Here is a 54,858-nt window from a genome sequence, read left to right as displayed (position 1 = left end):
GACAAAACGGTGATACCCCATGTCACCCAAGCCTGTGGACGGGTGCCTGCGTCGAAGGTGCGCACCACCCAGGCCGTCCATTGCTCGACAGCGGCAAAGACCTGGTTGTCGGTCTTGAGGGGGCGGGCTTGCTCCAGCACCAGGGCCAGCAAGATGGCAAAAAAACTCATGGCATTCTCATGTTGACGGGTTGGCAGCCAGGAAGCGGTAGAAATTGCGCAGCATCCCGGCCGTGGCACCCCAGATGAAATGTTCCACCGTCTGGACTTCGCCATTGGGGGCGATTCGGCACTCCTCGTACGGCATTGAAAACCATTGTCGCTGAGACCCTTGCCAATCGAAGGCATGTCGCCGGTGGTTGGCCGGGTTCATCAAAAAAGACAAAGGCACCTCAAACACATCTTCCACTTCGTCGGCATTGATAAGCAATTCGAAATCGGGCGAGACCAGGCCAATCACCGGCGTCACCCAGAACGAAGTGCCCGTGATGTAAATGGGCAACTCGCCAATGACCTCCACGTGGCGGGCCGACAAGCCCACTTCCTCTTCAGCCTCGCGCAAAGCGGTGGCCTGCATGTTGGCGTCCACGGGGTCCACTTTCCCACCTGGAAAGGCAATTTGACCCGAATGGGTCTTCATGTGAGCGGCGCGGCGCGTCAGCAACACCGTGGGTGAGGAAGCTTGAGGCCCTCGCATCACAATGGGCACCAGCACTGCCGCTTGGGCAGGGGGGCGTTCAGAGGTGAAGCTTTCGCGCACCACTTCCGGCTGCCACTCAGGCGGCTGCTCAAACCGGGCCTTCAGGGCTTCGGGCTGCAAAAAAGCAGTCGGCACAGCGGGCATTTCGTGGTCGATTTGCCAAACTGGGACTTGTCGGGGATCAAACAGTGGATTTTTGGACACAGTCGTTCTTTATAACCGACAAGGGCAAGCACGCTGGCGAGGCTCCGGCAGCGGTCTTGGCCCAAGCATACAAAGGCCTGGCCGTAAAATAGGCAGGTTGCCCTATTTAGCAACGTTACTGGTTTTACACATATGGATACAGGTCATTTCATGAAACGCGATTATTTCTCTCCCGACGTCCGTTCCGAACGCCGCTTTGGCGAACACCGAGGGGGCACCTGCATGGCTTTGATCGACGGCCGATTTTTGATCTGGCTGGCCCAGCAAGGCGTGATGGGGGCCACCGGCGAATCGGTCAACCGCCAGGGCTTGATCAGCTTGCTGTCACAGGCCTTATCACACGCGGCGCTGGATGTAGATCTGCGCCGCATTTACTGGTACAGCGACCGATCGGATGGTCTTGTTATCGACGACCAGATCGTGCGCCTGGTGCAGACCCACGATGCCGATGGTGGTGCTTCTTTGTTGCGCTCACTGGGCCACGACCTCAAACAACTGGCCGATCACCATGCATGTGACCATGTGCTGGTGGCCAGCGACGATGAGCGCTTTTTGGCCACCATCGACGAAGCCCAGCTCAGCGGCTTGAGCGTGCACCTGTTGGCCGATGAATCGGCACGCAACATGCCGCAAATGGTGCGCACCGACCCGGGCTGGGCCCGTTTGCTGACCCAGGCCGACCGCCGTGTGGTGGTCAATTCGCAAGCCCTGGCCGACATGTTGCAAGGCAAGCTGTCCACGGGGATGGGCCCGGCCGGGGAAGACGTGGAAGAGCTGCGCAAATCGATGCACGAGGTCATAACCGCCTGGTGGGCCGACGAACCTGAGGATCTGCGCGAAGACCTGCGCGACGCTTTGCAGATCAGCCGGGGCATTCCGCAAGAAGTGGACCGCCAGCTTTTGCTGCGCATGCGCCAGCGACTGGCCCGCGCCTTGAGCTTGCCCGAGAAAAAAATGCTGCGCGAAACCTTGCGTCAGGTGGTAACAGAGACTGCCGCCTCAGCGCCGGTGGTGGGTGATGGTTTGCCGCCTGATCTGGACGACTGATCTGGGCAACTGTGCCTTGCGGGCATGGGGCATGTTGGGGCCTCACCCAGATTTTTGAGGCGCTCCAGGCCACCCGTTTCATGATGCAGCCACTCCTCGGAGTGGCTGTTTTTTTGCTTGTGCAAGTTTCTTTTTCTCGGCCTGGGCCAGCGTTGGTGGTCTTGATGCTGTGATCTCAGCATTTCATCATTTCTATTTTGCAATTTGTTGCAATTAAAGATTATCAAAGTATTAAATTTGACCAAAATGCTGATAAATTTAATCCATGCGAACCAGCATCCATTCACAGGAGCATGAAACCATGACCACCGCAGCCCACTTGACACCTCTGAACTCGCGCCACTTCAGCACCCCAGTGCACCAGGACCACTTCACCTTGGCCATGCACCAGGAAGCAGAAAATGCCTTGGCGATGGCGCTGCATTATTTGCGCTCCAGCGGCAGCAACGTGCCCGGTGCCACGCGCAAAGCCGTGCAGGCACTGGGTGCCTTGAACCGTCTCGAAATGTTGTCTTTGGGCTCGGGTGCGCACACCACAGGACGCGCTTAAAACCCCCAAAAGGCCTGGGCCACTGGGTTTGTTCAGGTGTTCCGGGACAGTGCGTTCCTGCACTTGCCCCCATCGACTTGCCAGCCTGACGGCACCTCCTTGCCGTGGTCAGCAAAAATCAAGCTTGGGCGTGGTATCGGGTCACGCGCTCAACTTCGTTTTTGGAGCCCAGAATCACGCTCACCCGTTCGTGCAACTGGCCCGGTTGCAGATCCAGAATGCGCTCTTTGCCATTGGTGGACGCCCCCCCGGCTTGTTCGATCAGCCAGCTCATGGGATTGGCCTCATATAACAAACGGAGCTTGCCGGCTTTGTGGGGTTCGCGCTTGTCCCAGGGGTACATGAAGACGCCGCCACGGGTCAGGATGCGGTGCACGTCGGCCACCATGCTGGCGATCCAGCGCATGTTGAAGTCCTTGTCACGCGGGCCTTCCTTGCCCTGCAGGCATTCATCAATGTAGCGGCGTACGGGTTCGTCCCAGTGGCGCATATTGCTCATGTTGATGGCGAACTCTTGGGTGTCGGCGGGCACTTGCACGTTTTCTTGGGTCAGTACGAAAGAGCCTTGCTCGCGGTCGAGGGTGAACATGGCCACGCCATCGCCCACGGTGAGCACCAAGGTGGTTTGCGGTCCGTACACGCAGTAACCTGCCGCCACCTGCTTCTTGCCGGATTGCAAAAAGTCTTGCTCAGTGACGCCTTGGCTGTCTTCGGGTTTTTTGAGCACGCTGAAGATGGTGCCGATGCTGACGTTGACGTCGATGTTGGAGGAACCATCGAGTGGATCAAACAGCAGCAGGTATTCGCCTTGCGGGTAACGGTTGGGTACCAAGTAGATGCTGTCCATCTCTTCAGAGGCCATGGCCGCTAAGTGGCCACCCCATTCGTTGGCTTCTAGCAGTACTTCGTTGGCGATGATGTCAAGTTTCTTTTGCACCTCGCCTTGCACGTTTTCAATTTCGGCACTGCCTAACACGCCGCCCAAAGCGCCTTTGTTGACGGCGTGGCTGATGCTTTTGCAGGCGCGAGCCACCACTTCGAGCAGCAAGCGCAAGTCGGCCGGGATATGGCCTTTGTCGCGTTGCTGTTCCACCAGGTAGCGGGACAGGGAAATTTTGCTGCTCATGTTCATTCCTTGGGTTCGGGCGTCGAAGTCAGGTGCTGCACTTCAAGCCGCACTCAGGGCTCGGCTGATCACTTCGCGCGCATCGTTAGACAGGTCGGTTTTGGCGGCCACGCGCTCGATGGCGACTTTGGCCGCGCTGCGGTAGGGCTCGGCCAGGCGGCTCCAGCGGTCCATGGCGCGCGCCAGGCGTGCGGCCACTTGCGGGTTGATCGCGTCGAGCGCCAGCACCTGCTCGCTCCAATACACATAGCCTGCCGCGTCGGCGCGGTGGAAACCAGCCGGGTTGGCGCTGCAGTAGCTGAAGATCAGGCTGCGGGCGCGGTTGGGGTTGCGCAGGCTGAAGTCGGGGTGTTGCATGAGCTGGCGCACACGCGGCAACACGTCGCCCGCACGGTCGGGCGCACCGGCTTGCAGGGCAAACCATTTGTCGATCACCAGCGCTTCGTGCTGGAACATTTTGTGGAATAAGGCCAAAGCGTCTTGCGCCAAGGCATGGCCGCTCACCACCAGTGCCGACAAAGCGTTGAAACGGTCGGTCATATTGCCCGCGTCCTTGAATTGCTGGTACACGCGGCCTGGCGTGACGGCGTCACCGCTGTGCACAGCGGCCACGCACAACATGGTCATGGACAGGCCTGCCAAGGCACGGCGGCCGCTGGATTGGGCATCGGGCGAGTAGACGCCGTTGTACTTGTGGGCATCCCAGGCCCATAGCCAGTCGGCTTGCAGGGCGGTGGCCAGTTGCAGGCGCATGTTTTCGCGCAGCGCGTGTACGCGTTGCGGGTCCACCACGTCTAGGTGGTCGGCGATGTAATTTTCTGAGGGCAGTGTGAGCGCCAGGTCCTTGAATGCGGCGTCCAGTTGGGGATGGCGCAGCACGTTGCGCAGGGCCGCCACCAGGGCCTCAGACAACACAGGCTGGCCCGTCAAGTCCTTGTTTTGCTGAATGGCATCGAGCGCGCTTTGCAGCATCAGGCGCTGGCCAGCTTCCCACTGGTTGAAGGGGTCACTGTCGTGGGCCAACAAGATGAGAAGGTCGGTCGCGGACAAACCGTCTTCTAGCACCACGGGGGCGCTGAAACCGCGCAGCAAGGAGGGCACGGGTTCGCTGTTGATGTTGGCAAAGGTGAAGCTGGCGCTCTCTTCGGTCAGCACAAGGGTTTGCTGCAGGACGCTGTCGTTGGCGTCAGCCAACTGCAAGGGCATGGCAGCGCCGTCTCGGCTGAGCAAGCCCAGCGTGACTGGAACCACAAAAGGTTTTTTATCGGTTTGGTCAGGTGTCGCTGGGCACCTTTGACGCAGGGTCAGGGTGTAGCTGCGTTCGTCAGCGTTGTAGGCACCGCTCGCTTGCAGGCGTGGGGTGCCTGCTTGGCTGTACCAATGCTTGAACGCGCTCAGGTTCTGTGCCAGCGCCGAGCTGGGGTTGGCGTCGGCGATAGCCTGCGCAAAGTCGTCGCAGGTCACGGCTTGGCCGTCATGGCGCTCAAAGTACAGCTTCATGCCTTTGGCAAATCCATCGCGGCCTAGGCTGTCAGCTGGGGTGGCCACCAGCGTTTGCATCATGCGAACGACTTCCGAGCCTTTTTCGTAAATGGTGACGGTGTAGAAGTTGTTGATCTCGACGTAGCTGTCGGGACGCACCGGGTGGGCCATGGGGCCGGCGTCTTCGGCAAACTGCACCGTGCGCAAGACACGCACGTCTTCAATGCGTTTGACGGCACGGGCACTGGCCACGCCCGCCATGTCCTGGCTGAATTCCTGGTCACGAAAGACCGTCAGTCCCTCTTTGAGCGAGAGCTGAAACCAGTCGCGGCAGGTGATGCGGTTGCCCGTCCAGTTGTGGAAGTACTCGTGGCCGACCACGCTTTCGATACCGCCAAAATCCATGTCGGTGGCCGTGTTCGGGTTGGCCAGCACGTACTTGGTGTTGAAAATGTTCAGGCCCTTGTTTTCCATCGCGCCCATGTTGAAGTCGCTGGTGGCGACGATCATGAAGCGTTCCAGATCGAGCGGCAGGCCAAAGCGTGCTTCGTCCCAGGCCACGCTGGCCATCAGCGAGTTCATCGCGTGTTCGGTCTTGTCCAGATCACCGGGGCGCACAAACACTTGCAGCAAGTGATCTTTGCCGCTGCGGCTGACGATGCGTTGCTCGCGCGCGACCAGCTGACCAGCCACCAAGGCAAACAGGTAGCAGGGTTTTTTGTGCGGGTCGACCCACTTGGCAAAGTGACGCCCATCTTCCAGTGCGCCTTGTTCAACCAGGTTGCCGTTACTCAGCAGCACCGGGTATTTGGTTTTGTCAGCACGCAAGGTGACGGTGTAGCTGGCCATCACATCCGGGCGGTCCAGGAAATAGGTGATGCGGCGGAAACCTTCGGCCTCGCACTGGGTGAAGAAGGTGCCCTGGCTGACGTACAAGCCCATCAGCTGGGTGTTCTTTTCCGGGTTGCAAGTGGTGAAGATTTCCAGATCGAAGGGCTCGTGGTCTTCGGGCAAGTTTTCCAAAACCAACTGGTTACCGTCCATCTTGAACGAGGTACCACCACCGTTGACCAGCACTCGGGCCAAGTTCAGGTCTTCGCCATCCAGGCGCAGCGGCTGCGCCGCCACATCGGGGTTGCGGCGCAGGCGCATTTTGTTGAGCACGCGGGTTTTAGCAGGGTCGAGGTCGAACGTCAGATCGACCGTGTCGATCCAGAACGTCGGAGCAGCATAAGCCTCCCGGTGAATCGCTGTGGGTTGTCCTTCAAGCATCACTAACTCCGTTTTGGTTGAGGTCTGAGCAGTTCAGAGGCCTTGTTTCAGTGAGGCTTCGATGAACGCATCGAGGTCGCCATCGAGCACCTTTTGGGTGGCCGAAATTTCGACGTTGGTGCGCAAATCCTTGATGCGGCTGTTGTCCAGCACATAGCTGCGGATCTGATGACCCCAGCCCACATCGGTCTTGGTGTCTTCCAGCTTTTGCTGCTCTTCCATGCGTTTGCGCATTTCAAAGTCGTACAGGCGCGAGCGCAGGCGTTGCCAAGCGACATCGCGGTTGCTGTGCTGGCTGCGTCCGTCTTGGCATTGCACCACGATGCCGGTGGGGATGTGCGTCAATCGCACCGCCGAGTCGGTTTTGTTGATGTGCTGACCGCCGGCGCCGCTGGCCCGAAAGGTGTCGGTGCGCACATCAGACGGGTTGATGTTGATCTCGATCGAGTCGTCGATATCAGGGTACACAAACAACGAGGCAAATGACGTGTGTCGGCCGCCAGACGAGTCGAAGGGGCTTTTGCGGACCAGGCGGTGCACACCGGTTTCGGTGCGCAGAAGTCCAAACGCGTATTCGCCCTCAATCTTGATGGTCGCGCCCTTGATGCCCGCCGTGTCGCCCGGGGTTTCGTCTTCCACGGTTGCTTTAAAACCTTTGCGTTCGGCGTACTTGAGGTACTGGCGCAGCAGCATGCTGGCCCAGTCACAGGCCTCGGTGCCGCCGGCGCCAGCCTGGATGTCGACAAAGCAGTTCAGCGGGTCGGCCTCGTGTCGGAACATGCGGCGGAACTCAAGGTCTGCGACCAGCGCAATCAGTTTGGCGGATTCATCTTCGATGGTCATCAGGCCATCGTCATCGCCTTCTTCCTTGCTCATCTCAAAGAGTTCAAGGTTGTCGGCCAGCTCGCTGGTCAGGTTGGTGATGGTCACCACCACGCCGTCCAAGGCTTTTTTCTCTTTGCCCAGCTCTTGGGCTTTTTTGGGGTCATTCCAGACCGCGGGATCTTCGAGCGATGCGTTGACGGTTCTCAGCCGTTCAGATTTGGCATCGTAGTCAAAGATACCCCCGTAACTCGTGGGTACGAGCGGTCAGGTCTGTGAGGGTTGCGCCGATTTGGTTGATGCGTTCTGCGTCCATGGGATAAGTGTCCGGTTCAGTAAACCAGGCATTTTCTCATGAGTTGGTAAGACGCATGCCCCCTGTGGGGCTTAAAACTGCCGCCCGTAAGAGAACATCAGGCCGGCGCTGCCCAGAAATTTAATTTGAACCGAGTCGTGCTGCGTCAACTTGTAGCCCAAGACTGGGATGATGGCCGGATTGAATCCCTTGTAATTGAGGGGCACCTTGCCCTCGTAAGGGGCCACGTAGCCATACATCAGGCCGCCCGTGACTTTGGCGAAGAGTTCAGGCATACCCATCAGGTTGTTGTACTGCAAACCCGCATAAACATACACCGAAGGCTGTCCAAAAGAGTTGCTGAAAAAGCTGACACCGCACAAACGGTCGCCGGGCAGTTGTTCGTCAATTGCCACCAGGACCACTTGTTTGTGTTCCGTGCTGTGTTTCCAGTGGTGGGTGTAGGGGGAAAACGTGAACTCACCCCGATGCGTAGGCTCGGGTGCCCCTTTGACAGACAAAAAGTCTGGGCAAAAGCGGTTGCTTGTTTGTGCCTGTGCCAAAGACAAGCCTGAACACAAAAATACAGCCAGGAAAAAACGGGAAATGTGCGCGATCGGCATATTGGATAACCATCAAAAAAACAAATGGATTCTAGGGCTTTTCAGTGACTGAATTTTTCAATCAGATGGGCCAGAGTTTCGGGTTGGTCGTGTTGCAGCATGTGCCCTGCGTCCTGAATGACCGCTTTCTCCGATTGGGGCACCGATCTCAGGCGTTCATGGTATTCGGCCAGGGTGTAACGGCCTTTCCACCACTGGCCGAGCGAGTCGCCTGCCGCCTCCACGGACAGCACGGGAGCGCTGATGCGGCGGTACATTTCCAGCGCCTCGTCGACTTGGTACAGATAGGGGTTGATAACCTTGTGCGCCGAGTCTCCGAGGATGCGCCATTGACCATCGGGGCCGGGGCTTGACCAGTGCAGGGCCAGCCAGTCGGCCTTGTCCTGGCTCAGACGGCGGTTGGTTTTCATCAGGCGCGCGGCAACGCCGGCTGCATCGGCATAGGGTTTGAGATCGTTGCTGCCTGCACGCTGCGCCTTGAGTTCGTCCAGCCACTGGGCCATGCGCGTGGGCGCTTGGCTCGTTTGGGTGGCAGCCATGCCAAAGCCTTCGAGGTTGACTAAGCGGCGTATGCGCTCGGGCCGGGTCCCCGCGTACATCATGACCACGTTGCCGCCCATGCTGTGGCCCACCAGGTCGATGCTTTGACCAGGGTACAGCGTGTCCAGCAGCGCGTCCAGATCTGCGAGGTAGTCGGGGAACCAATAACTGTCGGTCGTGGGCGTCTCGGTCAGGCCATAGCCGCGCCAGTCCATGGCAATGATGGGGCGCTGGCTGACAAAGGCCTCGCTGAACGCGTCCACCATGAACTGCCAGGAGGCGGCCACATCCATCCAGCCATGCGCCAGCACCAGCGGCGTGGTGCCGGGTGTGGGCGTGCCCCATTGGCGGACATGGTAACGACAGCCGCGCAGCGGCACCCAGAGACTTTGTGAGGGGCGTAAAACTTGGTACATACTTTCGATCATAAGGAGAGACACCGTGAACATCAGTCGCCACCAGGACCGCCCAGCCGCCCCCAATGAAGCCTTCAGCTCGCAGACCCCCCCAGCAACCAAGCACCCTGCCCTAAGTCGGGCCACCGACAGCTATGCGGCCATCCACCAAAGTTTTGGCTGGAAAGTGCCCAAGCGCTTCAACATGGCACAGGCCTGTTGCGGGCGATGGGCAGCGCAAGCGGCCACCGCCAAACACCACGCCGTGCGCGAGCACTTGGCAGGGCAGGGCCTGGGGAGCAGCTGGACCTTCGGGCAGCTGCAGCAAGACGCCAATCGGCTGAGCCGGGTGCTGCGTTCTCAGGGTGTGCAGCGTGGTGACCGCGTGGCCATCGTCATGCCTCAGCGCTATGAAACGGCGGTGGCCTATATCGCCGTGCTGCAAATGGGTGCGGTGGCCATGCCACTGTCGATGCTGTTTGGCCCCGAGGCCTTGTCATTTCGGATCAACGACAGCCAAGCGCGCGTGGCGGTGTGCGATGAATCCACCGTGCAGGCCTTGTTGCAGGCCAGAGCCGATTGCCCCGGTTTGCACTCGCTATTGGGGGCAGGCGAAGCTGGCGCCTTGGCCGACTTGAACCTGAACCAAGCCATGGCCGCCAGCGCGAGCACGTTCAAACCCGTGTCCACTTTGGCTGAAGACCCGGCGGTGCTGATCTACACCAGCGGCACCACCGGCAACCCCAAGGGGGCCTTGATCCCGCATCGGGCGCTGATCGGTAACCTCACGGGCTTTGTGTGCAGCCAAAATTGGTTTGGCTTTGACCCTTTTAAGGCAGAAAAGCCCTCCAAAGCGGTGTTCTGGTCGCCTGCAGACTGGGCTTGGACGGGCGGGCTGATGGACGCGCTGCTGCCCAGCCTCTACTTTGGGCGTCCCATCGTGGCCTTCAATGGGCGCTTCTCACCCGAGGTCGCGTTCGAGATTTTGCAAAGCCATGCGGTCACCCACACTTTTTTGTTCCCCACTGCGCTCAAAGCCATGATGAAGGCCGTGCCCGAGGTGAAGGGGCGCTACCGCCTGAAGCTGCAAGCCATGATGAGCGCGGGCGAGGCGGTGGGTGACGCGGTGTTTGGCTATTGTCAACAACAGTTGGGCGTTACGGTGAACGAGATGTTCGGCCAGACCGAGATCAACTACGTGGTGGGCAACTGCACCCGCCTGTGGCCGGCCAAGCCTGGCAGCATGGGCAAAGGGTATCCGGGTCACCAGGTCGCGGTCATCAACGATTTGGGGCAGCTTTGCCCGCCCGGCACACCCGGCGAAGTGGCGGTGAACCGCTTCGATGTGCACGGCCAGCCTGACCCGGTGTTCTTTTTGGGTTATTGGAACAACGAGAAGGCCACGAAGGCCAAATACACCGGCAACTGGTGCCGCACGGGCGACATGGCGGTGGCGGATGAGGACGGCTACCTTTGGTACCTGGGCCGCACCGACGACATGTTCAAGGCGGCGGGCTACCGCATTGGCCCGGGTGAAATTGAAAACTGCTTGGTCAAGCACCCCGCCGTGACCAACGCCGCCGTGGTGCCCAAGCCCGACAAAGACCGGGGGGCGCTGGTCAAAGCCTATGTGGTCATGTCGCCCGACTGGCAAAGCCGCAGGCCCAATGGGCCAGGGCAGACGGCTTTTGACGACGAGGTGCGCCGCGAGTTGCAAGCCCATGTGCGCGGTTTGCTCGCCCCGTATGAATACCCCAAAGAGATCGAATTCATCGACCAGTTGCCGATGACCACCACCGGCAAGGTGCAGCGCCGCGTGCTGCGCCTGCAGGAGCAAGCGCATTATGAGAAGCGTGGTGAACATTGAGCGTGTTGCCGAGCAATTGCACAACAAACGCCCAAGCCAAAACGCTCAACATGTCAAAATCAGGATTTTAAGACGCAGCCAAAGACAAGCCCATGAAAAAAGTACAACTTGGTCAATCCGACCTGCACGTCACGCCCATTTGTCTGGGCACCATGACCTTTGGTCAGCAAGTGAGCGAAGAGGGCGCCCACGCCATCCTCGGCCGCTCTTTGGCCGCTGGCATCAATTTTATTGACACCGCCGAGATGTACGCTGTGCCCGCCACGGCCGACACCTGTGGCCTGACCGAAACCTACATTGGCAACTGGTTTGCCAAAAATCCCGGCGCGCGCCATAAGCTGGTGCTGGCCACCAAGGTGGCGGGCCCCTCGCGCAGCATGCCCTGGGTGCGCGAAGGTGCGGGCATGACGGCACAAGACATCCTGACCTCGTGCGAAGGCAGTTTGCGCCGCCTGCAGACCGATGTGATCGACCTGTACCAGATCCACTGGCCCGAGCGCCATGTGATGGCGCTTGGTTTTCATTATTTCGAACCGAGCAAGGACAAGTCGGCCACCTCGATTCATGAACAACTCGAAGCCCTGGCCCAGCTGGTCAAAGTAGGCAAGGTGCGTCACATCGGTCTGTCCAACGAAACGCCCTATGGCGTGCACGAGTTTGTGCGCCTGGCCGAGCAGCACGGCTTGCCCCGTGTGGCAACCGTGCAAAATCCCTACACGCTGGTCAATCGGGTAGTCGACAACGGCCTCGATGAAACCTGCCACCGCCTGAATGTGTCCTTGCTGGCGTATTCGCCGCTGGGTTTTGGCTTGCTCACGGGTAAGTACGACGAAACCGGCTTTGAAGGCCCCGGTGCTCCCGATGGCCGTGTGTCCCGGTACGAGTCGGTGCGCAAGCAGCGTTGGTCCCGTCCGGAAGCTTTGGCTGCTGCACGCCGCTACAACCAGCTGGCGCGTGACCACGGCATGACGCCTACCGAAATGGCCCTTGCCTTTTGTTACCACCGCTGGAACGTGACCAGCACCATCATCGGTGTGACCTCGGTGGCGCAGCTGGACGAAGACCTGGCCGCCTGGTCGGTGCAGCTCTCGCCCGAGGTGCTGAAGGCCATTGACCAGATTCGCTGGGAAATCCGTGACCCGGCTTTGTGATGCAGGCCCATGGCCAAAAAAGACAAAGTCAGTGAGACCCCCGCCACGGCGCTCTTGCGCCAGCAGGGGGTGAGTTTCACTGAGCATCCCTATGAATACCTCGAGCACGGTGGTGCCCAGCACAGCGCGCAGGTGCTGGGCATGGACCCGTTTGCCGTGGTCAAGACCCTGATCATGCAAGACCAGGATGCCAAGCCCTTGGTGGTACTGATGCATGGCAACCGCAAGGTGTCTACCAAAAACCTGGCGCGGCAGATCGGCTTGAAATCGGTCGAGCCTTGTGCGCCCGAGGTGGCCAACCGGCACAGCGGCTACTTGGTGGGCGGCACCTCGCCCTTTGCCACGCGGCGGGTCATGCCCGTGTTCATCGAAGAGACCATCCTGGCCCTGCCGCGCATTTGCATCAATGGCGGCAGGCGCGGTTACTTGGTGGGCATCGACCCGCAGGTGTGTGTGCAGTTGCTCGGTGCCCAGTCGGTGAACTGCGCACTGGCAGAATGACGCCCACACAAGAACAAGGGAGCTTTCGATGAATGTATTGATGCCAGTGGCGGTGTTGGTGGCCAGTTATTTGGTGGGTTCGCTCAGCTTTGCGGTGATCGTCAGCCGCCTGATGGGCCTGAACGACCCGCGCAGCTACGGCAGCAAAAACCCGGGGGCCACCAATGTGCTGCGTTCGGGCAGCAAAAAAGCGGCCATCCTGACCTTGCTGCTGGACGCCTTCAAAGGCTGGTTGCCGGTGGCGCTGGTGCTGGCCTATGGCCCCGAATACGGTGCTGGCGCTGGTTTGGCCGCGCTGGCCGGGTTAGCCGCCTTTTTGGGGCACCTGTACCCGGTATTTTTTGGCTTTGCCGGTGGCAAGGGTGTGGCCACGGCGGTGGGTGTGGTGGTGGGCGTCAACGGCAGCTTGGCGCTGGCGGTGGTGCTCAGCTTTGCCATCGTGCTGCTTTTCTCGCGCTACGTGTCCTTGGCCTCGATGGTGGCTGCGGTGTTCGCACCTGTTTTTTACCTGTTTGGCGATGGGGTGGCCTGGCAAGCGTCTCTGCCCGAAGTGATGAGCCTGGCGGTCATGGCCTTGCTGTTGGTCTGGCGGCACCGAGAAAACATCCACCGCTTGATGGCGGGCACCGAGTCACAACTGGGAAAGAAAAAAGCATGAGCCAAGACATTCAACGCATGCATGTGGGGGCTCGCTTAAGCGAGGCGGCTATTTTCAACGGTGTGGTGTACCTCGCGGGCATGGTGCCCGAGTGCGAGGCCACCGACATTCGAAGCCAAACGGCCGATGTGTTGCAGCAGATCGAGCAGCGCCTGAGAGAGTCGAACAGCGACAAAACCCGCATCTTGCGCACCCAGATTTTCCTCAAAGACATTGCCGACATCGCCGCCATGAACGAGGTGTGGGATGCGTGGGTGGTGGCAGGCAGTGCGCCACCGCGTGCCACGGTTCAGGCAGCACTGGCCAATCCAGTTTATTTGATCGAGGTGGTGGTCACGGCGGCGGTCAAGCCCTGACACACCAAGCTTTTTCAGGCCAAATAATGGGCATCTCTTGATGCCCATTATTCGTTTGGGTCAGCCCAGCAACATCACATGCGCTCAAAAATCGCCGCGATGCCCTGACCGCCGCCGATGCACATGGTCACCAGGGCATAGCGGCCGTTCACACGCTGCAGCTCGTACAAGGCTTTTACGGTGATCAGTGCGCCGGTCGCGCCGATGGGGTGACCCAGGGAAATGCCTGAGCCGTTGGGGTTGACTTTGGCCGGGTCCAGGCCCAACTCGCGGGTGACGGCGCAGGCCTGGGCGGCAAAGGCTTCGTTAGCCTCGATCACGTCCAGGTCCTTGACGGTCAGCCCTGTTTTCTTGAGCACGGCGTGGGTGGCTGAGATTGGACCCACGCCCATGATTTTGGGGTCCAGCCCCGTGTGGGCATAGCCCACCAGACGGGCCATGGGTTTGGCACCACGGGCTTTGGCCGCGCCAGCTTCCATCAGCACCACGGCAGCGGCCGCGTCATTGATGCCCGAGGCATTGCCCGCGGTCACGGTGCCGTTTTCCTTCACAAAAACGGGCTTGAGTTTGGTCATGTCTTCGAGTTTGCAGCCTGGGCGGAAATGCTCGTCGGTGGCGTAGGCTACGTCGCCTTTTTTGCTTTTGAGCATGACCGGCATGATCTGGTCTTTGAAGCGGCCTTCCAAAGTGGCGCGCTCGGCGCGGTTGTGGCTTTCCAGGGCCAGCGCATCTTGCATTTCGCGGGTGATGCCGTATTGGGCGGCCACGTTCTCGGCGGTCACGCCCATGTGGATGTTGTGGAAGGGGTCGTGCAGGGCACCGACCATCATGTCGATCATCTTGGTGTCGCCCATGCGTGCGCCAAAGCGGGTGGCCAGGCTGGCGTAAGGCGCGCGGCTCATGTTTTCTGCGCCGCCGCCAATGGCGATGTCGCAGTCACCCAGCAAGATGGACTGGCTGGCGTTCACGATGGCCTGCAGGCCCGAGCCACAGAGGCGGTTCACGTTGTAAGCGGGGGTGGCTTCGCCACAGCCGCCGTTGATGGCCGCCACGCGCGACAAATACATGTCTTTGGGCTCGGTGTTGACCACATGACCAAACACGACGTGACCGACGTCCTTGCCGTCAGTGGCCGCGCGTGACAGGGCTTCGCGCACGACTTGAGCGGCCAGCTCGGTGGGGGCAATGTCCTTCAGGCTGCCGCCAAAGGTACCAATGGCGGTGCGCACACCGCTGACAACAACAACTTCACGGCTCATGGGAATGTCTCCAGAATTGAAAAAACGACAAAAACAAAAGGATTGAATCCGGGCAGTTTCAGGCTCAATGGCTACAGCGACCTGACAAGTCCAAGGCGGACTAACGCCCAACGCTCAGTCCCGCACGTCTGCTACGGGCTTGTCACCAAAGTCGGGCCGAGCCAGGTAGCCAAGCACCTGGGCGGCGGCTTGGGCGGGCGAACTGAGTTGGCCTTGCGCCTTGAGTTGTAAAAACTTGGATTGGTCCGGAAACGCTTCGCCCGCTGCGCCGCGCATTTGCACCTGCATGTCGGTGTCGATGACGCCGGGTGCGAGCGAGCAGACTTTGGCCCCGTGGGTTTGCAGGGCCTCGTCCAGGGCCATGCAGCGCGTGAAATGGTCCATGCCCGCCTTGGCTGCGCAATAGCCGGCCTGCGAGGCCATGGGATAGCGGCCCAGGCCGGAAGAGATGTTGAGCACTTTGCGGGGCAATGTCCAGGACGCGGTGGCACCCAAAAATGCAGCGCACAGGGCCATGGGCGCTTCCAGGCCCACGCGCAGTGCTTGGGCCAGATCGGCCGGGTGCGATTGGCCCAGCGGCAAGATGGGCGGGATGGTGCCGGCGTTGTTGATCAGGCTGATGCTGGCCAGTTCGCCGGGGTTGAGGGTTTGCAGCCAAGCCTTGAGGCGTTCGCTGGCGCCCACGCCGTCGGCCAAGTCGTGCGTCCATTGGGTGAGTGGCACCCCGGCTTTTTGGGCGGTGGCGGCCAGGTCGGGGTTGGCGTTGCGTGAGATGCACAGCAGGCGGTTGCCCGCTTGCAGCAGTTGTTCAGCGAGGCCTAAGCCCATGCCTCGCGAAGCGCCGGTGAGGATGTATTGGTGGTGTTTCATGACGGGGATGTTAGGGGCTTCGCCCCGAATGCGCAAAGCCGAGGGCGGGCCAACAGTAGCGAAGATGACAGCAGGGCGACCGGAGAGGGCAGGTGTTGGGGGCATTGGGCTTGATTGGGTATGCTCAAGAATTCTTTGGATGAATTTTTTGGGTTCTTAAGGCATGAGAAAAACGAATCACCGCAAAGCGCAGCCCCAATCAGCCGCTCAGGTGCAGGCCCTGAACCAGCGTTTGACCGAGTTGGGCCAGCGCTTTGTGCAGTTGTCAGCGCAAGGCGACTTTGCCGCCGCACTGGCGGTGAACGAGCAAGCTCGCCGCATCGTGCCTCGTCATCCTCAAATTTTGGGTGATGCGGCGCTTTGCCATTTGCGCTTGGGGGACCGGGAAAAGGCGCGCGACATTTACCTGCAAGCCTGCGAGTTGGGGCCGCAAGACGTGAACCTGTGGGACGGTCTGACCGAGACCTGCGGACATCTGGGCCGCATGGCCGAGGTGCGTCAGCATGGGCTGCACAGCCTGACGCTCAAAGATCAAAAAACCCAGTCGCACGCGGCCCAGCCTTTGCCCGCGAACCTGCCTGCACCCAACACCGATGCGCGCCGCCAGGTGATCGCCTTCAGCCTGTTTGGCGACCAACCGCGTTACTGTGAAACCGCCAAGCTGAACGTTATGGTGGCGCAGCAATTGTTGCCCCAATGGACGTGCCGCTTTTATGTGGACGACACGGTGCCGCTTGCGGTAAGAGACTCATTGCGGTCTCTGGGCGCGCAGGTGCTGGAGGTGTCGGCTGCCGATCGGCAGGCGTTGAGCGGTTTGATGTGGCGCTTTTTGGTGCTGGAAGACGACAGCGTGGACCGGTTCTTGATCCGGGATGCCGATTCGCTGATTTCAAGGCGCGAGGTGGCGGCCATCGAGGCCTGGCTCCAAAGTGACCGGTTTTTCCATTTGATGCGCGATTATTTTTCGCACACCGAACTGCTGTTGGCGGGCATGTGGGGGGGCTGCGGCGGGGTGTTCAAAAACATGCGTCAGCAGATGGTGGATTTTGTGGCGCAAGGCCAGTATTTGGGCCAGCGGGTGGTGGACCAGCATTTTCTGCGCATGCACATTTGGCCCACGGTGCGCCAGAGCCTGCTTTCGCACGACCCGGTGTTTGGATTCATGCAGGGGCAGGATTTTCCGCCGCACGAAGCGCAGGACATGGGGCAGGAATTTCATGTGGGCTGCAACCTGTCGAGCAGCAGCATTGGCGCCGAATCGGCCTTGCCCGAGGGTCAGCAGGTGGGCTGGAAAATCGTGGATGCGCAGCAGCAGACCATTTGTCAATACACCAGCACGGTGCGCCAGGGCCAATGGCGCGCCGACATTCCCGGGCCTTATGCCAAATTGATCAGCGAGGGCGTTTGGCGCGTGGAGGTGTTGCGCTGATCAGGGGCTCATTGCCCTTGCGCTGCCCGGATCCGGTTGACCTGCAGGGGCGTGACTTCACTGGCTTGGTTACCCCAGCGGGTGCGCAGATGCGTGAGAACAGCCGCGATGTCGCGGTCTTGCAGGTCCAGCACCGCAGGCGGCATGCCAAAGGGGCGTGGGTGGCCTAGGGTGGCAGGGCCGTAGCCGCCGTACAGCACCAGTTGCACCAGGTTGGTGGGGTCGTTCAGCAGTACAGCGCGGTTGCCCGCCAGGGCGGGGTAGGCCACCTCGCCCGATGCGGTTGGGATGCCTTCGCCATGTTCGCCGTGGCATTGCAGGCATTGACGTTCGTAGACTTTGGCGCCCTGTGTGGCCACCTGCAAGCTGATGCGGCTGGGTTTGGTCGTCGTTGGTGCGGGCTGGGGTGTGCTTTGGGCGCGTGACTGCAGGTACAGCGCCATGGCCTGCAGGTCAGCTGGTTTCAGGTGCTGCAGGCTGTGTTGCACCACTTCGCCCATGGGGCCGCTGGTTTGCGCTGTGGCCGAGCCGCCGGTGCGCAGCAGGCGCACGATCTCAGTCACAGGCGTGCTGGCCAGCCCCGATTCGGCCTCGCGCGTCAGGTCGGGGGCGTACCAGTTGACCACCGGCATGAGGCCGCCCGACAAGTCGTTGACCGCGCCGCTGGCGCCCAGCGCGTTGCGTGGGCTGTGGCATGCGGCGCAGTGGCCCAGGCCTTGCACCAGGTAAGCGCCCCGGTTCCATTCAGCGCTTTGCGACTTGTCGGCTTGAAACGGGCTGGGTTCAAAAAACAGGCTGCGCCACACGGCCAGTGCGGGCTGCGTGCCCACGGGCCAGACCAGGGTGTGGGCTGGCTGGGCCTGAACCACCGGGGGTAGGGTGTTCAGCCACGAAAATATCGCATCGCTGTCCTGGCGCGTGATGACGCTGGTGTGGTTGTAGGGGAACGCCGGGGCCAGCAAGCGAGCGTCTTTGGAGCGGCCACGGTGCAGGGCTTGCCAGAAGTCTTGCGCAGTCCATTGCCCCAAGCCTGTGGCCGGGTCGGGCGTGAGGTTGCTGCTGTACACGCCGCCAAAGGGCGTGTCGATGCGCCGCCCGCCCGCAAGAGGTGTGCCGCCCCGGGTGGTGTGGCAGGCCATGCAGTTACCTGCCAGGGCCAGGTAGCGGCCTTGTTCGATCTGGTCTGCGCTGGCCTGTTGGGTCTGCGCTGTTTCGGTGGTCGTGATTTGGGTGGCCGTGGTTGGGGTGTGCAGCAACAGGTCGCCCCAGTTGTCCCACACCACCCCGATGGCCAGCACAGCCAAGCTGATCAGTGTGACCCAGCCCAGGCGTTTGACCGGGTGCATGCCTTGCCATGGGCGCTTCATGGTTTGCCCCCGTTCATTGGCTTGGCGGCGGTGGCCGACAACTCGGGTGCGCTGCCGCAGCGCAAGGCTTCAGACAGTGCAGGCCCTGCAGGGGCGCGTTCGGCAGGCCGGGTGTCGGCCGGCAGCGGCTGGCGCGCCAACCAACTGGACACGGCGATCAGGTCTTGCGCGGGCATGCGTTGGACAATTTCGGCCATGCAGTCGGGGGCGTGGGCGCGGCGCTGGGCGGTTTGCCAAGCGCCCAGTTGCGCGTTCAGGTAGTCCAGCGGCAAGCCCAGCAGCCCCGGCACGTTGGGCTGCACGCCCGTCAGGCGCACGCCGTGGCACTGGGTGCAGGCGGGCAGGCCGCGTGCGGCGTCGCCTTGTGTCACCAGTTGCTGGCCTTTGGCCAGGCGCTCGGGCGTGATGGCGTTGTTCGCGGTGGGTGTGGGGTAGGGCAACTGCAAGTTGGCAAAGTACTGAGCCATCTCGCCTAAATAGGCGTCGGTCAAAGGGTCGACCAGGCGGGCCATCAGGTCATAGTGGCGGCGGCCTTGGGCGAAATTGCGCAGCTGGTTGTGCAGGTAACCCGCCGGTTTGCCCGCCAGACGGGGGTAATAACCATCGGGCCCGGCGCGGCCTTGATCGCCATGGCAGGCGGTGCAGGCGCGGGTGCGCTCGGCCATGTCGTCGGCAAAACGCTTGGGGGCCTGGGCTTGGGCGCTCAAGGGGCCTGCACACAAGGCGGCTGCGGCCCAAAACAGGCTTCTGAACAGGCCTTTGATCCACCAATCGCTGGGCTGGCGCACACGGGTGGGGGGCGGGTGATCCAGGTGGGCGGGTGACCTTGGCGCGGTGAAAGTCTGACTGCTTGAAAACGTCCTCATCAATTGAAGATAACCGATGCGGCGACAATGTCGGGTTTTGCGCTGAAAGCCCTGTGGCTCCAGTGTGTTGTTTTCCCCTCATCTGTTCAAGCCATGTCCGATATCCAAGTCCGATTCGCCACCCTCCAAGATGCCCCTGCTGTGGCTGCTTTGCATGTGAACGCCTGCCGCGCCGCCTACGCTGGCCAAGTGCCCGATACCCATTGGGACGCCACGCCCATGCCCAAACGCGTGTCATTCTGGAGAGAGGCCATTGAATACGGCGAGCCGCAAGTCATGGTGGCGGTGGCCGACCGTGAGATCGTGGGCTTTGTGGGCTTTGACCGCTCGCGCGACCCCAAGAGCAAAAACACCACCGGTGAAATCTGGGCCATCTATGCTGCGCCGGACCGCATAGGCCAAGGCGTTGGCCTGGCCTTGTGGGACGCCGCCCGTGAAGGCCTGGAAGACGAGGACTGCACCGAAGTGACCGTCTGGTTGCCGCTGTTGCACGAGCGCACCTTGCGCTTTCACGATCTGGCCGGCTTCAAGCGCGAGATGAACACCGCCCGCACCGTGCCCTTGGGCGGTGTGAAGGTGGAAGAAGTGCGTCTTAAGCGCAAGCTCGGCTGAACATACAGCCGACTTTCAGTCTTCCCATGCACATCATGCTGGCCCCCATGGAGGGGCTGCTCGACCACACCCTGCGCGATGTGCTCACGCGCGTGGGTGGGGTGCACGAGTGCGTGTCCGAATTCATCCGCGTGACCAACACGGTCTTGCCACGACGCGCTTTCATTCGGGTGGCCCCCGAGTTGCTCAACCGCAGCCGCACGATGGCGGGCGTGCCGGTCAAGGTGCAGCTGCTGGGCTCAGACCCGGTGTGCCTGGCCGACAACGCGGCGACTCTGGCCGAGTTGCAGCCGCATGGCATTGACCTGAACTTCGGTTGCCCTGCCAAAACCGTGAACCAGCATCGGGGCGGCGCCGTGCTGCTGGAAGAGCCCGAGCTGGTGGGGCAGATCGTGGCGGCGGTGCGCCGTGCGGTGCCTGCGCACATCCCGGTCTCGGCCAAGATGCGCCTGGGTTACAACGACGACAGCCGCGCCGAGGACTGCGCCTTGGCCATCGAGGCGGCCGGGGCCAGCGAGCTGGTGGTGCACGCGCGCACCAAGGCGCACGGCTACCGCCCGCCCGCTTATTGGGACCGCATTGCCGACTTGCGCCAGCATGTGCGCTTGCCCATCGTGGCCAACGGTGAAATCTGGACAGTGGCCGACGCGCTGCGTTGCCGCGAGGTGACGGGCTGCGACCGCCTGATGATCGGGCGCGGCATGGTCACCGACCCGGGGCTTGCGCTGGCCATTGCGCACCAGTTGGCCACAGGGCAAGGGCGCGCGCCGGGGCAGGGTGTGCCGTGGTCCACCTTGTTGGTGTTGATGCAGGTGTTCTGGCTGGGCGTGAGCGCGCGTGTGGCCACGCGGCACCGGGCGGGGCGGCTCAAGCAGTGGCTCAACTACATGCGCCGGGTCTACCCCGAAGCGCAGCAGGCCTTTGACGAGCTGCGTCTGGTGCACGACGCAGCGCACATCGAGCGTTGGCTGGCGCTGCACACTGCCCCATCTCAGGACTTCGCTCCCGCGCTTTAGGTCTGCGCGGCGCTTGGGCTGGACAGCCGCAGGCGCGCTTTGTCGGCCCATATCTGCAGGTTGGCGAGCAAATCCTTTTGGCTGAACGAGCAGCTTTCTTCGCTGAACAAGACGCTGGCCTCGATGCGGTCGAGCAAGGGTTGCAACACCTCGTCAAAACGTGCGGGCAGCGCCAACGAGGCCGCTTGTGTGCGCCACAGGCGGATCATCTCGCTTTGTGGCAGCTGGCCGTTTTGGCTTTGGGCCAGGGCGGTGTTCATGCGGTCGAGCGTTTCAAGGGCAGCACTCATGGGCTGGGTCTCCTGCAAGCGATGGGGTCGTTTTCGAGGCGACAATCATGCCCCATGAAAGCCAAACCTCTCAAACCCATGCGCCTGGAAGACATCTTGTTCAGCCAGGGCTTTGGCACCCGCCGCGTGTGCGCAGGCCTGGTCCAGCAAGGCCATGTGCAAGTTCAGGGCCAAACCGTCACCGACGCGGGTGAATTTTTCGACCTAGAGGGCCTGCACTTCACGGTGCAAGGCACCGATTGGCCCTACCTGGACAAAGCTTACGTGCTGCTGCACAAGCCCGCGGGCACCGAGTGCTCGCAAAAACCCTCCACCTGGCCCAGCATCTACACCTTGCTGCCCGCGCCTTTGCGCCAGCGCCCGCAAAAAGCGGCGGTGCAAGGTGTGCAGGCGGTGGGTCGACTCGACCAGGACACCACCGGTTTGCTTCTGCTGACCGATGACGGCCAGTTCATCCACAAGATGAGCTCACCCAAGCACCATGTGCCCAAGGTCTACGAAGTGACCACCAAGCACCCGATCACGCCAGACATAGTGGCGAAGCTGCTGGCCGGCGTGGTGCTGGACGACGACCCCCAGCCGGTCAAGGCCGCCGCCTGCGAGGCGGTGAGCGAGCTGCACCTGAAACTCACCCTGACCGAGGGCAAATACCACCAGGTCAAGCGCATGGTGGCGGCCGTGGGCAACCGGGTGGAGGGTTTGCACCGCTCGCAAATCGGCGGTTTGGTGCTGGCCGACTTGGCCCCCGGTCAATGGCGCTTTTTGACGCCATCGGATTTGGTGGCGCTTAAGCCCTGAAATGTCGCTTCGCGAAAAGTTGGCTGTCGGACCGTAAAGGCCCGAACTACGCGAAGACATCGAACCCGATAAATGCGTCGGTATTCGCTGTTCGGTGCCTTCAGGTCCGGGGACTCGCCAGGCTGGACATGAAATCTGCCACAGCCTTGACCACGGTCTCGGATTGATCTCGGTGGGGTGAATGACCGCAGGCGGGCAGTGTGAGCAAACAGGTGTGCGGCACAGCTTGGGCGATGTCCTCGATTTGTGCCAAGGTGCCGTAGGGGTCGTCCACGCCCTGGATGGCCAGCAGAGGGGCGCGGATGCCGGGCAAGTCGACACGGATGTCAAAACTGGCGAAAGCCGGACTCAACCACACCTCGTTCCATTGCCAAAAAGCGCAGTCTACATCGGCGTGGTAAGCGGCCAGCCGCTCGCGCAATACGCCTTGCTCAAAAGCTTGGCGGGCTTGGTCGATGGCCTGCAGGGAGATGGGCTCCACCATGATGTGGGGGGCGATGACGATGCAGCCACGCACCTCCCAACGGCTGGCGTGCAGCAAGGCAATGGTGCCTCCGTCCGAGTGTCCAAGCAATACGGGCCGTTCGATGCCCAAGGCCTGCAACAAGGCAGGCAAAACCTCAAACGCTTCGCGGTGCATGTAGTCGGGCAGCAAGCGCCCATGCCGACGTCCATCCGTCTGGCCAGAGGGGCCACGCACATCGGGCACGGGGTCGGACTGCCCGTAACCCTGGCGCGAATACACCAGACCCGCGCAGCCCAGTTGCGCGCACAGCCGGCTCGGCCAGTCGCGCCACATGCGCACGCTGCCCAGACCTTCGTGTAAAAAAACCAGGGTCGGACCATCGGCGCCGGCGGGTGGGGCGATGCTCAGGGTTTCTAGCCCAATGCCGCAAATCTTAATTTTTTGAAAGCAGTGCGTCTGCATCTGAAATCCTGAGGGTGGGCCGTTACACTTGAGTGCGATTTAGAAAGCCCCCAAGTGATCCGTTTTTGTGCATTTTCCAGAATTTTGGTACTTTTTTTAGCTGTAACACTTGCCGGCACTGTGCTGGCCAAGCAGCCCGCCCCCGTTTTTGTTCTCAATTCGCTCGACGGCAACGTAAGTGTGATCGATCCGGTCACCTGGACCGAAAAACAACGCATCCCGACGGGCAAAGAGCCCCACCATTTGTATTTGACGCCGGATGAAAAATCGCTCATTGTGGCCAATGCCATGAGCGATTCCCTCACCTTCATCGACCCGCGCACCGCGCAAGTGCAGCGTACGGTGACCGGCATTCTTGACCCTTACCACCTGCGTTTTTCGCCAGACATGAAGTGGTTCGTCACAGCCGCCAACCGTTTGAACCATGTGGATATTTACCGTTGGGATGGCCAAAACGCGCATTTGTCCAAACGCATTGCCACCGGCAAAACGCCCAGCCATCTGTGGATCGACAGCCGAAGCAAGACCGTTTGGGCCTCGATGCAGGACAGCAACGAGATCGTCTCGATTGACCTGAGTACCCAAACCCTCAGCACGCGCACCCCCGTCGGTGCGGTGCCCGCCGATGTGTACGGCACGCCCGACGACAAATACCTTTTGGTAGGACTGACCGGTGGCGATGGGGTAGAGGTCTACGACATCTCAGGGCCCAAGCCCAAATTGTTCAAGAACATACCCACGGGCAAAGGGGCACATGCCTTTCGCGCGCAGGGCGACAAACGCCATGTGTTTGTGAGTAACCGTGTGGCCAACTCCATCAGTCAGATTGATTTCATCGACTGGAAAGTGGTGGCGCAATTGCCCGGTCCTTCAGGTCCAGACTGCATGGACATCACCGCAGATGGCCAGCTGATTTTGGTGGCCTCACGTTGGTCGCGCAAATTGAGCGTGATCGACATTGCCTCGCGCAAACTGGTCAGGCAAGTGCCGGTAGGCAAGTCGCCCCACGGGGTCTGGACCCTGGACCATGCGCCGCGCAACTGAGGCCCATCCATCCAAGAGTGGCCCATTCGCCTGGCTGGCCCTGTGCGTCCTGGCAGGCCCAGCACAGGTTTTGGCCCAAACTTCAGCTGAGCCTGCAACCTGCACCCGCCCGGTTTACCTGACTTTCGACACTGGCCACATGGGTACAGCACCGCTGATTGCCCAAGTGTTGCAGCGCCACAATGTGCCGGTCACTTTTTTTGCGGCGCATGAAAAGACCCAGCAAGGCGATGGCTCCCTGGGTGATCACTGGGCCGACTGGTGGCGTGCACGGGGGGCCGAAGGTCATGCCTTTGCCTCGCACACCTGGGACCACGCCTATTGGCGCGCCGACCTGGATGGCCCGGGTGATGTGCGCTTTCGCATACGCCCCAGTGCGGGCCAGCATACCGGGCAAAACTTGCTTTGGAGTGCCCCTCAGTATTGCGACAACCTGCACCTAGCCGCCAGCCGGTTGCAAGCCCTGACCGGGCAAACGCCTTTGCCGTTGTTTCGTGCACCCGGTGGAAAAACCTCGTCTCGTCTACTGCAAGCGGCCCGGCAATGTGGTTTTGCCCATGTGGGTTGGGCGGATGCGGGCTTTTTGGGCGACGAGCTGCCCAGCGAGCGCTACAGCAACGCCTATTTGCTGCAAAAAGCCCTGAAGAACATCCGGCCTGGCGACATCCTGATGGCCCACTTGGGCATCTGGTCGCGCCAAGACCCGTGGGCCCCGTCCGTGCTGGAGCCTTTGATTGTGGGCCTCAAGGCCCGTGGCCTGTGCTTTGCCACCTTGCGCGAGCACCCCCAATACCGCGACTGGGTCCGCCAGCAGCCCCTGCAGTTGACGCAGCCCAAGCCTCCTACCGTGACCCAGCCCGCTTTGCGACCCTGACCCGCCATGGACACCTTCATCGACGCCTTTTCTTGGATGCAACAAAGCCTGTTCGAAGCCTTGGTGCAGCATCTGGTCTTTGCCCTAGGCTTGGCCCATTTGTTGGACAAAGCCTACGAAGGGACAGGTTGGCTTGTGGTGGGTCTGCTGCAAATCGCGGTCTTGCTCACGGTGCTCGGCCCCATGCAGCGGCGCTGGCCGGCAGAGCCTGTGCAAGACACCCGCGCCGTGCGTGTGGACGTGATCTACACCCTGATCCAACGCCTGGGCTTGTTCAAGCTGGCCATGTTCTTTTCTTTCGACTGGCTCTTTGAGCAAGCTTGGGGCAGCTTGCGCGGCTTGGGCGCACCCACTTGGCACCTCGACCAGTTCTGGCCCGGTGTCAGTGATTTGGCCTGGGTCAGCTTTTTGATTTACCTGGTGGTGTTTGATTTTGTCAACTACTGCATTCACCGGGGTCAGCACCAACTGCCGCGTTGGTGGGCACTGCATAGCCTGCACCACTCGCAGCGCCAGATGACCATGTGGTCTGACAACCGCAACCACCTTCTTGACGATGTGCTGACCAGTTTGGCCCTGTCGGTGGTGGCTGTACTGGTCGGGGTGGGGCCGGGGCAGTTTGTGGCCCTGGTGGCGCTGGGTCAGTTGAGTGAAAACTTCCAGCACGCCAATGTGCGCATCTGGTTTGGCCGCGTCGGCGAACGGCTGTGGGTCAGCCCGCGTTTTCACCGCCGGCACCACAGCATCGGCATTGGCCACGAGACCGAGCGCCAAGGCCAGCGGCGCCTGGGCGGCTGCAACTACGGCGTGCTCTTGCCGTGGTGGGACATGCTGTTTGGCACCGCCGATTTCACCCTGCGCTACGACCCGACCGGCATACGCGACCAGATAGAAAAAGGCCGCGATTACGGCCAGGGCTTTTGGGCGCAGCAGTGGTTGGGGGTTATGCGCTTGTTCGGGCGGGCTTGAGTTAAGCTTTCCCGCATGAAACTCCTGATCGATTCCTTTTGGCGCGCGGCCTTGTATTGCCTGTACCCCCGGGTCATAGGCTTGTCGGTGTTGCCCTTGGTGCTGATCGTGGGTCTGTCCTGGTTGCTGGGGTATTTGTATTGGGACACGGCCGTCACCTTTGTGCGTGGCTGGCTCGATGCCAGCGCCTGGCTGGACACAGTCTGGCGCTGGTTCGAAGGCGTTGGATTGGGCAACCTCAACACCGTGGTGGCCCCGTTGCTCGTGATCTTTGCTTTCACGCCCTTGGTGGTGGTGGCGTCCTTGCTGGCGGTGTCGTTCATGATGACCCCGTCTCTCACGCGCATGGTGGCCGAGCGGCGTTTTGCCGGTTTGCAGCGCAAGCACGGCGGCAGTTTGCTCTTGAGTTTGTGGTGGACCTTCTTCTCGCTGGTGCTGGCGCTGGGGGCGCTGCTGCTGACCTTGCCCATGTGGTTGGTGCCGCCACTGGCCTTGGTGCTGCCCGCCTTCATCTGGGGCTGGCTGACCTACCGCGTTATGGCGTTTGACGTGCTGGCGGAATTTGCCAGCGCCGAGGAGCGCCACACCCTCATGGCACGCCACCGCATGAGCTTTTTGGGCATGGGCGTGGTCACTGGTCTCATGGGCGCTGCGCCCAGCATGGTTTGGGCCTCGGGGGCCTTGTTTGCAGCGGCCTTTGTGATTTTGGTGCCTGTGGCCATCTGGATTTACACCCTGGTATTCGCCTTTTCGTCGCTGTGGTTCGCGCATTTCGGCCTGGCCGCCCTGCATGCCCTGCGGGACGAGCCCCGGCAAGCGGCCGTGGACGAGGTCTTGCCCGCTGCGCCTGCAGTGGCGGACGTTGCGCCTCATGCCACGGCCCGCTTGGGTGGCGACGAGCCAGGTCCGATCGATGGCATCACCGATGTTGTGCCGCGCCTCAAGCCCTGATGCCGGGCGGTTCTTTTAACTTTAACCCATGAGTTTTTCCATGACCCCCACCTTTGGCCTGATCATCATTGGCGACGAAATCATGTCTGGTAAGCGCCAGGACAAGCACATGCCCAAAGTCATCGAACTGATGAATGAGCGCGGCCTGAGCTTGAGTTGGGTCGAGTACGTGGGTGACTCGCCTGAGCGCATCACGGCTACCTTGAAGCGTGCTTTGGAGTCGGCCGACGTGGTGTTCAGCTGCGGCGGCATCGGCGCCACGCCGGACGACCACACCCGCCAATGCGCGGGCAAAGCGATGGGTGTGCAGCTGGTCTTGCACACCGAGGCCAAGCGCTTGATTCAAGAGCGCATGCAAGACACCGCCAAAGAACAGGGCGTGGCTTACGAGCCAGACCGGCCAGACAATATTCACCGCCTGAACATGGGCGCCTTTCCAGCGGGCGCAGACATCATTCTCAATCCGTACAACAAGATTCCCGGCTTCAGTTGTCGTGGCCTGGGTGGCGGGGCAGTGCACTTTGTGCCGGGCTTTCCTGTCATGGCCTGGCCCATGATCGCGTCGGTGCTGGACACCCAGTTCAGCGCCTATTTCCGCCAACACGCTTATGTTGAGAAGTCGGTGATCGTTTTGGGCGCAATGGAAGCCACCTTGACCCCACTCATGGAGACCATCGAGGCTGCGCACCCGGGCGTGAAGGTGTTCAGTCTTCCCAGTGTGGACCACCCGCAATGGGGCCGTCACATTGAACTGGGCGTTAAAGGCGAACCCGTCAACGCGGATGCGGCATACTTCAGCTTGCGGGAAGGTCTAAAGGCTTTCACACTCGAATATGGCCCCGAATTGGTGCGTTAAGCTCGATTGCACCAAAATAATGCAAAATTGCACCATGGTGGTGCGTTTCAAGATGACGAATAGGCCCGCAAGTCCAGTCCTTCTCCCTCAGGTTTCAGCCAAGAGGCGCTACATTTTGGGTGATGACCACGACAGCTTCTTTTTTTGTGCAGAGCCAAGGCCCACTCTGGGCTGCTCAGGGCACAATCACAGGCTGTTCGGTGGCGTGGTCATGGCCTGGTTGGCACAGAAACTGCAAGACCTGTGAGCAAGCTTTTTAACCCCTTTCCATTCAGGAGAATTTGATGGCCAAGACCGTCGCAGACGTGATGAAGATGGTGAAAGAGAACGAAGTCAAGTTTGTTGACTTCCGATTCACCGATACCCGTGGCAAATGGCAGCACATCACTGCGCCCGTGTCGCAGTTTGACGAAAGCAAGTTCGAAGACGGTCAAGCTTTTGACGGTTCTTCCATTGCTGGCTGGAAAGGCATTGAAGCTTCGGACATGCTGTTGATCCCCGATCCCAATAGCGCCATCATTGACCCCTTTTTCGAAGAAGTCACCTTGGTCATGATTTGCGACGTGATCGAGCCGACCGACGGCAAGGCTTACGAGCGTGACCCGCGTTCGATCGCCAAGCGCGCTGAGACATACCTCAAGCAATCGGGCCTGGGCGACACCGCCTATTTCGGTCCCGAGCCAGAATTCTTCTTGTTTGACGAAGTACGTTGGAGCACAGAGCCGAACAACACTTTCTACGCCATCGACGAAGGCGAAGCCCCTTGGAACAGCGGTACCAAAATCGAAGGCGGTAACAGCGGTCACCGCAACCGCGTCAAAGGTGGCTACTTCCCGGTGCCTCCCGTCGACAGCACACACGACATGCGCAGTGAGATGTCGCTGATCCTCGAATCCGTGGGCATCCCGGTCGAAGTGCATCACCACGAAGTGGCTGGCGCTGGTCAATGCGAAATCGGTACACGTTTTTCGACCTTGGTCGAGCGCGCCGACTGGACATTGCTGCAAAAGTACGTGATCCACAACGTGGCCAACGCGTACGGAAAAACCGCCACCTTCATGCCCAAGCCCTACGCTGGCGACAACGGCTCCGGCATGCACGTGCATCAGTCCATCTGGAAAGACGGCAAGAACCTGTTTGCAGGCAATGGCTATGCTGGTTTGTCTGAATTCGCTTTGTTTTACATCGGCGGCATCATCAAGCACGCCCGTGCCCTGAATGCGATCACCAACCCCGGCACCAACAGCTACAAGCGTTTGGTTCCTCATTACGAAGCGCCCGTGAAATTGGCTTACTCGGCCAAAAACCGCTCGGCTTCGATCCGCATCCCCAACGTCGCCAGCGACAAGGGCCGCCGTGTGGAAGCCCGCTTCCCAGATCCATTGTGCAACCCCTATCTCGGCTTCGCGGCCTTGTTGATGGCGGGCTTGGACGGTATCGAAAACAAGATCCATCCCGGCGAAGCCGCAACCAAAGACCTGTACCACTTGCCGCCGGAAGAAGACAAGTTGGTGCCAACAGTTTGCTCCAGCCTCGACCAGGCTTTGGACTGTCTGAATGCTGACCGCGCTTTCTTGACCAAGGGCGGCGTGTTCACCGACTCGTGGATCGACGCTTATATCGAATTGAAGATGCAAGAAGTCAACCGCAGCCGCGTCGAAGTGTCGCCGGTTGAGTACGACATGTACTACTCGCTGTAAGCGAACATGTACGGCATTGCACCCACCCGTGCAATCCCTGAAAGGACGGCTTCGGCCGTCCTTTTTTTTCTTTTGCTCAGCGCAGGTATGGCCGCACAAGCCCAGCAAGCGGTTTACCGCTGCGGCCAGGAGTACACCAATGCCCCGCGTGAGCCTGGGTTGTGCGAACCCTTGGCCCAACAGGCCATTACCGTGATCAACGGCACCCGCCCCGCACCTTCCCTTGCTGCGGCTCCTGCTTCCGTGCCAACCCGCAGCACCAAGCCTGATCCCGTTGCCGCTGAAACTTCCTCCCCTGGTCAGCCCCTGACGCTCGCAGTGCCTGCCCGCACCCCGGATGTGCAGCAGAGCGAGCGCGATGCGCAAGCGCGCACCATCTTGACGCAGGAGCTGGACAAGGCCCGTGCACAGCTGGCGCAGTTGGTGCAAAGCTACAACCACGGCGAGCCTGAGAAATGGGCCACCGAAACCCGTCACCACCAGAAATACCTGGACCGTGTGGCCGAGATGAAGGCGGCCATTGAACGGACCGAACGCGACATCGACAGCTTGCAACGAGAGCTGGTGCGCCGCACTGTTCAGACCAGCCGGCGCACACCATGAGCAAACCCAATCGATTCCAGGCCTTTGACCTGCTGGCCACGCCCGTGGCCGTGATGCAGGGCCAAGGCCGTGTGCGCTTTGTCAACGCCGCGCTCGAAGATGCTTTGGGCTTGTCCCGGCGCACGCTGCATGACACGCATTTGCCCGACTATTTTGTCGACCCGCAGCCCCTGATCATGGCTTTGTCCGGAGCGCAGTCCAACGAGTTTGCCGCGCTGCGCTACGAAGCCCAACTGCGCCGACTGCACCACGACGAGCCTTTGCCCGTGCACGTGATCGTGGCGCTGACCGATTTGCCCGACGAGGTGATCGTGGAGTTGCTGCCGGTGGAGCAGCAAACGCGGCAAGAGCGCGAAGAGCGGCTGTTCGACCAGGCCCAAGCCAACAAAGAGTTGATTCGCAATCTGGCGCATGAGATCAAGAACCCGCTGGGCGGCATCCGCGGCTCGGCCCAGTTGCTGGAGATGGAGCTCGACGACAAGGATCTGACTGAATACACCCAGGTCATCATCCGTGAGGCCGATCGCCTGCAAACCCTGGTGGACCGCTTGCTGGCGCCGCACCGCAGGCCGCATGTGGTGGGCGATGTGAACATCCACGAGGTGTGCGAGCGGGTGCGTGCCCTGATCCTGGCCGAGTTCCCCCGGGGCCTCAAGGTGGTGCGCGACTACGACATCTCGATCCCCGAGTTTCGCGGCGACCGCGAGCAGCTCATCCAGGCGGTGCTCAACATCGCGCACAACGCAGCTCAGGCCCTGCAAGAGCGCGTGTCGCAGGGCGATGCGCAGATCATGCTCAAGACCCGGATCTTGAGGCAAGTCACGTTTGGAAAGCAGCGTTATCGCCTGGCATTGGAATTGCATGTGATGGACAACGGGCCTGGTGTTCCAGACTCGATCAAGGACCGCATTTTCTTCCCGTTGATTTCGGGGCGCGAAGGCGGTTCAGGCCTGGGGCTGACATTGGCGCAAACCTTTGTGCAGCAACACCATGGCCTGATCGAGTGTGACAGCGAGCCGGGCCGTACGGACTTCAAGATCCTGATTCCTCTGCCTTGAAGCACACCAGTTTGACCACAGAAAGTGCCACTTTGATGAAGCCGATCTGGATCGTAGACGATGACCAATCCATTCGCTTTGTGCTCGAAAAAGCACTGCTGCGCGAAGGGCTGCCGACCCGCAGCTTCACCAATCCGCGCGAGGTGATGAAGGCGCTGGAGGCCGAAGGCGAGAGCGACGGTCCTCAGGTGCTCGTCAGCGATATCCGCATGCCCGGCGGTTCGGGGTTGGATTTGCTCACGGCCATCAAGCAACGCATGCCCGGTTTGCCGGTCATCATCATGACGGCCTTTTCCGATCTGGACAGCGCCGTGTCAGCCTTTCAAAGCGGGGCCTTTGAGTACCTGCCCAAGCCCTTTGATTTGCCCAAGGCAGTGGAGCTGATCCGCCGCGCGGTCGGTGAGAGCCAACGCGAAGATGTGGCCGAAGAAAAAATGGCCGACGCACCCGAAATGCTAGGCCAAGCCCCGGCCATGCAGGATGTGTTTCGCGGCATTGGTCGTTTGGCACAAAGCCATGTCACGGTGCTGATCACGGGCGAGTCGGGGTCGGGCAAGGAGCTGGTGGCGCACGCGTTGCACAAACATTCACCACGCGCCAACCAGCCTTTTGTGGCCATCAACACGGCTGCCATCCCCAAAGACCTGCTCGAGAGCGAACTCTTTGGCCATGAGCGCGGCGCCTTCACGGGCGCACAAGCTTCGCGCCGGGGCCGCTTTGAACAGGCTGATGGTGGAACCTTGTTTCTGGACGAAATTGGTGACATGCCTTTTGATCTGCAGACGCGTTTGCTGCGCGTGCTCTCGGATGGCAACTTTTACCGCGTGGGCGGGCACAGCGCCGTCAAGGCCAATGTGCGCGTGATCGCCGCCACCCACCAGGACCTGGAGCAGCGCGTCAAGGAAGGCGTGTTCCGCGAAGACTTGTACCACCGCCTGAACGTGATTCGCCTGCGCCTGCCCGCACTGCGCGAGCGGCGCGAAGACGTGCCTGTGCTGGCGCGTTACTTCTTGCAGCGCAGTGCTCAGCAACTCGGCGTAGAGCCCAAACGCATGGACGATGCTGCGCTGGAGCGTCTGAGTCACTTCCAGTTTCCTGGCAATGTGCGCCAGCTGGAAAACATTTGCCATTGGCTCACGGTGATGGCACCGACGCAGGTGATTGAAGTCAAGGACCTGCCGCCCGAAGTGCTGGGGTCCACGCGCGGGGCAGCGGTTGCTGCGTTGACGGCCTTGTCTTTTGGCGGGGTAGGGGGCTTGGTCGAGTCCCCACTTGGCCTGTCAGAGCCAGGCCACATTAACGGTGATGACCTGTCCTTGCGTGCCCAGAACTTGACGACAAATTTTGACACCCACGTGGTCAACACGGCGGTTATGGGCTGGGAGCCTGGCCTGGAACAAGAGGCCCTGGCACTGCTCAAATCAGGCAGCACCGATGTGTGGGACGCGCTCACCCGACGTTTTGAAACCAGTCTGATTCAGGCGGCGCTGGCAACCACGCGCGGCCGCCGCATCGAGGCGGCGCAAAAACTTGGCATTGGACGCAACACCATCACCCGAAAAATCCATGAATTGGGTCTGGACGAGGCCTGACGCACGCGGGTACCTATTGATCCGGCCCAATGAATTTTGAATGACACTTGTTGGTGCTGAGCATGTAGATATTGTTGTCTTTGTAGGAGCCCACCCCGTGGGCGATGGCTTGCAAGGCGTGTTCCACGCCCATCGCCTACAGGGTGGCTCCTACAAAAAAGGACATCTCTCGAAAGTTGTTCAAGACTTCAAGGGACCGGATCGATAAGTTAAGCAAAGGGATCTTGCAGCACCACATCGCTCAGGGGGCGCGCCACGCAAGGTAGCACGCAGCCCTCGGCTTTTTCTTCGGATGTGAGGCCAGGCCACGCCATATCGTAATGCACCTGCCCAGAGACCAACTGCCCCATGCAGGTGCGGCAAGTGCCCGATCGGCATGAGCTGGGCCATTGCAGGCCGCCTTGCTCCAGCGAGTCGAGCAGGTTCTGAGATTTCCAGGCATCAAAACTGCCGCCGTCAGGGGCGATGCGGGCATTGAAAAACGGAATGAGGGTGTTCATGCGGTTTTGGCTGTGTGACTGTCGGGGTCAAGTTTGGCGCGATCAGGTGGGCCCCTGAAACACCAGCCGCCATTGACCATTTTCCTTCTGCCAATAAGTTCGCAAATAGGCTGCACCTTGGGGATAGGTCTGGTTGGGGTCTTTCATCGTCACCACCATGGTGTTGTCCTGGTCTTTCCAGTTCAAAACAGACACCAACTCCAGTGGCTGGGTTTGGCTGTAACCCAAGGTGGTTTGGGCCAGTCGAGGCCAGACTTGCGCCAGAGCCATACCGTCTTGTTCATAGCGCTGGCTGTAGTGAATTTTCAGGGCCTCGGGATCGCGGCCGTTGCGCGCCTGCAGCCACTTGTCCAGCGATGGCTTGAAGGCGGCCCATGTTTGCCCGGCTTGGTCTGCGTTTACCCATTCGAGTTGCTCGGCAATGATCACCGGGGTCATGCGCAGCTCGGGCATTTGCAGCAAACGCCCCATCTCGGGGTTGGAGAGCACAACGCAGCCATCGGTAGACTCCGGTGCTCTGGCGTATTGGGCGCTGGGCGTGCCGTGCAGCCAGATGCCCGAGCCAGTTTTTTTCCGCATCACGTCCACTGCGTTGGGGTAATTCAGCGTCAAGGCCCCAACGCCAAACAAATCGGGCAGGCTCTCGCCGGGCAAATTGCGCAGGATGAAATAAGCGCCCAGTGGTGTTTTGCCATCGCCTTCTTTGTTTTTGCCGACCCCATTGATGCCCACCGAGATGTAGCTTTCCTTGACCAGGTGCAGCTGCAATCGGCCATCGCCGTCACTGCGGTTTTCAAACCAGTACAGACGCGATTTGGAGGCGTCTACAGCCGCCACGTAGGCCTGCTGTGGGCTGAGAAAGGCCAGGGCTGACGGGATTTTGCCCTGCAGGCTTTGCGCGCTGTCACGCTGAAGACGGCGTTTGGATTCCAGGATCAGTTCGTCCAGGCGCTTGCGCAAAGACGGGGCATTGAGCTCTTCGTTATCGGGCCAGGCCACCGGCTTGGCTGAGCTGATGTTGAGCAAGTCGGCGTACAGCAGCAGGCCCAGTTGGAAGTTGGGGAACCGCTCCACCAGCACACTGGCTGTGGCCAGGGCCTGGGCACGCTCGCCTTCGCCCAGGTGGGCATAAATCTGCCGCACCAAGTGCTCGGGATCTGTGGTGTTGGCAAGCTGCGAATCTGCGGGCTGGGGGGTGAAGTCCAGACGCCACTGCAGTGCTGGCGAGGAGGCCCAGCCCATGCTGAGGCTGACGCGGTGCCAGACGTTTTGAAGGCGATTGTCCTCGCTGTCGGCCCACCACCACAGGCAGGCCACCACCATCATCAGCACGCCCACGATGCTCAGCCACTTCAGTCGCCAGGCCTGGGGTTTGGGCACGGGGGCTGAGTCGGGGCTGGCCTCAGGGCGGCCTGGGGAAGCGTGGGGCGGCAAGCCGCGATGAGGTTTCAATTCACCGACTCGCGCACGATCAGCCAGCGGTTGCCTTGACGCACCATTTCCAGGGTCTTGCGGCTGCTGCCCTTCAAATTGTCCGAGGTGTAGATCTGCTGGAAGCGGACCGATGCTGACTCGCCTGTGAAGCTGACTTTCATCTCCCGCACTTCCACCGAGATCGATTTTTTGGACACGATGCGGATGCGGCGGTCACTCTCCCATTGCGCCCGGCTGGCCCGATTGGCGGGTGTGAAATTGCTCGCGTAGGCGGCGTAATAACGCGGCATGTCCTTGTTGCTCCAGGCCTTGGCCCAGTCCCGCACAGCTTTGTCGATGGCGGCGCGGTCAGCTTGCCGTGCATCGGCGGCAGGCTTTTCTGTTGGCGGGGCGGCTGGCGCTGCGGCAGGGGCCGCTGCCGCAACTGTGGTGCTGGGCTTGGCTGGTGTCACTGTGGCCGCACGCGCTCCCGAGGCACTCGCAGTGGGCGCGACGGCCGGCATGCTGGGGGCCTCTTTGGCAGCTGAGGGAGCTGGCGAAGCTGAAGTCGCAGCGTTGACAGTTGCGGGGACTTGGTTGGCGGCTTGGCCCGGGGTCAGAGCCGGAGCCGAAGCGGGAGGAGCAGGCCGCGTGAGCGAAGCCACATTCTGGGCGGGGGACTGGCCACGCAGATCGTTGCCCATGCTGCCCAGCAAAGTCAATTGAGGGGCGGTGTCCTTGGCTTTGGGGTCGACCTGCAGGGCCTTGGCGTAGCTTTGTTTGGCCAGTTGGCTGTGCACATCCGACAAATTGCGGTGGGCGGCTGCATAACTGGGGTGGGTTTGCAGGGCTTTTTCCAGATAGGTTTTGGAAGCTTCCAGCTCACCCTTGGACGCGTAAAGCACGCCCAGGTTGTTGTAGGCCTCGGAGTGGTCGGGGTGCGTTTGGGTGATTTGCTTGAAGGTCTCGATGGCCTTGTCAATCTGACCCTGCTGGGCTTGAACCACGCCCTCCATGAAGCGCCATTGCACCGCTTGGGGCGCGTTTTGACGCTCTTTTTGCACCAGTTGGCGGGCTTGTGTGAGTTGCCCGGCTTGCAGGGCTTTTTTGATGGCTTCTTCGGCGGCTAAAGAGCTTTGCGCCCACGAGGCCGAAGTACACCCGAGCAGGCCCAGGGAAAGGGCCAGCGTGGACAGGCAGTAGGCATGGCGCAGGAGAGCCAAGCGCCTTGGCTCAAAGGGGAAAAACAACATGGAGGGATATGACTCAAATCAAAGCAAGCTATTTTATCTGGCGAATGACTTGCAGGCCCAGTTGTCATGAACGTTTCGGTGAACAGGCTTAAAAAACCCCTTTCCGCAGGTGACTGTGTCAGTGGAAATGGCATGTAAAAATAAGTCCAGTCATTTATGGGATAGAGCTTGCACACCACACCGAACGCCATCCACTCCCCGGACCAAGCCGCCTGGGTAGGACCCGGCATCCTTTTTGCCGTGCTGGCTATGGCCAGTCTGAGCTTCAGTGATGCCACCAGCAAATGGGTCATGCTCAGTGTCACGCCCGTGATGGTGCTTTGGTTTCGCTACGCGGTGCAGGCCCTGGGCACTGCGCTGGTGCTGGCCCCGCTGCGGGGGGGCGCCATGTGGCGCACGCACAGCCTGCGCTTGCAGTTGCTGCGCGGCCTGCTCATGGTCTCTTGCAGCTTGTTGGCCTTTTACTGCTTGCAGCGCATGCCGGTGGCCGAGTTCACCGCCATTGTCATGCTTACACCCCTGGTGCTCACAGCGCTGGCCCGCTTTGTCATGAAAGAGCAGGTCTCGCCGCTGCGCTGGCTCATGGTGGTGGGTGGTCTGCTTGGGGCCATGCTGGTCATCCGTCCGGGTGGGCAGGTGGACAGCTCGGTCGGCTGGATGGCGCTCACGGTAGTGCTGACTTACGCCGTGTTCCAGGCCGTGACCAGCCACATGACGCGTACCGAAGACCCGGCCGTGATGCAGCTTTATACGGGTTGGGTGGGCTGGGCGGTGAGCACGCTGCTGGTGTTCAACGCTTGGGTCACACCGCAAAGTCTGCACGAATGGGCGCTGCTGCTCTTGGTGGGCCTGGCCGCCACGCTGGGCCAGTACCTGCTGATCGTGGCCTTTTCCAAAGCCCCAGCTTCCGTGGTCTCGCCTTTTCTCTACACCGGGGTGGGCTTTTCAACGCTGATGGGCTGGTGGTTGTTTGACCACATCCCTGACGCGATGGCCTTCACGGGCATGGGTCTGGTGGTGCTGTGCGGCCTGGTGTCGGGCCGCATTGCCAAACCCCGTGAGTTGGCGAGGCCCTGACTGCGCAGGCTCGGTACCTTCAGGCCCGACAAGGTGCACCATCGCCCTTTGAAAGTGTCGCTTCGCGAAAAGATGTTGTGTTGGACCGTGAAGGCACCGACCTACTGGCAGGCATTGGACCTGGGGCCGCGGCCCACTCAGGTGGTGAACGGCGTTGTGGCCGACCATTGCACCGGGGCCTTGAATGCCAGAGCTTGGTCTGTAAAAGGGTGCACAAAGGCCAGTTCTTGTGCGTGCAGCAGCAAGCGGGGGCTCAGCGCTTTGATGTCCGGTGGAGCGTAAAGTGAGTCGCCCAGCATCGGATGGCCAATACTTTGCAGATGCACGCGCAACTGGTGCGTGCGGCCTGTGACGGGCTCCAATTCAATCAGGCTGGCGCTGTCGCTGGTTTGCAGGGCCCGCCAACGGCTGCGACTGGCTTTGCCTTCGGGGTGGATGATGTGCAAGGGGCGGCGCTCCCAGTCGAGCAAGATCGGGCCGTCGATGGTGCGCCAGCCATCGTCGTCTTGCACTACGGCCTCTTGGGATTGCAAAGGCTGGCCCGTCACCACCGCGACGTAGCGTTTTTTGACTTGACGGGTTTCAAACAACTTGCTGAGTCGGCGTTGGGCTTCAATGCCCCGGGCCATGAGCAACAGGCCAGAGGTGTCCTGGTCCAGGCGGTGCACGATCAGGGCTTCGGGGTAACGGTCTTGCACCCGCTTGGACAAGCAGTCTTGCTTGTCCGGGCCACGACCGGGCACCGACAATAATCCGCTGGGTTTTTCCAGCACCAGCAGGTGCTCGTCTTCGTGGATCGGGATCATGCAGGCAGAACTGCGCAAGCCATGTGCTCGGCAGGAAAGATCACTTGTCTTTGACTTTGCCGCGTGGGGCCACAAAGGTGGCCGGTGCCATGGGGCGGTCGGACGTGAACGTCTTGGGGGGCGCGGTGTCCTTCTTTGGCTTCTTGGCCATTTTGTTGCTGCGTTGTTCGCCTTTGGCCATGGTGTTTCCTTGGGTTGCATCCCGACTTGGGAAGGCTCGATGTTAAAGCACAAAGCCGCAGAATCTGCGGCTTTGTGGGGGCTTGAAGCGGGTGCGCTTCAAGCAGGCTGGGTCATCACTTGACTTCGGTCACAAATTGCGCAGTGGGGCGGCGCACTTTCTTCAGGTTCTCCAACCAGTCGCCTTCTGTTGCGCGGTAGCCCAGCGGCACAATGACCACGCTGCGAAGGCCACGAGCGCTCAGGCCCAAAATTGCGTCCACCGCTTTGGGGTCAAAGCCTTCCATGGGCGTGGCATCGACTTCTTCAAAAGCCGCAGCGATCAGGGAAGCGCCCAAGCCAATGTAAGCCTGGCGAGCGGCGTGCTCGTAGTTCACATCAGGGGTGCGCGCGGGATAGTTCTTGAGCAACATCTGACGGTAGTTTTCCCAGCCTTCGTTGGTGCCGCCGCGCTCGGCGTTGGTCAGGTCAAACATCATGTTGATGCGCTCGGCGGTGTAGTTGTCCCAAGCAGCAAACACCAGCAGGTGCGAACCGTCGGTGATTTGGGCTTGGCCGCGCGCTGCGGTCTTGAGTTGTTCGCGCACAGCGGAGTTGGTCACAACGATGATTTCGAAGGGCTGCAGACCGCTCGACGTAGGGGCCAGACGTGCCGCTTCGATGATGCGATCGACCTTGTCTTGCGGAACGGCTTTCGCCGGGTCCATTTTTTTGCAGGCGTAGCGCCATTCGAGTTTGTTCAGCAATTCAGACATGGGGGTTCTCTGGGGGTTGAAAGATGCGCGATTGTGCAGGAAGTCGCCGGGCACCGGCGTCGCTTTGGCGCAAGCCAATGCCCCGGACTCAGACTTGCTGCCAAGTACTCGTGGGCAGGCCATCCAGGTTGTAAGGCCCCACGGCGGTGCGGATCAGGCGCAGCGTGGGCAAGCCCACGGCGGCGGACATGCGGCGCACTTGGCGGTTGCGGCCCTCGCGAATCACCAGCTCCAGCCAAGAAGTCGGACTGTTCTTGCGCTCGCGAATTGGCGGGTTGCGAGGCCACAGGTCGGCAGGCGGATCCACCGCGATGGCGAATGCGGGCAGGGTGGGGCCATCGTTCAGCGTCACCCCCCGGCTCAGTTGGTTCAACGCTGCCTGAGTCACCATTCCCTCCACTTGCACCAGGTAGGTTTTTTCCATCTTGAAGCGCGGGTCGGCAATGCGAGCCTGCATTGGGCCGTCGTCGGTCAGCAGCAGCAGGCCTTCGCTGTCGGCGTCCAGCCGTCCGGCCACGTAGACGCCGGGCAAGTCGATGTGGTCCTTGAGCCCACGCCAGCGACCCTCGGGGGTGAACTGGCTGAGCACGCCATAGGGCTTGTTGAAGCGGATCAGCATTCGAAAGTAGGTCGTGTCATCGAGTTCCTAGCGTATCAGGTCGGTTAGCATCGACCGCATGAGCACCCAATACGAATGCCTGAAAAGCCCCGACCTGTACGCCGAGGCCTTTGGCATCGCTCCGCCCGATTCCCTTCGGGGCAAAGAGGTCTGGCCGCGCCAGCCGGGTTTTTTCATCCGCAAGGCGATGGTAGTGGCTGAACAAGCCCAAATGCCCCTCTCTGAATCTGATGTTGAGGATTCAGCTGAAGCCGCCCCCATGCCAGCCCCCGCCAGCCCACTGGTGATGGAACTGGCCCAAGGCCAATTCGGTCTGGTGCCCACCTGGGTCAAGTCGGCGTCAGACGCCAAACTCCGGTCTACCAAGTTGGCCGTGACCCGCTATGAAACCATGAGCACCGCCACGGCCACACGTGAGACCTGGCTCAAAGGCCAGCGCTGCATCATCCCCATGCAGGCATTTTTGGAAGACGACTGGCGCAGCCGCAAAGCCGTGCCCACCCGCATCGCCCGCGTCGACGGCCAGCCCATGGGGGTGGCGGGTTTGTGGGAGTGCTGGACACAAGGCGAAGAAGAGATCGTCAGCTTCACCCTGCTCACAGTGAACGCCAACAGCCACGCCCTGATGAACCGCTATGGCCAAAACGGCAATGAAAAACGCATGCCCGCCATCTTGAACGAAGGCGCATATGGCGCCTGGCTCAACGCCCCCATCGACAAAGCCCGCGAGTTCATGCGGGCCTACCCGGCCAATTTGTTGCTGGCCAACCCGGTGCAAAAAAAATAGCGCGGCCTTCAGGCCAAACGGCTGCGATGCCGTGCAATCTGCGCCCGCACTTGCACCGGTGCCGTGCCGCCCAAGGTGTTGCGGGCATTCAGCGACCCCTGCACGCTGAGCGGTCCGAACACATCGGCTTCGATGCGGCTGTCGAACTTTTGCAGGGTTTCCAGCGACAGCTCTGACAAGTCCACACCCAGGCCTTGCGCAGTCTTGACCGCGTGGGCCACCACTTCGTGTGCGTCGCGGAAGGGCAGGCCTTTTTTCACCAAATAGTCGGCGAGGTCCGTGGCGGTGGCGTAACCTTTTTTCACAGCCGCTTCCATCGCAGCGGCGTTGACGGTGATGCCGCCTTCTTTTTGGCCTGTGGCGGGGTTGACTTGACCGCCTACCATTTCGCTGAAGATGCGTAGCGTGTCTTTGAGCGTGTCCACGGTGTCAAACAGTGGCTCTTTGTCTTCCTGGTTGTCCTTGTTGTAGGCCAAGGGCTGGCCCTTCATCAGGGTGATCAGGCCCATCAGGTGACCGACCACGCGGCCGGTTTTCCCGCGTGCGAGTTCTGGCACGTCGGGGTTTTTTTTCTGCGGCATGATGCTCGAGCCGGTGGTGAAACGGTCGGCAATGCGCACAAAGCCGAAGTTCTGGCTCATCCACAAAATCAACTCTTCACTGAAACGGCTGATGTGCACCATGCACAGACTGGCCGCTGCGGTAAATTCGATGGCGAAGTCGCGATCGCTCACGCCGTCCAGGCTGTTTTGGCAGACCTGTGGGTTGCCCGCCACATCGACCATGCCCAGCGTGCGCGCCACGCGCTCACGGTCCAGCGGGTAGGTGGTGCCGGCCAAAGCAGCGCTGCCCAGCGGCAGGCGATTGGTGCGGCGACGAACGTCGACCATGCGCTCGGCATCCCGGCTGAACATCTCCACATAAGCCAGCAGGTGGTGCGCAAAGCTCACAGGTTGCGCCACTTGCAGGTGGGTGAAGCCGGGCATGATGACCTCGACGTTTTGCTCGGCCACATCGACCAGCGACTTTTGCAAGTCATTCAGCAAATCGATGATCAGGTCCATCTCGCTGCGCAGCCAAAGGCGCACGTCGGTGGCCACTTGGTCGTTGCGGCTGCGGCCGGTGTGCAGGCGCTTGCCCGCATCGCCCACCAATTGGGTCAGGCGTGCTTCAATGTTCAGGTGCACGTCTTCGAGGTCCAGCTTCCATTCGAAAGCGCCAGATTCGATCTCTTTCGTGATCTGAGCCATGCCGCGCTGGATGTCGGCCAGGTCGCTCGCGCCAATGATCTTTTGCGCCGCCAACATGTCGGCATGGGCCAGGCTGCCTGTGATGTCAGCTTGCCAGAGGCGTTTGTCAAAGAACACGCTGGCGGTGTAGCGCTTGACCAACTCGCTCATGGGTTCAGAAAAGAGCGCAGACCAGGCTTGGGATTTTTTGTCGAGTTGGTTTGTCATGGGTGGAGATTTTATCGGGCGGAGGCACCTTCGTCTGTCTTACTTATCCGGCCCGATGAAGTTTGAATGACCCTTGTGGGTGCTGAGCATGCCGATATTGTTGTCTTTGTAAGAGCCCACCCCGTGGGCGATGGTTTGCAGGGCGTGTTCCACGCCCATCGCCCACAGGGGTGGACTCTCACAAAAAAACGATCCCTTACCTCTTGTTCAAGACTTCAAGGGGCCGGATCAATAGGCGTCTGATTCGCGCTTTGCGGACGATGGTTGATTCAAAAAGATCAACGTTGCGCCGCGGTCCACTGAGGCCATGTTTCGGGCTATAATCCGGCTGTTTTGCGATTTGCAAAGCGCACGCCATCCGCTTTTCCGGCAGTTGGCGCAAGTCATTAACCCGCTGAAATTCTTCATTGAATGCCAGCGAAACAACAAGGAAAAACCATGATTGCATCTTCAATCAAGGCCGAGGTCGTCAAGGCCAACGCCCGTGCTGCCAACGACACTGGGTCCCCAGAAGTCCAGGTGGCTTTGCTCACAGCCCGTATCAACGAGCTGACACCCCACTTCAAAACACACGCCAAAGACCATCACGGTCGCCGTGGTTTGCTGCGCATGGTCAGCCGTCGCCGCAAATTACTCGACTACCTCAAGTCCCGTGATGCTGACCGTTACGTTGCACTGATCGCCAAACTTGGCCTGCGCAAGTAATCGTCACGCCAGATGAAAAGCGCCTGAGTTAGTTCACTAGCTCAGGCGCTTTATTCTTTTTTTCAGTCGGAATTTGCCACAAAGAACCCGCGCTGTGTCATTCCACAAGGCTTTCAATCAAGGTTTTGTGGAATGGCATCGAGTTCAGAGCGTCAACTTCCGGGCTCACAGTGCAGCCTCATGCGCTTTTGTTTTCAGGAGTTCTGAACATGTCTATTTTCAATAAAGTTACCAAAACATTCCAGTGGGGCCAGCACACGGTCAAGATGGAAACTGGCGAAGTCGCACGCCAAGCCGGCGGCGCTGTGCTGCTCGACATGGAAGGCACCGTTGTGCTCGCCACAGTCGTGGGCTCCAAGATCGCCAAAGCCGGTCAAGACTTCTTCCCTCTCACTGTCGATTACATCGAGAAGACTTATGCTGCAGGCAAGATTCCCGGCAGCTTCTTCAAGCGTGAAGCCAAGCCCAGCGAGCACGAGACACTGACCAGCCGCCTGATCGATCGCCCGATCCGTCCTCTGTTCCCTGAAGGTTTTTACAACGACGTGCACGTGGTCATCCACACCGTGTCTTTGAACCCTGAAGTCGACGCCGACATCGCAGCGATGATCGCTGTGTCTGCCGCCTTGTCCATCTCGGGCATCCCGTTCAACGGCCCCATTGGCGCCGCTCGCGTGGGTTACATCAACGGCGAATACGTCCTGAACCCCGGCCAGACCCAGCGCAAAGACAGCGTGATGGACCTGGTGGTGGCCGGTACCGAAGCCGCTGTGCTGATGGTCGAATCCGAAGCCCAGCAACTGTCCGAAGAAATCATGTTGGGCGGTGTGGTGTACGGTCACGAGCAATCGGCCATTGCCATCAACGCCATCCACGAACTGGTGCGTGAAGCTGGCAAGCCCGTGTGGGACTGGCAAGCGCCTGCCCGCGACTTGGCTTTCGAAGCCAAGCTGGCCGCACTCGCAGAAGAAAAGCTGCGCGCTGCTTACCAAATTCGCAACAAGCAAGCCCGCACACACGCTTGCCGCGAAGCTTACGCTTCGGTCAAAGCGGCTTTGGCTGCAGAAGGTGTGGCCTTTGACGGCGTCAAGCTCGACGGCCTGATGTTCGAAATCGAAGCGCGCATCGTGCGCAGCCAGATTTTGGCCGGTGAGCCCCGCATCGACGGCCGCGACACACGCACTGTGCGCCCCATCGAAATCCGCAACAGCGTGCTGCCCCGCACCCACGGCTCGGCCCTGTTCACACGTGGCGAAACCCAGGCTTTGGTCATCACCACTTTGGGCACCGAGCGCGATGCTCAGCGCATCGACGCGCTGGCTGGCGAGTTCGAAGACCGCTTCATGTTCCACTACAACATGCCTCCCTTTGCCACCGGCGAAGTGGGCCGCATGGGCAGCACCAAGCGCCGCGAAATCGGCCACGGTCGTTTGGCCAAGCGTGCTTTGGCCGCTGTGTTGCCAAGCAAAGAAGAGTTCCCCTACACCGTGCGTGTGGTGTCCGAAATCACCGAATCGAACGGCTCTTCGTCCATGGCTTCGGTTTGCGGTGGCTGCCTGTCGATGATGGACGCTGGTGTGCCGATGAAAGCCCACGTGGCGGGTATCGCCATGGGCCTGATCAAGGAAGAAAACCGCTTTGCGGTGTTGACTGACATCTTGGGTGACGAAGACCACCTGGGTGACATGGACTTCAAGGTCGCTGGTACCACCAACGGCATCACTGCTTTGCAGATGGACATCAAGATCCAGGGCATCACCAAAGAAATCATGCAAGTCGCTTTGGCCCAAGCCAAAGAAGCCCGCATGCACATTCTGGGCAAGATGCAAGAGGCGATGAGTACGGCCAACACCGAAGTGTCGGATTTCGCGCCCAAGCTCTTCACCATGAAGATCAACCCCGAGAAAATCCGTGACGTGATCGGCAAGGGCGGCGCGACCATCCGTGCCCTGACCGAAGAAACCGGTTGCCAGATCAACATCTCCGAAGACGGCACGATCACCATCGCGGCCACCGACGGCGAAAAGGCCGACATCGCCAAGAAGCGCATCGAGCAGATCACCGCCGAAGTTGAAATCGGCAAGGTCTACGAAGGCCCTGTGACCAAGATCCTTGACTTCGGCGCCCTGATCAATTTGCTGCCTGGCAAAGACGGTCTGCTGCACATCAGCCAGATCGCCCACGAGCGCGTTGAGAAGGTCACCGACTACCTGAGTGAAGGCCAGATCGTCAAGGTCAAGGTCATGGAAACCGACGAAAAAGGCCGCATCAAGTTGTCGATGAAGGCTTTGTTGGACCGTCCGGCTCAAGGCTGAGTCGTTGAGCCTTATCAGTTGAGAGTTGGGCGTTGAGCGAGATGCTTTTCACCCCAACGCTCAACCAATCCTCAATGCCCAACGCTTAACGCCCAACGCACAACGCTGAACCTGCCATGAACGTCATCGAAATTCAAAGCTTCGGCGCCCCTGAAGTGCTGGTGCCCGGCACCCGTCCTGAGCCTGTGGCCGGGGCAGGGGAGTTGCTCATTCGCGTTTCGGCCAGCGGCATCAACCGCCCCGATGTGCTGCAACGCACCGGCAATTACCCCGTGCCACCGGGTGCCTCGGACATTCCGGGTCTGGAGGTCGCAGGCGTGGTGGTGTCGGGTGATGCGGCGGCCATGGCCGAAGCGGGATTTGCAGTGGGCGACCGTGTCTGCGCTTTGGTAGCGGGTGGTGGTTATGCGCAACTGTGCGTGGCACCGGTGGCCCAGTGTTTGCCAATCCCCAAAGGCTTGACGGATACCGAAGCTGCTTCGCTGCCTGAGACATTTTTTACCGTGTGGAGCAATGTGTTTGACCGCGGGCGTTTGCAAGCGGGTGAGACCCTGTTGATCCAGGGCGGCACCAGCGGCATCGGCGTCACAGCCATCCAGATGGCGAAGGCGGCTGGCGCTAAAGTGATTGCCACGGCAGGTTCTGATGCCAAATGCCAGGCTTGCTTGGACTTGGGCGCTGACCATGCCATCAACTACAAAACCTCAGATTTCGTTGCCGAGGCCAAGCGCATCACAGGTGGCGCTGGTGTGAATGTGATCTTGGACATGGTCGCTGGCGATTATTTGGCGCGTGAAGTTGAGGCCTTGGCCGAAGACGGTCGCTTGGTCATCATCGCAGTGCAAGGCGGCGTCAAGAGCGAGTTCAATGCCGGCATGGTATTGCGCCGTCGCTTGACGATCACCGGTTCGACACTGCGTCCGCGCCCCGTGGCCTTCAAGGCAGCGATTGCCCAGTCTTTGCGCCAGACAGTGTGGCCCTGGATCGAGTCGGGCCGCATCAAGCCGGTCATCCACAGCGTTTTTGGCGCGGTGGAGGCGGGTGGTGGTTTGCCTTCGGGCGCGGCGCAAGCCCATGCCTTGATGGAAACGAACCAGCATGTAGGCAAGATTGTGGTGACTTGGTGATGGGCATGTCCGGCAAATTGATGGTGGGCAATTGGAAGATGAATGGCAGCCTGGCTGCCAATGCTTCTTTGTTATCCGACATTTTGAACGGCATGGCGGGTGTGAGTTGCCATGCTGCGGTGTGCTTGCCCGCACCCTATCTGGCGCAAGCTCAAAGTTTATTGGCCGGATCGGCCTTGGCATTGGGTGCGCAGGATGTATCAGCCCATGAATCAGGTGCCTACACCGGCGAGGTGTCGTGCGACATGTTGCGTGATTTTGCGGTGCGTTTCGCCATCGTGGGCCACTCGGAGCGGCGTCAATACCATGGCGAGACAGACACCGTGGTGGCCAACAAAGCCCAGCGCGCCTTGGCTGCAGGCATCACCCCCATCGTGTGCGTGGGCGAGAGCCTGGCCGAACGCGAGGCAGGGCAGACCGAGGCGGTGGTCAAACGGCAATTGGCGGCGGTGATCCACACCAACGGCCACTGCATCAGCGAAATCGTGGTGGCCTATGAGCCCGTTTGGGCCATTGGCACTGGATTGACGGCCACGCCTGAAAAAGTCCAAAGTGTGCACGCTGTTTTGCGTGCTCAGTTGCAGGCCGCCACAGCGCATGCTGAGCGGGTGTCGATCTTGTACGGTGGCAGCATGAATGCCGCCAATGCCGCGTCCTTGCTGGACCAGCCCGATGTGGACGGCGGTCTGATCGGGGGGGCGTCACTCAAGGCCCCAGACTTTTTATCCATGTTGAAAGCCGCTTCGCGCTGAGCTTTTCAACCCAGTTTTGATTTTTTTCGGAGTACTCAAATGAGCGTGATGTTGACCTTGATATTGGTGGTGCAGATGTTGTCGGCGCTGGCCATGATTGGCCTGATCCTGATCCAGCACGGCAAAGGCGCGGACATGGGGGCCGCTTTTGGAAGCGGTGGTTCGGGCAGCTTGTTTGGCGCGACAGGCAGTGCGAACTTCATGTCGCGCACCACGGCGGTGTTGGCGGCCGTGTTTTTCGTCTGTACTTTGTTGCTGGCTTATTTTGGCAAGCTCGCTCCCACCTCTTCGGGCAGTGTGCTCGAAGGCGCGGCTGTGACGGCGCCTGCCCCAGTGAACACCAGCCCCGCTGCGCAGATTCCCGGCAACACTCCTGTGGCCCAGCCCGACAACAGCGTCCCCCCCGCACCGGTGAAGTAAACGGCACATCAGTAAGCTGTCATTCAGCTTTGCTGCTGTGCACAATTTTCCAGTTTTAAGTCGGGAAATAGCCCATTTTTCGGGGTAAAATCAGAGATTGATCAGTAAGCGATACGCACTCAAGGTGTACCTCATGCAAGCTGGTCCTGAGCATCCAGCCGTCGTGGTGAAATTGGTAGACACGCTATCTTGAGGGGGTAGTGGCGAAAGCTGTGCGAGTTCGAGTCTCGCCGACGGCACCAGACAAACAGAATCGCTCGTGCTGAAGGCTTGGGCGGTTCATTCGGTCATTAACCGGCAGTCACCCAATGAACCTCGAACAGTACCTCCCCATTCTCTTGTTCATTTTGGTTGGTGTTGCTGTCGGCATCATTCCCCAGGTTTTAGGCTACATCCTCGGTCCCAACCGGCCTGACGCGGAAAAAAATTCCCCCTATGAATGCGGCTTCGAAGCCTTCGAAGACGCTCGCATGAAGTTCGATGTGCGCTACTACCTGGTGGCCATTTTGTTCATCTTGTTCGATCTTGAAATCGCCTTCCTGTTTCCTTGGGCCGTGGCCCTCAAGGAGGTGGGCATGGCCGGCTTTGTGGCTGCGGTGATTTTTCTGGCCATTCTGGTCGTCGGCTTTGTTTACGAGTGGAAAAAAGGCGCCCTGGACTGGGAATGACCGTTTTACGCACCACAGCAAACTGCCTGTTTGAGGAATCCAAATGATTGAAGGCGTGATGAAAGAAGGTTTCGTCACCACGAGTTACGACTCGGTGGTGAACTGGGCCAAAACGGGCTCGCTCTGGCCCATGACCTTTGGTCTGGCTTGCTGCGCAGTCGAGATGATGCATTCGGCCGCTGCCCGTTATGACTTGGGGCGCTTCGGTGCAGAAGTGTTCCGTGCCAGCCCCCGTCAGGCCGACTTGATGATCGTGGCGGGCACCTTGTGCAACAAGATGGCTCCGGCGCTGCGCAAGGTCTATGACCAGATGTCTGAACCACGCTGGGTGATCTCCATGGGTTCTTGCGCCAACGGCGGCGGTTATTACCACTACAGCTATTCGGTGGTGCGCGGTTGCGACCGCATCGTACCGGTGGATGTGTATGTGCCGGGCTGCCCGCCCACAGCCGAAGCACTGATCTACGGCATCATCCAGCTGCAGCAAAAAATTCGCCGCACGCACACCATTGCGCGCGCTTGAAGGGAATGACGATGACCGTTTTCGCCATTCGCCCCGAAGACTTGCAAGACACCTTGGCTGTAGCCTTGGGTGATCGGGTGCAAAAAATCACCCTGGCCCTGGGTGAGGTGACTGTGCAGGTGAGCGCAGCCCATTACCTGGGCGTGATGCAAACCCTGCGTGATGCGCCGGGTTGCCAATTTGAACAGCTTGTAGATTTGGCAGGTCTGGATTACTCGGCTTACCGCGAAGTGGGCTCCGATGGCCCGCGTTTTGGTGTCACGGTGCATTTGTTGTCCGTGAGCCTGAACCAGCGCGTGCGCGTCAAAGTGCTGTGCCCCGACGACGACCTGCCTTTGGTGGACTCGGTCAACGACATCTGGAACTCGGCCAACTGGTACGAGCGCGAAGCGTTCGACCTGTATGGCATCGTGTTCGAAGGCCACAACGACCTGCGCCGCATCTTGACTGACTACGGCTTCATCGGTCATCCCTTCCGCAAAGACTTCCCGCTGTCGGGCCACGTCGAAATGCGCTACGACGCCGAGCGCAAGCGCGTGATTTACGAGCCCGTGAGCATTGAGCCACGCGAGATCACGCCGCGCATCATCCGCGAAGACAACTATGGAGGCCTGAACTGACATGGCCGAAATCAAGAATTACACGCTGAACTTTGGCCCCCAGCACCCGGCTGCGCACGGTGTGTTGCGCTTGGTGCTCGAGTTGGATGGCGAGGTTGTGCAACGTGCCGATCCGCACATCGGCTTGCTGCACCGCGCTACCGAAAAGTTGGCAGAGAGCAAAACCTACATCCAGTCGCTCCCCTACATGGACCGCTTGGATTACGTGTCGATGATGTGCAACGAGCATGCGTATTGCTTGGCCATCGAAAAGATGCTGGGGCTGGAAGTGCCCATGCGCGCGCAGTACATCCGCGTGATGTTCTCGGAAATCACCCGCGTGCTGAACCATTTGATGTGGCTCGGTTCACATGGCAACGACTGCGGCAGCTCGACCATCCTGATCTACACCTTCCGCGAACGTGAAGACTTGTTCGACATGTACGAGGCCGTGTCGGGTGCCCGCATGCACGCGGCGTACTTCAGACCCGGTGGCGTGTACCGCGACTTGCCAGACAGCATGCCCCAGTACAAGGTCAGCAAAATCAAGAACGCCAAGGCCATCGAGCAGCTGAACAAAAACCGCAATGGTTCCTTGCTGGACTTCATCGACGACTTCACGCAACGCTTCCCCAAGTGCGTAGACGAATACGAAACCCTGCTGACCGATAACCGCATCTGGAAGCAGCGCACCGTGGGCATCGGCGTGGTGGCACCCGAGCGTGCTCTGAACCTGGGCATGACCGGCCCCATGCTGCGCGGCTCAGGCTTCGCTTGGGACTTGCGCAAAAAGCAGCCGTACGACGCTTACGACCAGGTCGAATTCGACGTGCCGGTGGGCAAGACCGGTGACAGCTACGACCGCTATTTGGTGCGTGTGCAAGAGATGCGCGAATCGAACCGCATCATCCAGCAATGCGTGAAGTGGCTGCGTGCCAACCCTGGCCCCGTCATCACCGACAACCACAAAGTGGCACCGCCTGCGCGCGAAGGCATGAAGTCCAACATGGAAGACTTGATTCACCACTTCAAGCTCTTTACCGAAGGTTTTCATGTGCCCGAAGGCGAGGCCTATGCCGCCGTCGAGCACCCCAAGGGGGAGTTCGGCATTTACATGGTGAGCGATGGGGCAAACAAGCCTTACCGTCTCAAAATTCGTGCCCCGGGCTTTGCCCATTTGGCCACCCTCGATGAAATGGCCCGTGGCCACATGCTGGCCGATGCGGTCGCGATCATCGGGACCATGGACATCGTTTTTGGAGAGATTGACCGATGATCTCTGATTCAACCAGAGCACGCTTTGCGCGTGAAGTTGCCAAGTTCCCTGCGGACCAAAAGCAGTCGGCCGTCATGGCCTGCCTGGCTATCGTGCAGCAAGAACAAGGCTGGGTGAGCCCCGACAGTGAGCAAGTCGTGGCCGAGGTGTTGGGCATGCCTGTGATGGCGGTTCACGAAGTGACCACCTTTTACAACATGTACAACCAAAAGCCGGTGGGCAAGTTCAAGCTGAACGTGTGCACCAACCTGCCTTGCCAGTTGCGCGGCGGTCAAAAAGCGTTGGAACATCTGGAACACAAACTGGGTGTGAACGTTGGTGAAACCACGCTTGACGGCCTGTTCACCTTGCAGCCCAGCGAGTGCCAAGGGGCTTGCGCCGATGCGCCGGTTTTGTTGGTCAATGACCGCCACATGTGCAGTTTCATGAGCCACGACAAGCTCGACCAATTGGTCGACAGCTTGAAGAAAGCCGAGGCCACCTGATGAACGTCGAACAAATTCTCAGCCAATTTCAGGCCAATGGCGTGGAATCCTGCTTCCATGACCACCACATCAACCCGCAAATCTATGCAGGGCTGAATGGCACGAACTGGGGCATCAAAGATTACGAAGCACGCGCTGGCTATGCGGCCTTGCGCAAAATCTTGGGCAAAGACGGCACACCACCCAACGCAGAAACCGGCATCGCTGGCCTCACCCAAGACCAGGTGATCGCCACCGTCAAAGAGTCCGGTCTGCGTGGTCGCGGCGGTGCGGGTTTCCCCACGGGCCTGAAGTGGAGCTTCATGCCCCGCCAGTTCCCCGGTCAAAAGTATTTGGTGTGCAACTCGGACGAAGGCGAGCCGGGCACCTGCAAAGACCGCGACATCATGGAGTACAACCCGCACACGGTGATTGAAGGCATGATCATCGCCGCGTATGCCATGGGCATCAGCGTGGGTTACAACTACATCCACGGCGAAATTTTCCACACCTACGAGCGCTTTGAAGCGGCCCTCGAAGAAGCCCGCGCAGCAGGCTACTTGGGTGACAACATCATGGGCAGTTCGTTCAGCTTCCAGTTGCACGCCTCGCATGGTTTTGGCGCTTACATCTGCGGTGAAGAAACTGCCTTGCTCGAATCGCTGGAAGGCAAAAAAGGCCAGCCCCGTTTCAAGCCACCGTTTCCCGCCAGCTTTGGTCTGTACGGCAAGCCCACCACCATCAACAACACCGAGACCTTCGCGGCGGTGCCCTGGATCATCCGCAATGGGGGTCTGGCGTATCTGGAATGCGGCAAACCCAACAACGGCGGCACCAAGATCTTCTCGGTCAGCGGTGACGTGGAGCGTCCCGGCAACTACGAAGTGCCCATGGGCACACCGTTTGCCAAGCTGCTCGAGCTCGCCGGTGGCGTGCGTGGTGGTCGCCAACTCAAGGCGGTGATCCCTGGCGGATCGTCTTCGCCGGTGGTACCTGCCGAGTTGATGATGAAGCTCACCATGGACTACGACAGCATTGCCAAAGAAGGCGGCTCGATGTTAGGTTCGGGGGCGGTGATTGTCATGGACGAGACGCGTTGCATGGTCAAGGCTCTGGCGCGTTTGTCTTACTTTTACTCGCACGAGTCTTGCGGCCAATGCACGCCTTGCCGCGAAGGCACAGGCTGGCTGTGGCGCATGGTGGACCGCATTGAACACGGCCAAGGCCGCGCCAGCGACATCGACATGCTCGACAGTGTGGCCGGCAACATCATGGGCCGCACGATTTGCGCCTTGGGCGACGCCGCGGCCATGCCAGTTCGCGGCATGCTCAAGCATTTCCGTCACGAATTTGTACACCTCATCGAGCACAAGACCTCCAAGGTCGGTGCCGATGCAACAGCGGTGAAGACCCATGGTTGAAATAGAACTCGACGGTCAGAAAGTGGAAGTTGCCGAAGGCAGCATGGTCATGCATGCCGCCGAAAAAGCGGGCACCTACATTCCCCATTTCTGCTACCACAAGAAACTCTCGATTGCGGCCAACTGCCGCATGTGTCTGGTTGAGGTTGAAAAGGCCCCCAAGCCCATGCCCGCCTGCGCCACCCCCGTGACGCAAGGCATGATCGTGCGCACTAAGAGCGACAAGGCGATTGCAGCCCAAAAGTCGGTCATGGAATTCTTGCTCATCAACCACCCGCTCGATTGCCCGATTTGCGACCAGGGCGGTGAGTGCCAGTTGCAAGACTTGGCTGTGGGTTATGGTGGCAGCAGCTCGCGCTACGAAGAAGAAAAGCGTGTGGTGTTCCACAAGGAAGTCGGCCCGCTGATCTCGATGGAAGAGATGAGCCGCTGCATCCACTGCACACGCTGTGTGCGCTTTGGCCAGGAAGTGGCCGGCGCCATGGAGCTGGGCATGTCGCACCGCGGTGAGCACGCCGAGATCGAAACCTTTTTGGGCCAAACGATTGACTCCGAACTGTCGGGCAACATGATCGACATTTGCCCCGTGGGCGCGTTGACCAGCAAGCCGTTCCGCTACCACGCCCGCACTTGGGAACTGTCGCGCCGCAAGTCGGTCGCTGCCCACGATTCATCGGGTGCCAACCTGATCGTGCAGGTCAAAAACAACCAGGTCATGCGGGTCGTGCCTCTGGAAAACGAAGACGTCAACGAGTGCTGGATCGCCGACCGTGAGCGTTTCTCGTACGAAGCCCTGAATGGCACTGACCGCCTGACCCACCCCATGCTCAAGCAGGGCGGTGAATGGAAAACCGTTGACTGGCAAACCGCCCTCGAATACGTGGCCAACGGTCTGCGCAATATCCAGCGCGACCACGGTGCCAACAGCATCGGCGCTTTGGTCAGCCCGCACAGCACTGTCGAAGAGTTGTACCTGGCCGGTGCTTTGATGCGCGGCCTGGGCTCTGACAACATTGATTACCGTTTGCGCAACGCCGAATTTGGCGCTGCTGAAGGCGTGCGCACGTTGGGTACATCGATCGCATCGCTGAGCACACTGCAGCGCATTTTGGTCGTGGGCTCCAACCTGCGCAAAGACCATCCGCTGTTTGCGCTGCGTGTGCGCCACGCTGTGCGCCATGGCGCTGCCGTGAACCTGATCGCCGACAAAGGCGCGTTCAGCCACGCCGATGCCTGGGCCATGCCTGTGGCCAATGCCGTGGTGACCGATGCTTTTGCCTGGGCGCAAACCCTGGCCGATGTGGCGACCGCCATTGCAGCAGAGAAAGGTGTTACAGCTCCCTGTGTTGGCACGGCTTCTGCACAAGCCCAAGCCATCGCCAAGTCTCTGCTGGGTGGTGAGCGCAAGGCGGTGCTGCTGGGCAATGCCGCAGCACACCATGCCAACGCTTCGACCTTGCTGGTCCTGGCCAACTGGATTGCCGAGCAAACGGGTGCGTCTGTCGGTTACCTGACCGAAGCAGCCAACACCGTGGGCGCGCAATGGGTGGGCGCTCAGCCCCAAACCGGTGGCAAGCATGCGGGCCAGATGCTGGCCGGTGGCCTGAAAGCTGCAATCTTGCTGAACACCGAGCCCGAGTTTGACAGCGCTGCAGGTGGCGCCGCTGCCCATGCATTGGCGCAGACCGAAATGGTGGTGACCCTCAGCCCGTTCAAGGCCAACATGGCATTCAGCGATGTGCTGCTGCCGATTTCCCCTTTCACCGAAACCTCAGGCTCTTTTGTCAATGCCGAAGGTCTTCTGCAAAGCTTCCACGCCGTGGTCAAGCCTTTGGCCGATACGCGTCCAGCCTGGAAAGTGCTGCGCGTTCTGGCCAACTTGCTTGACATACCGGGCGTGTCCTTCGAGACCTCTCAAGACGTGTTGTCTCGCGCCACGGCTCAACCGCTAATGGCATCGAACGTCACACGGGCCGCCATCAACCTGACGGGGACCACCACGCCTGCTCCGGCGGTCGCTTCCATTTACCAACTTGATGGCACCGTGCGCCGCGCGCCGTCATTGCAATTGACCGCAGACGCCCGTCTGGAGGTGACCCATGATTGACGCGCTGTACAACGGCGGCCTGAATTTGGTGGCGGCCAGCTGGTGGGCCACGATGGTTTGGCCTGTTTTGTGGATTTTGCTCAAGATCGTCGCCATCCTCGCACCGCTGATGGGCGCCGTGGCCTACCTGACGCTGTGGGAACGCAAACTCTTGGGCTTTATGCAAGTTCGTCATGGACCCAACCGCGTGGGGCCGTTTGGTTTGTTGCAGCCGATTGCAGATGCCCTGAAGTTGCTGACCAAAGAACTGATCAACCCCACAGCAGCCAGTCCCGGCTTGTTCCGCCTCGGCCCGATCATGGCCATCATGCCGGCGTTGGCCGCTTGGGTCGCTATTCCTTTCGGCCCCGAGCAGGCGCTGACCAACATCAATGCCGGCTTGCTGCTGGTCATGGCCATCACCTCGATCGAGGTGTATGGCGTGATCATTGCGGGCTGGGCATCGAATTCCAAATACGCCTTTTTGGGTGCGCTGCGTGCATCGGCGCAAATGGTGAGCTATGAGATCGCCATGGGCTTTTGCTTCCTGGTGGTCCTGATGGTCTCGGGCAGCATGAACCTGACCGAGATCGTTCTGGCGCAAGGCAAGGGCGCAGCCGCCGACATGGGCTTGAGCATCTTGTCTTGGAACTGGTTGCCGCTGCTGCCGATTTTTATCGTCTACTTGATCTCGGGCGTGGCCGAAACCAACCGTCACCCTTTTGACGTGGTCGAGGGCGAAGCCGAGATCGTGGCCGGTCACATGGTTGAGTACTCGGGCATGGGCTTTGCCATCTTCTTCCTCGCCGAATACGCCAGCATGTGGCTCGTGTCCATCCTGGCCGTGATCATGTTCTTGGGCGGCTGGTTGTCGCCGATCGACAGCGCCTTGTTCAATTGGATACCCGGCTGGATCTGGCTGGGCCTCAAGACTTTCTTGGTGGTGTCCATGTTCATCTGGATCCGTGCCACATTTCCGCGCTTC

At 60.3% G+C, this 54,858-nt stretch carries 56 protein-coding genes and 1 tRNA gene (2 of these 57 running past the window's edge); 36 read left to right on the top strand and 21 right to left on the bottom strand.

From position 1 onward, the window contains the following. Together B9Z49_RS02615 and B9Z49_RS02610 are read right to left on the bottom strand one after the other, a co-directional pair. Positions 1–170, bottom strand: partial view of a CobD/CbiB family protein gene (locus B9Z49_RS02615; RefSeq protein WP_108351881.1) — the 5' portion only. It extends 796 nt beyond the left edge of the window; 170 of the gene's 966 nt are visible here — the first part of the coding sequence; it begins with the start codon at positions 168–170; the stop codon falls past the left edge of the window. A 7-nt stretch (positions 171–177) separates the two neighbouring features. Further along, a complete protein-coding gene (locus B9Z49_RS02610) occupies positions 178–843 on the bottom strand; it encodes a CoA pyrophosphatase (protein WP_108351880.1) in 666 nt (221 codons plus the stop codon). 210 nt (positions 844–1,053) lie between these two features. On the opposite strand from B9Z49_RS02610, the gene B9Z49_RS02605 reads away from it, so the two are divergent. Together B9Z49_RS02605 and B9Z49_RS02600 are read left to right on the top strand one after the other, a co-directional pair. Next, the gene (locus tag B9Z49_RS02605) at positions 1,054–1,950 is read left to right on the top strand and encodes a hypothetical protein (protein ID WP_233254482.1); all 897 of its coding nucleotides are present in this window, start codon (positions 1,054–1,056) and stop codon (positions 1,948–1,950) included. Between the two features lie 301 nt (positions 1,951–2,251). Next, positions 2,252–2,500, top strand: coding sequence for a hypothetical protein (locus B9Z49_RS02600; RefSeq protein WP_233254481.1), 249 nt, complete (start codon positions 2,252–2,254; stop codon positions 2,498–2,500). A gap of 118 nt (positions 2,501–2,618) precedes the next feature. On the opposite strand, the gene B9Z49_RS02595 is transcribed toward B9Z49_RS02600, so the two are convergent. The 5 genes from B9Z49_RS02595 to B9Z49_RS02575 all read right to left on the bottom strand — a co-directional run bounded on the left by B9Z49_RS02595 (position 2,619) and on the right by B9Z49_RS02575 (position 9,076). Beyond that, the gene (locus tag B9Z49_RS02595) at positions 2,619–3,626 is read right to left on the bottom strand and encodes a class 1 fructose-bisphosphatase (RefSeq protein WP_108351996.1); all 1,008 of its coding nucleotides are present in this window, start codon (positions 3,624–3,626) and stop codon (positions 2,619–2,621) included. A gap of 42 nt (positions 3,627–3,668) precedes the next feature. Continuing rightward, positions 3,669–6,380 carry an aminopeptidase N gene (gene pepN / locus B9Z49_RS02590; RefSeq protein ID WP_108351879.1) on the bottom strand — a complete coding sequence of 904 codons (2,712 nt, stop codon included), beginning with the start codon at positions 6,378–6,380 and terminating at the stop codon, positions 3,669–3,671. A gap of 33 nt (positions 6,381–6,413) precedes the next feature. Next, positions 6,414–7,518, bottom strand: a protein-coding gene (prfB, locus tag B9Z49_RS02585) for a peptide chain release factor 2 (RefSeq protein WP_108351878.1) whose coding sequence is annotated in 2 segments (ribosomal slippage) — positions 6,414–7,436 and positions 7,438–7,518 — 1,104 coding nt in all. Because the reading frame shifts where the segments join, the coding sequence is not laid out codon by codon here. A 71-nt stretch (positions 7,519–7,589) separates the two neighbouring features. Further along, entirely contained in the window at positions 7,590–8,120 is a 531-nt protein-coding gene (locus B9Z49_RS02580; protein WP_108351877.1) for a hypothetical protein, read from the bottom strand. A gap of 41 nt (positions 8,121–8,161) precedes the next feature. Continuing rightward, positions 8,162–9,076 (bottom strand): alpha/beta fold hydrolase, encoded by a 915-nt coding sequence (locus B9Z49_RS02575; protein WP_199224962.1) that lies wholly within the window; start codon positions 9,074–9,076, stop codon positions 8,162–8,164. A gap of 142 nt (positions 9,077–9,218) precedes the next feature. On the opposite strand from B9Z49_RS02575, the gene B9Z49_RS02570 reads away from it, so the two are divergent. The 5 genes from B9Z49_RS02570 to B9Z49_RS02550 all read left to right on the top strand — a co-directional run bounded on the left by B9Z49_RS02570 (position 9,219) and on the right by B9Z49_RS02550 (position 13,588). Continuing rightward, entirely contained in the window at positions 9,219–10,922 is a 1,704-nt protein-coding gene (locus B9Z49_RS02570) for an acyl-CoA synthetase (RefSeq protein WP_108351995.1), read from the top strand. A 92-nt stretch (positions 10,923–11,014) separates the two neighbouring features. Further along, a complete protein-coding gene (locus B9Z49_RS02565) occupies positions 11,015–12,073 on the top strand; it encodes an aldo/keto reductase (RefSeq protein ID WP_108351875.1) in 1,059 nt (352 codons plus the stop codon). Between the two features lie 9 nt (positions 12,074–12,082). Beyond that, positions 12,083–12,574: an aminoacyl-tRNA deacylase gene (locus B9Z49_RS02560; RefSeq protein WP_108351874.1), complete on the top strand. Its 492-nt coding sequence runs from the start codon at positions 12,083–12,085 to the stop codon at positions 12,572–12,574. A 28-nt stretch (positions 12,575–12,602) separates the two neighbouring features. Further along, entirely contained in the window at positions 12,603–13,232 is a 630-nt protein-coding gene (gene plsY, locus B9Z49_RS02555; protein ID WP_108351873.1) for a glycerol-3-phosphate 1-O-acyltransferase PlsY, read from the top strand. Next, positions 13,229–13,588 carry a RidA family protein gene (locus B9Z49_RS02550; RefSeq protein ID WP_108351872.1) on the top strand — a complete coding sequence of 120 codons (360 nt, stop codon included), beginning with the start codon at positions 13,229–13,231 and terminating at the stop codon, positions 13,586–13,588. Before plsY ends, B9Z49_RS02550 begins: the two co-directional genes overlap by 4 nt. 74 nt (positions 13,589–13,662) lie before the next feature. Here B9Z49_RS02550 and bktB read toward each other — a convergent pair whose 3' ends face one another. Next, the gene (bktB, locus tag B9Z49_RS02545; protein ID WP_108351871.1) at positions 13,663–14,847 is read right to left on the bottom strand and encodes a beta-ketothiolase BktB; all 1,185 of its coding nucleotides are present in this window, start codon (positions 14,845–14,847) and stop codon (positions 13,663–13,665) included. 114 nt (positions 14,848–14,961) lie between these two features. Next, positions 14,962–15,717: an SDR family NAD(P)-dependent oxidoreductase gene (locus B9Z49_RS02540; protein WP_108351870.1), complete on the bottom strand. Its 756-nt coding sequence runs from the start codon at positions 15,715–15,717 to the stop codon at positions 14,962–14,964. 163 nt (positions 15,718–15,880) lie between these two features. On the opposite strand from B9Z49_RS02540, the gene B9Z49_RS02535 reads away from it, so the two are divergent. Next, positions 15,881–17,146 carry a tetratricopeptide repeat protein gene (locus B9Z49_RS02535; protein WP_108351869.1) on the top strand — a complete coding sequence of 422 codons (1,266 nt, stop codon included), beginning with the start codon at positions 15,881–15,883 and terminating at the stop codon, positions 17,144–17,146. 8 nt (positions 17,147–17,154) lie between these two features. Here B9Z49_RS02535 and B9Z49_RS02530 read toward each other — a convergent pair whose 3' ends face one another. Both B9Z49_RS02530 and B9Z49_RS02525 read right to left on the bottom strand, forming a co-directional pair. Beyond that, positions 17,155–18,513: a c-type cytochrome gene (locus B9Z49_RS02530; RefSeq protein WP_233254480.1), complete on the bottom strand. Its 1,359-nt coding sequence runs from the start codon at positions 18,511–18,513 to the stop codon at positions 17,155–17,157. Next, positions 18,510–19,379, bottom strand: coding sequence for a cytochrome c (locus B9Z49_RS02525; RefSeq protein ID WP_369913321.1), 870 nt, complete (start codon positions 19,377–19,379; stop codon positions 18,510–18,512). Before B9Z49_RS02525 ends, B9Z49_RS02530 begins: the two co-directional genes overlap by 4 nt. A 93-nt stretch (positions 19,380–19,472) precedes the next feature. Between B9Z49_RS02525 and B9Z49_RS02520 the strand changes: the two genes are divergently transcribed. Both B9Z49_RS02520 and B9Z49_RS02515 read left to right on the top strand, forming a co-directional pair. Further along, entirely contained in the window at positions 19,473–19,991 is a 519-nt protein-coding gene (locus B9Z49_RS02520; protein WP_108351992.1) for a GNAT family N-acetyltransferase, read from the top strand. 26 nt (positions 19,992–20,017) lie between these two features. Then, positions 20,018–21,007, top strand: coding sequence for a tRNA-dihydrouridine synthase (locus B9Z49_RS02515; RefSeq protein WP_108351868.1), 990 nt, complete (start codon positions 20,018–20,020; stop codon positions 21,005–21,007). Here B9Z49_RS02515 and B9Z49_RS02510 read toward each other — a convergent pair. Beyond that, positions 21,004–21,297, bottom strand: a complete 294-nt coding sequence (locus B9Z49_RS02510; protein WP_108351867.1) for a hypothetical protein — start codon at positions 21,295–21,297, stop codon at positions 21,004–21,006. The two genes, B9Z49_RS02515 and B9Z49_RS02510, sit on opposite strands and share 4 nt — an antisense overlap. A 78-nt stretch (positions 21,298–21,375) precedes the next feature. On the opposite strand from B9Z49_RS02510, the gene B9Z49_RS02505 reads away from it, so the two are divergent. Beyond that, on the top strand, positions 21,376–22,095 hold the full coding sequence (locus B9Z49_RS02505; protein WP_108351991.1) for a 16S rRNA pseudouridine(516) synthase: 720 nt from the start codon (positions 21,376–21,378) through the stop codon (positions 22,093–22,095). Between the two features lie 100 nt (positions 22,096–22,195). Here the strand turns inward: B9Z49_RS02505 and B9Z49_RS02500 are convergent, their stop codons facing one another. Next, positions 22,196–23,023, bottom strand: a complete 828-nt coding sequence (locus B9Z49_RS02500; protein WP_108351866.1) for an alpha/beta fold hydrolase — start codon at positions 23,021–23,023, stop codon at positions 22,196–22,198. Positions 23,024–23,143: 120 nt separating this feature from the next. Here B9Z49_RS02500 and B9Z49_RS02495 point away from each other — a divergent pair, with 120 nt between their 5' ends. The 9 genes from B9Z49_RS02495 (at position 23,144) to ntrC (ending at position 32,670) form a co-directional block, all read left to right on the top strand. Beyond that, positions 23,144–24,067 (top strand): YncE family protein, encoded by a 924-nt coding sequence (locus B9Z49_RS02495; protein WP_233254479.1) that lies wholly within the window; start codon positions 23,144–23,146, stop codon positions 24,065–24,067. Then, positions 24,051–24,941 carry a polysaccharide deacetylase family protein gene (locus B9Z49_RS02490; RefSeq protein WP_108351864.1) on the top strand — a complete coding sequence of 297 codons (891 nt, stop codon included), beginning with the start codon at positions 24,051–24,053 and terminating at the stop codon, positions 24,939–24,941. Before B9Z49_RS02495 ends, B9Z49_RS02490 begins: the two co-directional genes overlap by 17 nt. A gap of 6 nt (positions 24,942–24,947) precedes the next feature. Continuing rightward, the gene (locus tag B9Z49_RS02485; protein WP_108351863.1) at positions 24,948–25,910 is read left to right on the top strand and encodes a sterol desaturase family protein; all 963 of its coding nucleotides are present in this window, start codon (positions 24,948–24,950) and stop codon (positions 25,908–25,910) included. Positions 25,911–25,925: 15 nt separating this feature from the next. After that, on the top strand, positions 25,926–26,861 hold the full coding sequence (locus B9Z49_RS02480) for an EI24 domain-containing protein (protein ID WP_108351862.1): 936 nt from the start codon (positions 25,926–25,928) through the stop codon (positions 26,859–26,861). A 40-nt stretch (positions 26,862–26,901) separates the two neighbouring features. Then, a complete protein-coding gene (locus tag B9Z49_RS02475) occupies positions 26,902–27,717 on the top strand; it encodes a molybdopterin-binding protein (protein ID WP_108351990.1) in 816 nt (271 codons plus the stop codon). A gap of 284 nt (positions 27,718–28,001) precedes the next feature. Next, positions 28,002–29,417, top strand: coding sequence for a type I glutamate--ammonia ligase (gene glnA, locus B9Z49_RS02465; protein WP_108351860.1), 1,416 nt, complete (start codon positions 28,002–28,004; stop codon positions 29,415–29,417). A gap of 87 nt (positions 29,418–29,504) precedes the next feature. Further along, positions 29,505–30,020 (top strand): hypothetical protein, encoded by a 516-nt coding sequence (locus B9Z49_RS02460; RefSeq protein WP_108351859.1) that lies wholly within the window; start codon positions 29,505–29,507, stop codon positions 30,018–30,020. After that, positions 30,017–31,078 carry a nitrogen regulation protein NR(II) gene (glnL, locus tag B9Z49_RS02455; RefSeq protein ID WP_108351858.1) on the top strand — a complete coding sequence of 354 codons (1,062 nt, stop codon included), beginning with the start codon at positions 30,017–30,019 and terminating at the stop codon, positions 31,076–31,078. Before B9Z49_RS02460 ends, glnL begins: the two co-directional genes overlap by 4 nt. Positions 31,079–31,113: 35 nt before the next feature. Beyond that, positions 31,114–32,670: a nitrogen regulation protein NR(I) gene (ntrC, locus tag B9Z49_RS02450; protein WP_108351989.1), complete on the top strand. Its 1,557-nt coding sequence runs from the start codon at positions 31,114–31,116 to the stop codon at positions 32,668–32,670. A gap of 209 nt (positions 32,671–32,879) precedes the next feature. Here ntrC and B9Z49_RS02445 read toward each other — a convergent pair whose 3' ends face one another. From B9Z49_RS02445 to B9Z49_RS02435, 3 genes are read right to left on the bottom strand one after another with little or no spacing between them, the layout of a single operon-like run. Further along, positions 32,880–33,170 (bottom strand): 2Fe-2S iron-sulfur cluster-binding protein, encoded by a 291-nt coding sequence (locus tag B9Z49_RS02445; RefSeq protein WP_108351857.1) that lies wholly within the window; start codon positions 33,168–33,170, stop codon positions 32,880–32,882. Positions 33,171–33,212: 42 nt separating this feature from the next. Beyond that, positions 33,213–34,622, bottom strand: a complete 1,410-nt coding sequence (locus tag B9Z49_RS02440) for a murein L,D-transpeptidase family protein (RefSeq protein ID WP_146188445.1) — start codon at positions 34,620–34,622, stop codon at positions 33,213–33,215. Next, the gene (locus B9Z49_RS02435) at positions 34,619–35,836 is read right to left on the bottom strand and encodes a tetratricopeptide repeat protein (protein WP_108351855.1); all 1,218 of its coding nucleotides are present in this window, start codon (positions 35,834–35,836) and stop codon (positions 34,619–34,621) included. The genes B9Z49_RS02440 and B9Z49_RS02435 overlap by 4 nt, the downstream gene beginning before the upstream one ends. 168 nt (positions 35,837–36,004) lie before the next feature. On the opposite strand from B9Z49_RS02435, the gene B9Z49_RS02430 reads away from it, so the two are divergent. Then, complete coding sequence (locus B9Z49_RS02430) at positions 36,005–36,913, top strand: DMT family transporter (RefSeq protein ID WP_108351854.1); 909 nt, start codon at positions 36,005–36,007, stop codon at positions 36,911–36,913. A gap of 137 nt (positions 36,914–37,050) precedes the next feature. Here B9Z49_RS02430 and B9Z49_RS02425 read toward each other — a convergent pair whose 3' ends face one another. The 4 genes from B9Z49_RS02425 to B9Z49_RS02415 all read right to left on the bottom strand — a co-directional run bounded on the left by B9Z49_RS02425 (position 37,051) and on the right by B9Z49_RS02415 (position 39,273). Next, positions 37,051–37,719: an RluA family pseudouridine synthase gene (locus B9Z49_RS02425; protein ID WP_108351853.1), complete on the bottom strand. Its 669-nt coding sequence runs from the start codon at positions 37,717–37,719 to the stop codon at positions 37,051–37,053. A 40-nt stretch (positions 37,720–37,759) separates the two neighbouring features. Next, complete coding sequence (locus tag B9Z49_RS21990; protein WP_199224961.1) at positions 37,760–37,900, bottom strand: hypothetical protein; 141 nt, start codon at positions 37,898–37,900, stop codon at positions 37,760–37,762. Positions 37,901–38,015: 115 nt separating this feature from the next. Then, positions 38,016–38,654: an NAD(P)H-dependent oxidoreductase gene (locus tag B9Z49_RS02420; RefSeq protein WP_108351852.1), complete on the bottom strand. Its 639-nt coding sequence runs from the start codon at positions 38,652–38,654 to the stop codon at positions 38,016–38,018. An 88-nt stretch (positions 38,655–38,742) separates the two neighbouring features. Further along, positions 38,743–39,273: a pseudouridine synthase gene (locus B9Z49_RS02415; protein ID WP_108351851.1), complete on the bottom strand. Its 531-nt coding sequence runs from the start codon at positions 39,271–39,273 to the stop codon at positions 38,743–38,745. Positions 39,274–39,331: 58 nt separating this feature from the next. Between B9Z49_RS02415 and B9Z49_RS02410 the strand changes: the two genes are divergently transcribed. Beyond that, on the top strand, positions 39,332–40,060 hold the full coding sequence (locus B9Z49_RS02410; protein WP_108351850.1) for an SOS response-associated peptidase family protein: 729 nt from the start codon (positions 39,332–39,334) through the stop codon (positions 40,058–40,060). Between the two features lie 8 nt (positions 40,061–40,068). On the opposite strand, the gene argH is transcribed toward B9Z49_RS02410, so the two are convergent. Continuing rightward, positions 40,069–41,517 (bottom strand): argininosuccinate lyase, encoded by a 1,449-nt coding sequence (gene argH / locus B9Z49_RS02405; protein WP_108351849.1) that lies wholly within the window; start codon positions 41,515–41,517, stop codon positions 40,069–40,071. A gap of 438 nt (positions 41,518–41,955) precedes the next feature. Between argH and rpsO the strand changes: the two genes are divergently transcribed. From rpsO to nuoH, 14 genes are all read left to right on the top strand, one after another. After that, positions 41,956–42,222: a 30S ribosomal protein S15 gene (gene rpsO / locus B9Z49_RS02400; RefSeq protein WP_019428565.1), complete on the top strand. Its 267-nt coding sequence runs from the start codon at positions 41,956–41,958 to the stop codon at positions 42,220–42,222. Between the two features lie 209 nt (positions 42,223–42,431). Further along, entirely contained in the window at positions 42,432–44,537 is a 2,106-nt protein-coding gene (gene pnp, locus B9Z49_RS02395) for a polyribonucleotide nucleotidyltransferase (RefSeq protein ID WP_108351848.1), read from the top strand. A gap of 116 nt (positions 44,538–44,653) precedes the next feature. After that, a complete protein-coding gene (locus B9Z49_RS02390; RefSeq protein WP_108351847.1) occupies positions 44,654–45,664 on the top strand; it encodes an NAD(P)H-quinone oxidoreductase in 1,011 nt (336 codons plus the stop codon). Then, positions 45,664–46,416, top strand: coding sequence for a triose-phosphate isomerase (tpiA, locus tag B9Z49_RS02385; RefSeq protein WP_369913313.1), 753 nt, complete (start codon positions 45,664–45,666; stop codon positions 46,414–46,416). Before B9Z49_RS02390 ends, tpiA begins: the two co-directional genes overlap by 1 nt. Before the next feature lie 39 nt (positions 46,417–46,455). Next, complete coding sequence (gene secG, locus B9Z49_RS02380) at positions 46,456–46,836, top strand: preprotein translocase subunit SecG (RefSeq protein WP_108351846.1); 381 nt, start codon at positions 46,456–46,458, stop codon at positions 46,834–46,836. Between the two features lie 157 nt (positions 46,837–46,993). After that, positions 46,994–47,078, top strand: a tRNA-Leu gene (locus tag B9Z49_RS02375). Positions 47,079–47,144: 66 nt separating this feature from the next. Then, positions 47,145–47,504, top strand: coding sequence for an NADH-quinone oxidoreductase subunit A (locus B9Z49_RS02370; RefSeq protein WP_108351845.1), 360 nt, complete (start codon positions 47,145–47,147; stop codon positions 47,502–47,504). A gap of 43 nt (positions 47,505–47,547) precedes the next feature. After that, a complete protein-coding gene (locus B9Z49_RS02365) occupies positions 47,548–48,027 on the top strand; it encodes an NADH-quinone oxidoreductase subunit B family protein (RefSeq protein WP_108351844.1) in 480 nt (159 codons plus the stop codon). A gap of 11 nt (positions 48,028–48,038) precedes the next feature. Continuing rightward, positions 48,039–48,647 carry an NADH-quinone oxidoreductase subunit C gene (locus B9Z49_RS02360; RefSeq protein WP_108351843.1) on the top strand — a complete coding sequence of 203 codons (609 nt, stop codon included), beginning with the start codon at positions 48,039–48,041 and terminating at the stop codon, positions 48,645–48,647. 1 nt (position 48,648) lies between these two features. Continuing rightward, positions 48,649–49,902, top strand: coding sequence for an NADH-quinone oxidoreductase subunit D (locus B9Z49_RS02355; protein ID WP_108351842.1), 1,254 nt, complete (start codon positions 48,649–48,651; stop codon positions 49,900–49,902). Beyond that, a complete protein-coding gene (gene nuoE, locus B9Z49_RS02350) occupies positions 49,899–50,387 on the top strand; it encodes an NADH-quinone oxidoreductase subunit NuoE (RefSeq protein ID WP_108351841.1) in 489 nt (162 codons plus the stop codon). The genes B9Z49_RS02355 and nuoE overlap by 4 nt, the downstream gene beginning before the upstream one ends. Then, complete coding sequence (gene nuoF, locus B9Z49_RS02345; protein WP_108351840.1) at positions 50,387–51,787, top strand: NADH-quinone oxidoreductase subunit NuoF; 1,401 nt, start codon at positions 50,387–50,389, stop codon at positions 51,785–51,787. The genes nuoE and nuoF overlap by 1 nt, the downstream gene beginning before the upstream one ends. Continuing rightward, the gene (gene nuoG, locus B9Z49_RS02340; RefSeq protein ID WP_108351839.1) at positions 51,780–53,894 is read left to right on the top strand and encodes an NADH-quinone oxidoreductase subunit NuoG; all 2,115 of its coding nucleotides are present in this window, start codon (positions 51,780–51,782) and stop codon (positions 53,892–53,894) included. The genes nuoF and nuoG overlap by 8 nt, the downstream gene beginning before the upstream one ends. Beyond that, positions 53,887–54,858: the 5' portion of an NADH-quinone oxidoreductase subunit NuoH gene (nuoH, locus tag B9Z49_RS02335; RefSeq protein WP_108351838.1), read on the top strand. 111 nt of this gene lie beyond the right edge of the window; 972 of the gene's 1,083 nt are visible here — the first part of the coding sequence; its start codon is at positions 53,887–53,889; its stop codon lies off the right edge, out of view. Before nuoG ends, nuoH begins: the two co-directional genes overlap by 8 nt.

The sequence above is a fragment of the Limnohabitans sp. 2KL-51 genome, assembly GCF_003063645.1.
Lineage (GTDB): Bacteria > Pseudomonadota > Gammaproteobacteria > Burkholderiales > Burkholderiaceae_C > Limnohabitans_A.
The sequence above is the reverse complement of the archived record's forward strand: the minus strand, read 5'-3'. Positions and strand labels throughout refer to the sequence as shown.

Excerpts from the sequence above, each read along its gene's own strand:
- B9Z49_RS02610 (WP_108351880.1), bottom strand. The coding sequence starts at position 843 with ATGCCCGCTGTGCCGACTGCTTTTTTGCAGCCCGAAGCCCTGAAGGCC.
- B9Z49_RS02605 (WP_233254482.1), top strand. The coding sequence starts at position 1,054 with ATGAAACGCGATTATTTCTCTCCCGACGTCCGTTCCGAACGCCGCTTT.
- B9Z49_RS02600 (WP_233254481.1), top strand. The coding sequence starts at position 2,252 with ATGACCACCGCAGCCCACTTGACACCTCTGAACTCGCGCCACTTCAGC.
- B9Z49_RS02595 (WP_108351996.1), bottom strand. The coding sequence starts at position 3,626 with ATGAGCAGCAAAATTTCCCTGTCCCGCTACCTGGTGGAACAGCAACGC.
- pepN (WP_108351879.1), bottom strand. The coding sequence starts at position 6,380 with ATGCTTGAAGGACAACCCACAGCGATTCACCGGGAGGCTTATGCTGCT.
- B9Z49_RS02580 (WP_108351877.1), bottom strand. The coding sequence starts at position 8,120 with ATGCCGATCGCGCACATTTCCCGTTTTTTCCTGGCTGTATTTTTGTGT.
- B9Z49_RS02575 (WP_199224962.1), bottom strand. The coding sequence starts at position 9,076 with ATGTACCAAGTTTTACGCCCCTCACAAAGTCTCTGGGTGCCGCTGCGC.
- B9Z49_RS02565 (WP_108351875.1), top strand. The coding sequence starts at position 11,015 with ATGAAAAAAGTACAACTTGGTCAATCCGACCTGCACGTCACGCCCATT.
- B9Z49_RS02560 (WP_108351874.1), top strand. The coding sequence starts at position 12,083 with ATGGCCAAAAAAGACAAAGTCAGTGAGACCCCCGCCACGGCGCTCTTG.
- plsY (WP_108351873.1), top strand. The coding sequence starts at position 12,603 with ATGAATGTATTGATGCCAGTGGCGGTGTTGGTGGCCAGTTATTTGGTG.
- B9Z49_RS02550 (WP_108351872.1), top strand. The coding sequence starts at position 13,229 with ATGAGCCAAGACATTCAACGCATGCATGTGGGGGCTCGCTTAAGCGAG.
- bktB (WP_108351871.1), bottom strand. The coding sequence starts at position 14,847 with ATGAGCCGTGAAGTTGTTGTTGTCAGCGGTGTGCGCACCGCCATTGGT.
- B9Z49_RS02540 (WP_108351870.1), bottom strand. The coding sequence starts at position 15,717 with ATGAAACACCACCAATACATCCTCACCGGCGCTTCGCGAGGCATGGGC.
- B9Z49_RS02535 (WP_108351869.1), top strand. The coding sequence starts at position 15,881 with ATGAGAAAAACGAATCACCGCAAAGCGCAGCCCCAATCAGCCGCTCAG.
- B9Z49_RS02530 (WP_233254480.1), bottom strand. The coding sequence starts at position 18,513 with ATGAAGCGCCCATGGCAAGGCATGCACCCGGTCAAACGCCTGGGCTGG.
- B9Z49_RS02525 (WP_369913321.1), bottom strand. The coding sequence starts at position 19,379 with ATGAGGACGTTTTCAAGCAGTCAGACTTTCACCGCGCCAAGGTCACCC.
- B9Z49_RS02520 (WP_108351992.1), top strand. The coding sequence starts at position 19,473 with ATGTCCGATATCCAAGTCCGATTCGCCACCCTCCAAGATGCCCCTGCT.
- B9Z49_RS02515 (WP_108351868.1), top strand. The coding sequence starts at position 20,018 with ATGCACATCATGCTGGCCCCCATGGAGGGGCTGCTCGACCACACCCTG.
- B9Z49_RS02510 (WP_108351867.1), bottom strand. The coding sequence starts at position 21,297 with ATGAGTGCTGCCCTTGAAACGCTCGACCGCATGAACACCGCCCTGGCC.
- B9Z49_RS02505 (WP_108351991.1), top strand. The coding sequence starts at position 21,376 with ATGCGCCTGGAAGACATCTTGTTCAGCCAGGGCTTTGGCACCCGCCGC.
- B9Z49_RS02500 (WP_108351866.1), bottom strand. The coding sequence starts at position 23,023 with ATGCAGACGCACTGCTTTCAAAAAATTAAGATTTGCGGCATTGGGCTA.
- B9Z49_RS02490 (WP_108351864.1), top strand. The coding sequence starts at position 24,051 with ATGCGCCGCGCAACTGAGGCCCATCCATCCAAGAGTGGCCCATTCGCC.
- B9Z49_RS02485 (WP_108351863.1), top strand. The coding sequence starts at position 24,948 with ATGGACACCTTCATCGACGCCTTTTCTTGGATGCAACAAAGCCTGTTC.
- B9Z49_RS02480 (WP_108351862.1), top strand. The coding sequence starts at position 25,926 with ATGAAACTCCTGATCGATTCCTTTTGGCGCGCGGCCTTGTATTGCCTG.
- B9Z49_RS02475 (WP_108351990.1), top strand. The coding sequence starts at position 26,902 with ATGACCCCCACCTTTGGCCTGATCATCATTGGCGACGAAATCATGTCT.
- glnA (WP_108351860.1), top strand. The coding sequence starts at position 28,002 with ATGGCCAAGACCGTCGCAGACGTGATGAAGATGGTGAAAGAGAACGAA.
- B9Z49_RS02460 (WP_108351859.1), top strand. The coding sequence starts at position 29,505 with ATGGCCGCACAAGCCCAGCAAGCGGTTTACCGCTGCGGCCAGGAGTAC.
- glnL (WP_108351858.1), top strand. The coding sequence starts at position 30,017 with ATGAGCAAACCCAATCGATTCCAGGCCTTTGACCTGCTGGCCACGCCC.
- ntrC (WP_108351989.1), top strand. The coding sequence starts at position 31,114 with ATGAAGCCGATCTGGATCGTAGACGATGACCAATCCATTCGCTTTGTG.
- B9Z49_RS02445 (WP_108351857.1), bottom strand. The coding sequence starts at position 33,170 with ATGAACACCCTCATTCCGTTTTTCAATGCCCGCATCGCCCCTGACGGC.
- B9Z49_RS02435 (WP_108351855.1), bottom strand. The coding sequence starts at position 35,836 with ATGTTGTTTTTCCCCTTTGAGCCAAGGCGCTTGGCTCTCCTGCGCCAT.
- B9Z49_RS02425 (WP_108351853.1), bottom strand. The coding sequence starts at position 37,719 with ATGATCCCGATCCACGAAGACGAGCACCTGCTGGTGCTGGAAAAACCC.
- B9Z49_RS21990 (WP_199224961.1), bottom strand. The coding sequence starts at position 37,900 with ATGGCCAAAGGCGAACAACGCAGCAACAAAATGGCCAAGAAGCCAAAG.
- B9Z49_RS02420 (WP_108351852.1), bottom strand. The coding sequence starts at position 38,654 with ATGTCTGAATTGCTGAACAAACTCGAATGGCGCTACGCCTGCAAAAAA.
- B9Z49_RS02415 (WP_108351851.1), bottom strand. The coding sequence starts at position 39,273 with ATGCTGATCCGCTTCAACAAGCCCTATGGCGTGCTCAGCCAGTTCACC.
- B9Z49_RS02410 (WP_108351850.1), top strand. The coding sequence starts at position 39,332 with ATGAGCACCCAATACGAATGCCTGAAAAGCCCCGACCTGTACGCCGAG.
- argH (WP_108351849.1), bottom strand. The coding sequence starts at position 41,517 with ATGACAAACCAACTCGACAAAAAATCCCAAGCCTGGTCTGCGCTCTTT.
- rpsO (WP_019428565.1), top strand. The coding sequence starts at position 41,956 with ATGATTGCATCTTCAATCAAGGCCGAGGTCGTCAAGGCCAACGCCCGT.
- pnp (WP_108351848.1), top strand. The coding sequence starts at position 42,432 with ATGTCTATTTTCAATAAAGTTACCAAAACATTCCAGTGGGGCCAGCAC.
- B9Z49_RS02390 (WP_108351847.1), top strand. The coding sequence starts at position 44,654 with ATGAACGTCATCGAAATTCAAAGCTTCGGCGCCCCTGAAGTGCTGGTG.
- tpiA (WP_369913313.1), top strand. The coding sequence starts at position 45,664 with ATGGGCATGTCCGGCAAATTGATGGTGGGCAATTGGAAGATGAATGGC.
- secG (WP_108351846.1), top strand. The coding sequence starts at position 46,456 with ATGAGCGTGATGTTGACCTTGATATTGGTGGTGCAGATGTTGTCGGCG.
- B9Z49_RS02370 (WP_108351845.1), top strand. The coding sequence starts at position 47,145 with ATGAACCTCGAACAGTACCTCCCCATTCTCTTGTTCATTTTGGTTGGT.
- B9Z49_RS02365 (WP_108351844.1), top strand. The coding sequence starts at position 47,548 with ATGATTGAAGGCGTGATGAAAGAAGGTTTCGTCACCACGAGTTACGAC.
- B9Z49_RS02360 (WP_108351843.1), top strand. The coding sequence starts at position 48,039 with ATGACCGTTTTCGCCATTCGCCCCGAAGACTTGCAAGACACCTTGGCT.
- B9Z49_RS02355 (WP_108351842.1), top strand. The coding sequence starts at position 48,649 with ATGGCCGAAATCAAGAATTACACGCTGAACTTTGGCCCCCAGCACCCG.
- nuoE (WP_108351841.1), top strand. The coding sequence starts at position 49,899 with ATGATCTCTGATTCAACCAGAGCACGCTTTGCGCGTGAAGTTGCCAAG.
- nuoF (WP_108351840.1), top strand. The coding sequence starts at position 50,387 with ATGAACGTCGAACAAATTCTCAGCCAATTTCAGGCCAATGGCGTGGAA.
- nuoG (WP_108351839.1), top strand. The coding sequence starts at position 51,780 with ATGGTTGAAATAGAACTCGACGGTCAGAAAGTGGAAGTTGCCGAAGGC.